This is a genomic window from Flavobacterium sp. EDS (genome assembly GCF_020991525.1).
GTDB lineage: Bacteria > Bacteroidota > Bacteroidia > Flavobacteriales > Flavobacteriaceae > Flavobacterium.
Map to the genome: position 1 here is coordinate 1 of NZ_JAJMOZ010000008.1, position 57671 is coordinate 57671.

45 protein-coding genes, 2 tRNA genes and 1 pseudogene (1 of these 48 running past the window's edge) are annotated in these 57671 nt (G+C 31.7%); 16 read left to right on the forward strand and 32 right to left on the reverse strand.

All coding sequences use genetic code 11. The features are described 5' to 3' along the window. Positions 1–491 precede the first annotated feature (491 nt). The 6 genes from LPB87_RS12545 to LPB87_RS12570 all read left to right on the forward strand — a co-directional run bounded on the left by LPB87_RS12545 (position 492) and on the right by LPB87_RS12570 (position 8752). Complete coding sequence (locus LPB87_RS12545) at positions 492–1064, forward strand: Crp/Fnr family transcriptional regulator (RefSeq protein ID WP_129539322.1); 573 nt, start codon at positions 492–494, stop codon at positions 1062–1064. Positions 1065–1144: 80 nt separating this feature from the next. Beyond that, on the forward strand, positions 1145–1579 hold the full coding sequence (locus tag LPB87_RS12550) for an SRPBCC domain-containing protein (RefSeq protein ID WP_230728110.1): 435 nt from the start codon (positions 1145–1147) through the stop codon (positions 1577–1579). Positions 1580–1764: 185 nt separating this feature from the next. Next, positions 1765–4494 carry a TonB-dependent receptor gene (locus LPB87_RS12555; RefSeq protein ID WP_230728111.1) on the forward strand — a complete coding sequence of 910 codons (2730 nt, stop codon included), beginning with the start codon at positions 1765–1767 and terminating at the stop codon, positions 4492–4494. 22 nt (positions 4495–4516) lie between these two features. After that, positions 4517–5869, forward strand: a complete 1353-nt coding sequence (locus tag LPB87_RS12560; RefSeq protein WP_230728112.1) for a DUF4876 domain-containing protein — start codon at positions 4517–4519, stop codon at positions 5867–5869. Between the two features lie 67 nt (positions 5870–5936). After that, positions 5937–7496, forward strand: a complete 1560-nt coding sequence (locus LPB87_RS12565; RefSeq protein WP_230728113.1) for a DUF6850 family outer membrane beta-barrel protein — start codon at positions 5937–5939, stop codon at positions 7494–7496. A gap of 74 nt (positions 7497–7570) precedes the next feature. Then, the gene (locus LPB87_RS12570) at positions 7571–8752 is read left to right on the forward strand and encodes a cytochrome c peroxidase (protein ID WP_129539326.1); all 1182 of its coding nucleotides are present in this window, start codon (positions 7571–7573) and stop codon (positions 8750–8752) included. Between the two features lie 247 nt (positions 8753–8999). On the opposite strand, the gene LPB87_RS12575 is transcribed toward LPB87_RS12570, so the two are convergent. The 10 genes from LPB87_RS12575 to LPB87_RS12620 all read right to left on the reverse strand — a co-directional run bounded on the left by LPB87_RS12575 (position 9000) and on the right by LPB87_RS12620 (position 22418). Further along, positions 9000–10409: a TolC family protein gene (locus LPB87_RS12575; RefSeq protein WP_230728114.1), complete on the reverse strand. Its 1410-nt coding sequence runs from the start codon at positions 10407–10409 to the stop codon at positions 9000–9002. A 2-nt stretch (positions 10410–10411) separates the two neighbouring features. Then, entirely contained in the window at positions 10412–13564 is a 3153-nt protein-coding gene (locus LPB87_RS12580; protein WP_230728115.1) for an efflux RND transporter permease subunit, read from the reverse strand. A gap of 29 nt (positions 13565–13593) precedes the next feature. After that, positions 13594–14727, reverse strand: a complete 1134-nt coding sequence (locus LPB87_RS12585) for an efflux RND transporter periplasmic adaptor subunit (protein WP_129539328.1) — start codon at positions 14725–14727, stop codon at positions 13594–13596. 402 nt (positions 14728–15129) lie between these two features. After that, entirely contained in the window at positions 15130–15885 is a 756-nt protein-coding gene (locus LPB87_RS12590) for a LytTR family DNA-binding domain-containing protein (protein ID WP_129539329.1), read from the reverse strand. Between the two features lie 4 nt (positions 15886–15889). Then, positions 15890–16984, reverse strand: coding sequence for a histidine kinase (locus LPB87_RS12595; protein WP_230728116.1), 1095 nt, complete (start codon positions 16982–16984; stop codon positions 15890–15892). A gap of 60 nt (positions 16985–17044) precedes the next feature. Further along, positions 17045–18091, reverse strand: a complete 1047-nt coding sequence (locus LPB87_RS12600) for a beta-ketoacyl-ACP synthase III (RefSeq protein WP_230728117.1) — start codon at positions 18089–18091, stop codon at positions 17045–17047. Between the two features lie 98 nt (positions 18092–18189). Next, a complete protein-coding gene (locus tag LPB87_RS12605) occupies positions 18190–19023 on the reverse strand; it encodes a universal stress protein (RefSeq protein WP_129539332.1) in 834 nt (277 codons plus the stop codon). 327 nt (positions 19024–19350) lie between these two features. After that, a complete protein-coding gene (locus LPB87_RS12610) occupies positions 19351–20592 on the reverse strand; it encodes an MFS transporter (protein WP_129539333.1) in 1242 nt (413 codons plus the stop codon). 50 nt (positions 20593–20642) lie between these two features. Further along, entirely contained in the window at positions 20643–21248 is a 606-nt protein-coding gene (locus LPB87_RS12615; RefSeq protein ID WP_230728118.1) for a PAS domain-containing protein, read from the reverse strand. A 99-nt stretch (positions 21249–21347) separates the two neighbouring features. Next, on the reverse strand, positions 21348–22418 hold the full coding sequence (locus LPB87_RS12620) for an exopolyphosphatase (protein ID WP_129539335.1): 1071 nt from the start codon (positions 22416–22418) through the stop codon (positions 21348–21350). Positions 22419–22963: 545 nt separating this feature from the next. Between LPB87_RS12620 and LPB87_RS12625 the strand changes: the two genes are divergently transcribed. Further along, the gene (locus tag LPB87_RS12625; protein WP_347349695.1) at positions 22964–23347 is read left to right on the forward strand and encodes a hypothetical protein; all 384 of its coding nucleotides are present in this window, start codon (positions 22964–22966) and stop codon (positions 23345–23347) included. Positions 23348–23585: 238 nt separating this feature from the next. Here the strand turns inward: LPB87_RS12625 and LPB87_RS12630 are convergent, their stop codons facing one another. Beyond that, positions 23586–24563: an alpha/beta fold hydrolase gene (locus LPB87_RS12630; protein WP_230728119.1), complete on the reverse strand. Its 978-nt coding sequence runs from the start codon at positions 24561–24563 to the stop codon at positions 23586–23588. A gap of 190 nt (positions 24564–24753) precedes the next feature. After that, complete coding sequence (locus LPB87_RS12635; protein WP_230728120.1) at positions 24754–25533, reverse strand: glucose 1-dehydrogenase; 780 nt, start codon at positions 25531–25533, stop codon at positions 24754–24756. 493 nt (positions 25534–26026) lie between these two features. On the opposite strand from LPB87_RS12635, the gene LPB87_RS12640 reads away from it, so the two are divergent. Both LPB87_RS12640 and LPB87_RS12645 read left to right on the forward strand, forming a co-directional pair. After that, positions 26027–26584, forward strand: a complete 558-nt coding sequence (locus LPB87_RS12640; RefSeq protein ID WP_230728121.1) for a TetR/AcrR family transcriptional regulator — start codon at positions 26027–26029, stop codon at positions 26582–26584. 44 nt (positions 26585–26628) lie between these two features. Next, positions 26629–27792, forward strand: coding sequence for an MFS transporter (locus tag LPB87_RS12645; RefSeq protein ID WP_230728122.1), 1164 nt, complete (start codon positions 26629–26631; stop codon positions 27790–27792). A gap of 101 nt (positions 27793–27893) precedes the next feature. Here LPB87_RS12645 and LPB87_RS12650 read toward each other — a convergent pair. Next, positions 27894–28016: pseudogene (locus LPB87_RS12650) on the reverse strand (phage integrase SAM-like domain-containing protein); the annotation flags it as partial. Positions 28017–28845: 829 nt separating this feature from the next. Between LPB87_RS12650 and LPB87_RS12655 the strand changes: the two are divergent. The 7 genes from LPB87_RS12655 (at position 28846) to LPB87_RS12685 (ending at position 35606) form a co-directional block, all read left to right on the forward strand. Continuing rightward, complete coding sequence (locus LPB87_RS12655; RefSeq protein ID WP_230728123.1) at positions 28846–29151, forward strand: hypothetical protein; 306 nt, start codon at positions 28846–28848, stop codon at positions 29149–29151. Positions 29152–29582: 431 nt separating this feature from the next. After that, entirely contained in the window at positions 29583–31532 is a 1950-nt protein-coding gene (locus LPB87_RS12660) for a DUF2779 domain-containing protein (RefSeq protein ID WP_230728124.1), read from the forward strand. A gap of 2 nt (positions 31533–31534) precedes the next feature. Further along, positions 31535–32533, forward strand: a complete 999-nt coding sequence (locus LPB87_RS12665) for a WYL domain-containing protein (protein ID WP_230728125.1) — start codon at positions 31535–31537, stop codon at positions 32531–32533. 155 nt (positions 32534–32688) lie between these two features. Then, on the forward strand, positions 32689–32955 hold the full coding sequence (locus LPB87_RS12670; protein WP_230728126.1) for a hypothetical protein: 267 nt from the start codon (positions 32689–32691) through the stop codon (positions 32953–32955). Positions 32956–32972: 17 nt separating this feature from the next. Continuing rightward, on the forward strand, positions 32973–33980 hold the full coding sequence (locus LPB87_RS12675; RefSeq protein ID WP_230728127.1) for a CBASS cGAMP-activated phospholipase: 1008 nt from the start codon (positions 32973–32975) through the stop codon (positions 33978–33980). Positions 33981–33986: 6 nt separating this feature from the next. Continuing rightward, a complete protein-coding gene (locus tag LPB87_RS12680; protein WP_230728128.1) occupies positions 33987–34928 on the forward strand; it encodes a cyclic GMP-AMP synthase DncV-like nucleotidyltransferase in 942 nt (313 codons plus the stop codon). A 3-nt stretch (positions 34929–34931) separates the two neighbouring features. Next, positions 34932–35606, forward strand: a complete 675-nt coding sequence (locus LPB87_RS12685) for a hypothetical protein (protein WP_230728129.1) — start codon at positions 34932–34934, stop codon at positions 35604–35606. 74 nt (positions 35607–35680) lie between these two features. Here the strand turns inward: LPB87_RS12685 and LPB87_RS12690 are convergent, their stop codons facing one another. The 19 genes from LPB87_RS12690 to tpx all read right to left on the reverse strand — a co-directional run. After that, a complete protein-coding gene (locus LPB87_RS12690) occupies positions 35681–37081 on the reverse strand; it encodes an McrC family protein (RefSeq protein ID WP_230728130.1) in 1401 nt (466 codons plus the stop codon). Further along, a complete protein-coding gene (locus LPB87_RS12695; RefSeq protein ID WP_230728131.1) occupies positions 37081–39144 on the reverse strand; it encodes an AAA family ATPase in 2064 nt (687 codons plus the stop codon). The genes LPB87_RS12690 and LPB87_RS12695 overlap by 1 nt, the downstream gene beginning before the upstream one ends. A 32-nt stretch (positions 39145–39176) precedes the next feature. Further along, positions 39177–40124 (reverse strand): hypothetical protein, encoded by a 948-nt coding sequence (locus LPB87_RS12700; protein WP_230728132.1) that lies wholly within the window; start codon positions 40122–40124, stop codon positions 39177–39179. 8 nt (positions 40125–40132) lie between these two features. Continuing rightward, a complete protein-coding gene (locus LPB87_RS12705; protein ID WP_230728133.1) occupies positions 40133–42265 on the reverse strand; it encodes an AAA family ATPase in 2133 nt (710 codons plus the stop codon). 2 nt (positions 42266–42267) lie between these two features. Next, complete coding sequence (locus LPB87_RS12710; RefSeq protein ID WP_230728134.1) at positions 42268–43503, reverse strand: restriction endonuclease subunit S; 1236 nt, start codon at positions 43501–43503, stop codon at positions 42268–42270. Continuing rightward, positions 43496–45112 carry a class I SAM-dependent DNA methyltransferase gene (locus LPB87_RS12715; RefSeq protein ID WP_230728135.1) on the reverse strand — a complete coding sequence of 539 codons (1617 nt, stop codon included), beginning with the start codon at positions 45110–45112 and terminating at the stop codon, positions 43496–43498. Before LPB87_RS12715 ends, LPB87_RS12710 begins: the two co-directional genes overlap by 8 nt. 6 nt (positions 45113–45118) lie before the next feature. Continuing rightward, positions 45119–48193: a type I restriction endonuclease gene (locus LPB87_RS12720; protein WP_230728136.1), complete on the reverse strand. Its 3075-nt coding sequence runs from the start codon at positions 48191–48193 to the stop codon at positions 45119–45121. 606 nt (positions 48194–48799) lie between these two features. Next, positions 48800–49246 carry a hypothetical protein gene (locus tag LPB87_RS12725; RefSeq protein WP_230728137.1) on the reverse strand — a complete coding sequence of 149 codons (447 nt, stop codon included), beginning with the start codon at positions 49244–49246 and terminating at the stop codon, positions 48800–48802. 208 nt (positions 49247–49454) lie between these two features. Beyond that, positions 49455–49577 carry a hypothetical protein gene (locus LPB87_RS20755; protein WP_255673228.1) on the reverse strand — a complete coding sequence of 41 codons (123 nt, stop codon included), beginning with the start codon at positions 49575–49577 and terminating at the stop codon, positions 49455–49457. Positions 49578–49768: 191 nt separating this feature from the next. Then, a complete protein-coding gene (locus LPB87_RS12730; protein ID WP_230728138.1) occupies positions 49769–50182 on the reverse strand; it encodes an XRE family transcriptional regulator in 414 nt (137 codons plus the stop codon). A 249-nt stretch (positions 50183–50431) separates the two neighbouring features. Continuing rightward, positions 50432–50516, reverse strand: a tRNA-Ser gene (locus LPB87_RS12735). Between the two features lie 141 nt (positions 50517–50657). Further along, positions 50658–50745 (reverse strand) — tRNA-Ser (locus LPB87_RS12740). A gap of 151 nt (positions 50746–50896) precedes the next feature. After that, positions 50897–51295, reverse strand: a complete 399-nt coding sequence (locus tag LPB87_RS12745) for an acyl-CoA thioesterase (protein ID WP_129539360.1) — start codon at positions 51293–51295, stop codon at positions 50897–50899. A gap of 5 nt (positions 51296–51300) precedes the next feature. Next, a complete protein-coding gene (ribB, locus tag LPB87_RS12750) occupies positions 51301–52434 on the reverse strand; it encodes a 3,4-dihydroxy-2-butanone-4-phosphate synthase (RefSeq protein WP_129539361.1) in 1134 nt (377 codons plus the stop codon). Between the two features lie 2 nt (positions 52435–52436). Then, a complete protein-coding gene (locus LPB87_RS12755; protein WP_230728139.1) occupies positions 52437–53888 on the reverse strand; it encodes an LptF/LptG family permease in 1452 nt (483 codons plus the stop codon). A 7-nt stretch (positions 53889–53895) separates the two neighbouring features. After that, on the reverse strand, positions 53896–54585 hold the full coding sequence (locus tag LPB87_RS12760) for an outer membrane lipoprotein carrier protein LolA (protein WP_230728140.1): 690 nt from the start codon (positions 54583–54585) through the stop codon (positions 53896–53898). 7 nt (positions 54586–54592) lie between these two features. Continuing rightward, entirely contained in the window at positions 54593–57037 is a 2445-nt protein-coding gene (locus LPB87_RS12765) for a DNA translocase FtsK (protein ID WP_230728141.1), read from the reverse strand. A gap of 22 nt (positions 57038–57059) precedes the next feature. Beyond that, positions 57060–57440, reverse strand: a complete 381-nt coding sequence (locus LPB87_RS12770; RefSeq protein WP_230728142.1) for a diacylglycerol kinase family protein — start codon at positions 57438–57440, stop codon at positions 57060–57062. A gap of 9 nt (positions 57441–57449) precedes the next feature. Further along, positions 57450–57671 carry the 3' end of a thiol peroxidase gene (gene tpx / locus LPB87_RS12775; protein WP_230728143.1) on the reverse strand. It continues 276 nt past the right edge of the window, so 222 of the gene's 498 nt are visible here — the last part of the coding sequence; its start codon lies beyond the right edge, outside the window — the gene reads right to left on this strand; its stop codon occupies positions 57450–57452.

The window sequence follows — 57671 nt, forward strand, 5'->3', positions numbered from 1 at the left end:
CAAACCTCATCTCAATACCTTAAAACAACAATCAAAGTAAATTCTATTCCTTATATACAATAAGAAACAATAATCCTTCCTTTATATATACTATCCAACTCTTACTTCTCTAGGCATCCTTAATATAATACGAAACCTCCTCATCAATACTCAATACTCTTAAAACCTACTACCCTAGCCCCAATAGAAATGGAAATCCTTTTATGACGGGGTTCGACATAAAAGATTGAAATGTATAGTGGGATTAAGCTCCTGATAAAACTTACACCTATATAGTATAAACTTACACCTATATATAGTATGTCTTTTTATAATTACCTAATAGTGCTACCCAAGGATAGATATCTTATTTTACTTAAAAACCAATTTCACCTATATGAATAGAACTTCTGTTATCTTTGATAAAGGTATTCGGCAGACACTCCTCTTGATTATTTTCAAAATGCAATGCTTTGCCGTTAATCACAATTTTTATAACACCTCTATAACTTATGACTGAACTTGAACAATATATAAATTCTCATTTTGAAATAATTCAGCCCTCCGAATTGACCGCAGTAAGTTCTCTTTTTAAACAGGTAACTTTAAAAAAAGGCGAGTATCTCTTAACGGAAGGAAGGATATGTGACACATTTTGTTTTATCAAATCTGGTTTCTTAAGAATATTTACAATCCCTAACGGAATTGAGGTTACACAATGGATAGCAACAACAGGATATTTTGGTACAGATTTTTCAAGCTTCTTTTTTAGCAGTCCTTCACATTGGACAATTCAGGCTTTGGAAAACACAGAACTGTTTATTATTACAAAAGAAGATTATACTAAAATAGAAAGTCTTGTTCCTAACTGGGCTAAACTCGAAAGAACTTTCTTGATTAAATGCCTAACAATGATGGAAAGTCGAATTCAGAATCATTTGTCTTTGTCGGCAGAAGAAAGATATCTTCATTTTTTTGAAAACAATAAGATTTTATTTAATAACATTCCCCTCCAATATATAGCTTCGATGCTTGGAATGACGCCTGAAACTTTTAGCAGGATTAGAAAAAAACTATCGACTTAAATTCTTGATTTTTGTCAAGAGCAAAATCAGTTATACGTAAGACCTTTGTTGTATTAAACACAATAACAAATAAAACAACAATGGCATTTTTATTAAACACCGAAATCGTAATTAACGCAACTCCTAATAAAGTTTGGGCAATACTAACTGACTTTAAAAACTACCCTAATTGGAATCCGTTTATTACATCATTGACAGGTGACTTTGAAATAGGAAAAAAAATTATAGTTAGAATAGAGCCACCGGAAGTAAAAGCAAGTACGTTTAAAGCGATAGTTACAGGTTTTGAAGTCAACGAAAAAATAAGTTGGTTTGGTATATTTATAATGAGAGGTTTTTTTGACGGAGAACATAATTTTGAACTTACTAACAACGGAAACGGCACAACGACTCTTGTACAATACGAAAATTTCACTGGTATTCTCGTCCCAATCTTCAAAAAAATACTGAATAATAACACCAGACGAGGATTTGAAGCAATGAATAAAAAAGTAAAAAAACTGGCTGAAAGATAAACGCGAAAGAAACTTCGATTCAGTCTTTAATAAGCCATCATTTTTATATCTGAAAATTTTTACAAACAAGAATTCCATTGCTAATTTAATCCTGAAAAAGGCAAAAGAACCAAACAAAGCTATTTGGTCTAAGTCTAAATAAATTTAAAAGTTTTACATTTGCAAAAATTTTAAAACACTTTAAATTGAGATATTTCGTTTTTTTATTCCTCTTTATTACCACTAGTATTTCAGCACAGCAACTCTTAATAAAAGGATATGTTATTGAAAGCATAACTCAAAAACCGCTACAAAGTGTTACTGTTTTGGACGTAGAATCGAACAAATGGACAATAACTGACGAAAAGGGATATTTTGAAATCAAATTAAACGATACCAAACAATTTAACTTGAATTTCCATTTATTGGGCAAACAAGAAAAAAATATCGCATATACTAAAGAACAAGTTTCGAAACCTATAATTGTAGAGTTAGAAAATGATGATTTAAGGTTAAAAGAAATTATTGTTACTGCCCGAAAAGGAAAAGACTTCTCAGAGATTATCTTGGGAAGGGAAGCTATTAATCAGGTACAGGCTTTTTCTCTTAGTGATGTTTTAGAACAATTACCAGGTCAGGCTACTACTAATTTTGACATGAATGAGTTTAAGACCATTGCTTTTAGAACAGTAAGACCAAATACCATTAGTAATAGTGCATATGGTAACAAATCTTTTGGAACCGCTGTCGTTGTCGATGGAATACCGATTTCAAACAATGAAAATATGCAATCCTATGGGGGTAACTATGGGGCAAATGGTGCAGGTCCATTCTCTCCTAATTTAATTGGTTTTGGGGATCCTTCAGCCAATGATTTTAACGGTTATTTTTCTAATGCGAATTTTGGAGCAGATTTAAGACAGATTTCAACAGGAAATATTGAAAAGATTGAAGTAGTTCAAGGTATTCCATCAGCTAAATATGGTGATTTGACTTCAGGATTAATTAAGATTGAACAGAAAGCAGGACAATCCCCTTTTAAAATTTACGCTTCTTTGAGAGATGGAACTAGCGAATATGGTTTTTCTAAAGGATTTAAAATCAGTGATAATTTTGGTTTTTTAAATGCTAGCCTAAATTACACTAAATCTAACTCAGAGCCTCGCGTTTCTTATACGAAATATGATCGTGTTAATACAAGTTTGATGTGGAGTTGGGCCAACAAAAACATTCGTAATTCATTTTCTGTTGACTATGGTTTTAATAATGACAATGTTAATTATGAAGCTGAAGGTACAGATGATAAGATCGTTAAGAATAAAAAGAAAGACCTCTCGATTTCAAACCGTTTCAAAATAAATTTTTCGGAAAGTTATTTTGATAATTTAGATGTAAATTTCAATTTTTCTTATGGCGAGCAAAACACTTTTGAATCAAAAGTAGTAAATATTGGCGGAACGATAGTAGGTACAAGTACTACCGAAGGAGTCTACGAAGGAAGCTATACATCACCTAGTTATACTAGTATAAAAGCAGTAGAAGGTATTCCTATTTCTTCTTTTTTATCTGCCGACTTACATAAATCTATCTCTACAGATAGCTGGATACATAATATATCTTATGGAACTTCTATTAGAATGAGTGATAATAAAGGTCGTGGACGTTTAGGAAGCCCAGAAACGATGGATGGCGCTTTTACAAATGGAAATGGTGGATCTGGACAGGCTTTCCGACCTTATAATTATGCTGATAATATTTTGGCTGAATATCAATTTTCACTTTACGCTGAAGACAATATCGTAAAAAATTGGGATCGAAGCGCTTTAAGCATTGACGCTGGTTTACGTTATGATAATCAATACGGATATTCTTTTTTAGCGCCACGTATTAACACCTCTTATGCGCAGGATGATTTTAAGATTCGAGGAGGCTTTGGTTTAACCTCTAAAGCACCTTCTTTAAATCAAGTTTATACTGGTCCCCGCTATTATGATGCTGTTTTAGGAGATTACAGATTACCAGGTTATTATAATTTGGGGATTGTTCAGACTTTTATCGATTATCCTAATAATGAAAATTTAAAGCCTTCAAAAAGTTTGCGTTCAGAAATTGGTTTTGATTACAAACTGCCTTTTGCTACAGTAAACATTACTGGGTTTTATAATAATTTATATGACGGAATTACAAGTCAGCAGGTTCCTACAACACGTCAGGTTGCTGATCTGCAAATTAACTATAACGGAAATCAGACTCCTACTTATACAATTACAGGATATTCGCCTTTTTACTATTTACAAACACAATTGGTAAACAAATACATATCGAAAGATAGAGGTGTCGAGTTTTTTATGAATTTTGATAAAACTTTTATTAGAAACATCTCTTTTGATTTTAATGGAATCTACGTACAAACGACAAATCGTAATGATGTCGATAGTTATTATCGCTCTACAAATGCGAAAACACCCGAGAAATATGGCCTATATAAACCTTATGATGAAAATTATAAAAGTTTTAATTTATCAGGAAATATAAGTTACCATTTACCTAAAATTGGTATGGTGATCGCAGTTAGAAGTGAGCATTTTATTATAAGCGATAATAATTATAGTAAGGACAACGAATTGTATGCCTATTTAGATCAGAACTTAAACAAGGTTTTAATTCCTAAAGAAGATCAAAACAACACTGCCCTTTACGGACATATTATGAAAACAAAGTCTGTTTATGACAGAGAGCTTCAAAAAGTATATCATAACTTTAATCTGCGAGTTTCGAAAGATTTCCTTAATGGATTTAGATTTTCATTCTATGCCAATAATTTTTTAGATCTAAAACAAACAGAAATTGCCTTTGTTAATGGTACTAATGAACAACGAATAAAACCTGACATGGTGAAATTATCCTTTGGAACCAAGATCGAATATCAATTTTAAATTTTAATACAACTTCAATTTTATGAAAAATATAATCCTATTATTTGCTATTGCAGTTACTTTTTTTTCTTGCACTATCAATGATGAATTTGGAGGTGGCGCTAACTTACAGCCAGTTTCTTTTACTGTAAATTTAAAATACGATAAGGATCAATACAATGGTTTAGTTGTCAATACTGGAAATGTCGTTTTAACGAATACGAACACGGGAGATACTTATAAAGCAACTTCAAATACTACTGGTATTGCTAGTTTTACAAATATTCTTCCAGGAACTTATAATATAACAGCAACGAAAGTGCTAACAAGTCAAGAGTTTTCTGATTTGTTTCAATTTGTTCCTTCAACTGAGACGGTGACGTTTAATGGGGTACAAGAAAATGTAACTATTAACGCTAATATAACCTCAACCAATATTGATTTAAAAGCGGCAAGAATTGGAGATTTAGTTATAAAACAAATTTATTATGCTGGTTCTCATGCATCACAAGGTGCATCATTTCGCGATCAGTTTATTGAAATCTATAATAACTCTAACGAAGTAATTTATGCTGATGGTTTATATATTGGTCAGCTTTATGGTAAAATAAATACTATCCAAAGCTCTTTTACATTAGCAAACGGTCAGTATGACTGGAGTAAATCAATTGGTATGACATCTGGATCTGATGCGAATACAAAAAATGTTTATGCCGATTATGTTATAAGAATTCCTGGTTCTGGAACGCAATATCCCATAAAAGCTGGAGAAAGTATTGTTATTGCTCAAACGGCAATTAATCATAAATTTCCTTTAGTTGATAATACTGGTATTCCTGTAAGTGTGAAAAATCCAGATTTAACTATTGATTTAAGTGATGCTGATTTTGAAGTGTATTTAGGGGATTATCTTTTGTCAAAAGGGAAAGATGTTTATCGTTATGATATTCAAAATCCAGCTGTTAAGGATATGGAAATTGGCTATTGGGGTCGTGCTGGATACGATAGCGGTAATCAAGATTTCTTAATCGATAATCCTGGGAGAGATAGTTTTATTATATTTCGTACTGATGATTTAAATAAATTTTCAGATTACTCAGATCCATCAATAACTACAATAGATAGTAAAACTAAATTCTTTCTGCAAATACCAACAAAGGATATTATAGATGGTGTTGATTTACAAAATTTTAACCCTAGTTCTCAAAGACCAAAAATGTTGCCTTCAGAAATAGATGCTTCTTTCACGAATTGTGATGCTGCATTTAACTCGCAATCTGTTATTAGAAAGACTAAAAGCATTGTTAACGGTCGCAGAATTTTAGAAGACAGTAATAATTCGGCTAATGACTTTGTAAAATTGCCTATGGCAAATCCTAGAGGTTTCGCAAACTAAATTATAAAGAAAGGAATAAAATAACAACGTGTTAGTTTTATTTTTTAAACAAGTTAGAATCTTAAAAATGATTTCAAAAAAAGCAATATTATTTTTTTTACTACTGTTAAGTTGTACTGTACAAGCACAACTTAAAGATAGTCTATTGGTCAATCAAAACTCATTCTATAATGATATTGGGGTTCAATTATTTGAAACTCCCCTCTTCTTCACCTCTCATAATTTAAGTGATTTTACACAAACTCAAATTGATTTTGAGCAAAAGCTAATGCCTTTTAAACGTGTACAAACTGCTGAAAAGGCAACAAAGTACTCATTTTCAACACATGGAATTTTCAATATAAAACCTAGATTACGACTTTTTGGAAATTTTATTTACAATCAAATACGTGAAGATGGTTTAGGATATAACCTTACAACAGAGCGTACGGAAAATCAGAACGTACTTTCTCCTAATTATTTTTTCGCACCAAAGAAAGGAAATTGGGAAATTCAAAATTACAACTTAAATGGAGGTGTATCTTATCAATTAGAAAATAATATATTGTTGGGAGCAACTGTTTTTTATATCAATAGTAAAAATTATCGAAAAATTGACCCTCGCCCACAAGTTGCGCTGAGTAAATATGGAGGAGAATTACATGGCGGTTATGTTTACAAAGATCATCGTGTGTTTGGTTCTGTAGGAATGTCAAAAAAAACAGAAACAGGTGATATCGATTACGTCGATGATACCCAAAATGCTCCTGCTTATCCAGAAACATTCACTACTTTTTCTTCTGGATATGGTCGTGTAGTTTTTAATTCGTCTTATAATAAGTATATCTATAATACAATTGATAAAAATTTTGGTTTGGGATACCAATTTCAGAATGATAGAAACAGTTTGGGTGTGACCTATAAATTCAACAAATCAATGGAGGATTTATACAGAAAAGATGCTAATGGTAATGTTTACATACAAAAAGATTTAAAACAGTACCGTTATCGCTTTTATTCGAATACTGCAAAATTGAATTATTATCACGACGGAGCGTCTAAAGATTATAAGCTACAATTAGAATATAGTGCTGGTCAGGGAGATAATTTTTCGGTGGCAGAAAACGGGCAAAATTACAGAATGAATTTAGATCGTTTGCAACTTAGTAGCGGGATTATTAAAAAAGAAAACGATCGTGTAATTTATAATTTTGAACTAATTGGTGCTTATGCTAAACATAAATACATTGATTTATTAGGCAACACAAATAAAAAATTAAACACTTTAGAAATTCAGGCAGTATTTAATAAAGATCTTTTTGTTAATGAAAAGAACAAATTAAACCTTGAATTTGGTGTGAATTATTATGTTGCATTAAACGAAGATCTGGTATATGTACCCACCTCATCAAATACCTCTTTTGCAAATAATGTGATTATTCCTGATCATGCTTATGATAGCACTTCAAAATTACAGTCGAATATTGTTGCTAATTATTATATCAAATTACCTAAGAAAAAAACACTTCAACTTTTTATAAATTATAAAACATTAACGGCATTAGACAACAAACATTTAAAGTACTATGCCAATTTAAATACAAAAGCAAGCACTTACTTCAATGGTGGGATTTCGATAAATTATTAAATTTTATGGTAATCAAAAAATAATAATTTATAATTTTGCAATTCCTTTGATTTGAAAGTCAATATTACCCAAAAATGAAAAAAAAATCAGTTCTAATAATCCTTTTATTACTTAGTATAACATTAGTTTCCGTAAGAAATTACAATCCTGATAATGACAACTATTATTCTATAGCGGAATTAAAAAAATTGTACAGCAGTGGCGATCACAGTAAATGGCCTAAGCCAACTATTGATAGTTCAGTTGTTGATTTTGAAGATCTAGGAGTACTTCCGAATGTTGTATTTCCAGAAGATAATCCTTATTCACTTGCAAAAAGAGAATTAGGTAAAATACTTTTCTTTGACCCAAGGTTGTCTGGTTCTCAACAAATATCTTGTGCTTCGTGCCATGATCCTGAATTAGGTTGGGGAGATGGAAAACGTGTTTCTAATGGACATGACAGAACACCAGGTACACGAAATTCAAAGCCAATTATAAACGTTGCTTTTTCTAAGATTTTTTTCTGGGATGGACGTGCAGCAACTTTAGAAGAGCAGGCAAAATTTCCTATTGCCGATGTTAAAGAAATGAATAACCATATGGATATTGCTGTAAAGAATATTCAAAAGATAGAAGGATACAAAAAGTTTTTTTATAGCGCTTATGGGGAAGAAAAAGTAACAGAGGAAAAAATCCTAAAAGCTATTGCAACTTTTGAGCGTACGATTGTAAGTCGAAAAAGTCGTTTTGATAAATTCATTGAGGGAGATAGTACACAACTTTCAGATAAAGAAGTTAACGGATTACATTTATTTAGAACAAAAGCTAGATGCCTTAATTGCCATAATTCTTCTTATTTCTCAGACAATCAATTCCATAATGCTGGTTTGACATATTACAAACGAAAATACGAAGATTTAGGTAGATATTATGTTACACACAATCCTGAAGATGTTGGAAAATTTAAAACGCCTTCATTAAGAGAAATTACACATACGGGACCTTATATGCACAATGGATTATTTCCTCAATTAAGAGGGGTTTTGAATTTATATAATGCAGGAATGCCTAATATAAAACCTAAAGGTGATCAGGTTAATGACAAATTATTCCCTGTAACTTCACCTTTATTGAAAAAATTAAATTTGACTGAACAAGAACTACAAGATCTTGAAGCTTTCTTAAAAAGTATATCATCTGGAATTTATCGCGAACCTGCTCCTGAAGAATTTCCTAAAAAGAAAGAAAAGATTGCAAAAAGCAAAACAATATAGAAATATTAGAGCTTTGTTTTTATGTACTTAAAGTTCGTACTACTTTATAAATTCAATTTCATAAACGCAATAAAGTACAGGCAAGAAACAATATGATTAAGTTTCTACCCTATCAAAAAAAAAATCCTGAAATATTTTCAGGATTTTTTTTATACTTACAAACCAATAGAAATTCTGATAAAGTTTCAAAAACAAGAATTTATAAATTGATTTAAAGTTTAATAACAGAATCAGTGTACAATTAATTTTATTGCACTCCGCCTCCTAAAGCACGATATAAATTTATTGCCGCATTTAGTTTTTCTAATTTTATAGTAACAACATCTAAATCATTTTGCAAGGCACCATTTTGTGCCACAATAACATCCAGATAAGTTACCATACCACTTTTATATAATAATGTAGCATCAGAAGTTGCCTTGTCTAAAGAAACTGCTTTTTCAGTTGCAAGTTCCATGCGTTCATCGGCATATTTTAATTGTGACATTGCATCGCTCACTTCTCCAACAGCTGTTATATAAGATTGCTTAAACTGAATAACTGCTTTCTCCTGTTCTATAACTGCCACTTCATAAGCCGTTCTTAAGGCACGTTTTCTAAATATTGGCTGTGCTAAATTAGCGGCAATAGTTTTCGTAACTGAACCTGGAAAATTAAACCAATTATCGAATTCAAACGAATTAATTCCTATTGAGGGGCTCAAGCTCAGTGTTGGGTACATTGTAGCTTTTGCTAATCCTGTTTTAGCATTAGCTGACATAACAGCATATTCTGCAGCTTTTACATCTGGTCTTCGGCTTAAAAGCGATGCAGGAATCCCAGAAGGTAAACCAACACTAAATTCTGCCACTTCAAGATTTCCTGATCGTGCTATTTTATCTGGATATTCTCCACATAAAATTTGCAATGCATTTTCCTGAACTGCTATATTCGTTTTCGCTAAAGGAACCAATAACTCAGCTGTTTTTTTCTGAGCTTCTGTCTGATGAAGCGCCAATGAACTAATTGCTCCTGAATTATATTGAAGTTTCATCATATTTAACGTACTGTCACTCAATTCAATATTTCTCTGTGCTATTTTAAGCTGTTCATCCAATCCCAAAAGATTATAGTACGACTGAGCAACCTGAACAATAATTCTGGTCTTTAAAGCCGAAAGATTCTCTTTTTGAGCAAAGTAGTTAGCCTTAGCCTCTCTTTTCTGCATAGTTGCTTTACCCCATATATCAGCTTCCCAAGACAATCGAAGATTAGAGCTATAGTCATCCATATAATCTTTACTGGTAAACTGCGCACTCAAAGAACCATTAAGTGAATTTTTAGACTGATAACTACGGCTCGCATTTGCATCAAAATCTAGCGTTGGCAATAGCGATAATTTAGCTTGTTTATAATTGAGGTCAAGCTGTTCCATGCTTTTCATAGCGACAAGCACTTCGTTATTTTTAACGAGGGCTTTTTCTATCAAATCAACCAACAATGGATCTTTATAGTAATTTTTCCAAGGATGCAAAATCGTATCTCCTGTTAATACTACCTCTTCACGATATTTTTCGGGTACATTTAAATCTGTTCGAGAATATTTTTTCCCTACTACGCAGGATGTTAACAAAACACCTGTAAATAAAGAAATCCCAATTTTATATAGTACTCTCATTATTATTCTTTTATAGTTTTACTTACAATCTTCTTACTTGATACTTTTTCTTGTAGATATTGAAATAGTATAAAAAGTAACGGAATTACAAAAACTCCCAATACAACACCGCTAAACATTCCGATAGCAGCACTTACACTTATTGATCTATTTCCTACTGCTGTTCCTCCTGTGGCAAACATTAATGGTATCATACCCGCAATAAAAGCTAATGATGTCATGATAATAGGTCTTAATCTTGATCTGGCTCCCTCGATAGCTGCTTCTACAATAGATAAGCCTGCATAACGTCTTTGAAGGGCAAATTCTACAATAAGAATGGCATTTTTAGCCAAAAGCCCGACCAGCATAATTAAACCAACCTGAACATAAATATTATTATCAAGACCTACTGCTTTAACTCCCGCAAAAGCTCCCAATATACCTGTTGGGATAGAAAGCAATACTGCAAGAGGCAATAAATAACTTTCGTACTGTGCTGCCAATAAAAAGAAAACAAATAAAAGACATAAACTAAATATGGCGATGGTTTGATTACCTCCTTCTTTCTCTTCAAGACTTAGCCCCGTCCACTCATAACTATAATCCGACGGAAGTTTATCCAAAACTGTTTCTAGATTACCCATAATTTCTCCATTACTAAATCCTGGTAATGCTACTGCAGTAATATTAACCGAATTGTAAAGATTATAGCGGTTTACCGATTCTGGTCCATAAACCTTATGAAGCTTAACAAGAGATTTTACAGGAACCATTTCCATTTTTGCATTCCTTACAAATATTTCATTAAAAGCCTCTTGGTCAGTTCTGAAAATCCCATCAGCTTTAACATTGACTCTGTAAAATTTTCCAAATCTTGTAAAATCTGCCGACTGATCTCCTGCAAAATAAGTTTGGATATTATTTAAAAGCTCACGTATGCTAACCCCCATTTGACTGGCTTTCTCTTCATCTACTTCAAGTTCAAACTGCGGATAATCTGCTCTAAATGTTGTATAGGCATATTGAACTCCTGGTTGTTGCATAATTTGCCCAATCACTTTATCAGTCATCGCTTTTAATGTAGCTGGATCACGGGCTGTTCTATCCTGAAGTACAATTTCTGCACCACTAGTAACACCAAATCCTTCTACAGGAGGCATTCTGAGGACCATAATAGAACCTTCTTTTATAACAGATAATTTAGCGCTAACCATATTAAGGATCTCATCAATATCTTGAACTGCTCCCCTTTCTTTTTTAGGTTTTAATTTTATAAATCCTAATCCGTACGCTGGACTCGCACTATTACTAAGGATATTAAAACCTGTAATGCTGGTATTATTATCTATTGCTTCTACTGTCGAAAGTTCTTTTTCAATCTTTTCAACTACTGCTGTAGTACGATCCAATGCTGTTCCTGGTGGCATCGATAAACTATAAAGCATGAACCCATCATCTTCCATCGGTACAAAACTTTTTGGAGTAGACATCATCATTACAACTGTAATAGCAGTTATCCCAACAACTAAACCTCCTGCAAGCCATTTTCTGCCAATAAGGAAACGAACTCCCTTAATGTATTTACCCGTCAAATTATTAAATCCTGTATTGAATCCTACGAAAAAACGTTCTTTGAATCCTGATTTATGAGAGTCATTTTCATGATCTCCATTATGATTGTTCTTTAATAAAAGTGCACACAATGCTGGCGTTAGTGTTAGTGCATTTACTGCCGATATGATAATTGCAATCGCAAGTGTATAAGCAAACTGCTTATAAAAAATCCCTGATGATCCAGTCATGAAACCAATCGGAATAAATACTGCCGACATTACTAATGTTATCGATACAACTGCTCCTGTAATCTCTGCCATTGCACTATGAGTCGCTTCTTTGGCCGAAAGACCTGAATCTCCTTCCATCTTACTATGCACGGCTTCGACTACTACAATGGCATCATCCACTACAATACCAATGGCTAGTACCAAGGCAAAAAGTGTTAAAATATTAATTGTAAATCCAAAGACTAGCAAGAAGAAAAACGTTCCTATAATAGCAACCGGAACTGCAATTGCTGGAATAATCGTCGAGCGAATGTCCTGAAGGAATATAAATACTACTATAAAAACCAGAATAAAAGCTTCTAGTAATGTCGATTTTACTTGTCCTATTGCCTCATCGAGTCTTTCTTTAGTACTCATTACATTAACATATTTAATGTTTGGAGGAAAAGATTTTGATAAACGTTCTACTTCTTTATTAATCCCGATTTCGATGTCATTTGCATTCGAACCTGATGTCTGTAATATTGCCATTGTAACGGCATTTTTTCCGCTAGACTTATTATCACCACTATAAGAAATTGAACCAAATTCTACTCTGGCTACATCTCTAAGTCTTAAAATATTATTCCCATCTGTTTTAACTACAATATTTTCATACTGCTCTGGCTTATTTTTCTTCCCCTTATATCTGATAACATATTCTAAAGCCGACTTTGATTCTTCTCCTAATTTTCCTGGAGCCGATTCTAAACTTTGATCTGCAATTGCCTGACTTATATCAGACGGTACCAACCCAGCATTTGCCATTTTTCGTGGATCAAGCCAAACTCGCATCGAGTAATCTTTTTGTCCAAAAATCTGTACCTGACCTACACCTGGAACACGCTTTATTTGAGGAACAAGGTTGATATTAGCATAATTTTGTAAAAATAACTCATCGTATTTGCTATTATCTTCTGTATAAAGATTGAAAATAACAATCATACTATTTTGCTGCTTAGAAGTCGTAAGTCCCATTCTGATAACTTCTTGTGGCAATTTTGGAGTGGCTTGCTGTACTCTATTTTGCACATTTACCGCAGCCTGATCGGGATCTACTCCTTGTTTAAAAATTACACTGATAGAAAAAGTTCCATCATTACTGGCAGTAGATTTTATATACTGCATATTCTCAACTCCATTTATTTGCTCTTCAAGTGGAGTTACTACTGAACGAATAACTGTTTCACTATTTCCTCCTGGATAAACACCACTTACCATTACAGTTGGTGGCGCAATATCTGGAAACCTAGTTACAGATAATCTTGTAAGACCTATGATACCCAATATCACCAATACAATGGAGATAACCGTAGCCAATACAGGCTTATCTATTATTTTTTTTAACATAGAAAATGTTATTTATATTAAAATCAAAATTATTTATTGCTCAACGCTTTTGTAGTTACTTTTGGAACTACTTCCATACCATCATAAAGTGCATCGATATTATTTAATGCAATCTTATCACCTGATTTTACTCCAGCTTTCACAAAATAGTTTGTTCCGGTATTAGCTGCAATTTCAATAGGAACCATTGCTACTTTATTGCCTTCTTTTAAAACATAAACAAAAAATTTATCCTGTATATCTTTTACACTAGCCATTGGAACGGTAATTACTGAAGACAAACTACTGTTCAATATCACTCTTGCAGAACCTCCTGAACGTAATCGTTTTTTAGGATTTGGAAAAACAGCTTTTAATGCAATAGTTCCCGTAGTACGATCAATATTACCACTGGCAACTTCTAATTTACCCTGATGCTCATATACACTATCATCTGCCAAAATCAAACTTACAGATTGGTTTAATTCTGATTCTTTTGAAAAAGAGAGATAATCCGATTCACTCAATGAGAAATACACAAATACTGTATTAATCTCAGAAAGGACAGTGAGCGGAACAGCATCAGTTGGTGTGACTAAATTACCAACACGATTAGGGATACGGCTGATATACCCACTTACTGGTGCTTTAATCAAAGAAAAATCTGCATTAAGCTGTGAAGATCCTAAAGCTGCTTTTGCTTGAGCTGCCTGCGCAACAGCTGCTTCATAATTAGCCTGTGCCGTTTTTAATTGCATATCCGAATATACTTTTGCATCAACAAGAGGCTTAATCTTCTCAATTTCTAATTTAGCATTTGCCAGATTTGCCAATGCACTCTTATATGCTGCACGAGTATTATTAACCTGCTCTACAAAAACATCTGATTTAATTTTAAAAAGTGATTGTCCCTTGGTTACGTAATCTCCTTCTTTTACATAAATTGCTTCAAGATATCCTGACACCTGAGGTCTTAGATCAACATTAACTGAACCTTCGATAATTCCTGGGTATTTTTTTTCAACTTCACCTGTCATAGATTTAGCCTGAAAAAAATCTACTTCAGGTTTTGGAGCTCCTAAAGCTTCTGCTCCAGCTTTTCCACATGAAGAAAAGCTAATGATAATCAATAAAACTACCATTTTGCTGAGTGTTTTATTATTTTGGAAAAACTGTTTTGTCATTTTATTTCATTTTAATGAATACATCGAATTTGATGCAAAATAACAATCCAAATCTCTCTTTAATTAATGGAAGATTACCCAACCGTAATTTTTCAATACTGAAACGAATACGGTAGATCACCAAAGGGAAAAATGACCTCTAGAATTGTGTGATGAAGATTTTTAATTGAACTTTTGGTTGTGTATGCTTGAACCAACTTATCTAGATAGGTATAATAGTTGCTCTTACTGCTATAAGAATCATCCAGATATAACGGTAGATCACACGAAGATCGATTGTGTGAATTTAGATTATCGGCTTTATAACCATTGTATAAACACCAAATAATTCTTGCAACAAAAAGAATTTGTAACCATAAAAGCGAGCAAAGGATGTCTTCTAAAATGATTTATTTTAGTCTATTAGCGATCCATCCACTGTTTAAAAAAAGGTGCTTTTTCTCGGCTTATAATCACCTCACGCTCAGAATCCCCGTAAAGTTGTATTTTAAGCTTAGCATTAAAGTAATTCGAAATAGATTTTATACTTTCAACTCGTATAAAAAATTGCCTGTTGGCTCTAAAAAAAATATCTGGATCAAGTTCTTCTTCAAGCTCTTCCATTGTTTGGGGAATTGCTATAATGGTACCATTTTTAAGAAAAAGATGTGACGTTTTAAATTCTGAGTATATAAAATCAATATCAGTAACATCTACACTTTTATATCCATCACGATAAGTGACTAAAAAGCGTAATCTAAAAGAAGGTTTATTGATAAATCTTTTTAGAATCCCTGTAATATCTTCATTGTTATTTTTAGCTCTAGCTAAAGACTTAAATTTAGTTAAAGCATCTTGAAGCTCCGTTTTTTCAATCGGTTTCATCAAATAATCAATACTATTAACCTTAAAAGCCCTCACTGCATATTCATCATAAGCAGTAGTAAATATAATGGGGCAAGTAATTTTAACCTCTTCAAAAATAGAGAAACTTATACCATCTGCCAGACGAATATCCATCGTAATTAAATCGGGCATAACATTAGTATTTAACCATGTTATTGTACCTTGAACTGTATCTATAATGTCTAGAATTTCACAGTCAGGTTCCAATTCCTCCAATAGCCTTTTAAGACGATTGGCATTGATAATTTCATCTTCTACAATTAAAATTTTCATACTATTATATTAAGGGCAAACGAACACAATAAAAGCCATTAGACTCCGAAAAAACAGGCATACGATCAGATAATATTTTATATCTAAACTCAATATTTTTATTCCCAACTCCTGTAGAAACAAAGCTTTTACCAGATGTAGGTTGCAAATTATTTCTTACAACAACATCACCAACATCTGAATAAATAGAAATTATAAGCGGATTAGATAAAGTCGCAACATTATGTTTCACAGCATTTTCAACTAGTAATTGCAATGTTAAAGGTGGCAAATGAAGGTCTAGAGTCGTCGCATTTACTTGTAGCTTTAACTCCACCTTCTCGCCTAGGCGTTTCTTTAAAAGATAAAAATAAGCATTTAAAAATTCAATCTCTTCTCTTACCGTAATAGTATCCTTATTTAGATTAGAGATCATATAACGATAAACCTTAGTGATATTTTCTAAAAATGATGCTGCTGATAATGGATCCTCATGAATTAATTCGGTAAGAGTACTAAAATTATTAAAAGTAAAATGAGGGTCAAGCTGTAATTTTAAAGATTCTAATTCAGATCGGGTTACAGCTTCCTGAAGCTGAGAAGCTCTAATTTTAAGCTCTGCAGCTTCCTCAGAAGTTACTCGCCATCGATTCAGTAAAAATATACTGGTGTGGATAAAACTTATGAAAAGTGACAATATCGCTGCCATCAAATAAGATTGCCATATAATAAGAAGTTCACTTTCTTTTAGCGGTATCTCAGGATAAAAAAATTGCCATAAAAAAGAGAACAAATAATTTAAAAAAATGTTACCTATAATGAGAAACAAAAATTGTGCAAAGGCCCTAAAAATAGGATTTTGTTCCCAACTAATCCAGTGATTTAGAGTACGTCCTACAAAAAGACTTATTTCGGTCAGAATAGCACAATACACTAAAATTAAGAACACATCATGAGTCCAATCTAAATCCAAAAAAGAACCTTCATCAAAATTTCTAAAAGGATTTAAAACAAAATAAGACGATAAATACACAAGAAAAACGACTGGTATTACAATAATCCTATAGTATTTATAGAAAAAATTCTTTCCCTTCTTTTTGTTTTGTGCACTTTGATTCATAAGCTAATATAAGAACAGTTGTTGAATTAAGAAAATTATTATAGTAGTTGATTTTCTCTATTAATGCACTAAGGCATATTCTGATTTTGAATCATTTTTTGAAGATTTTTCTGGTACACGTTTTCGCATAACTCCCCATTTTATACAGGTTGCACCCCACGAAAAACCAGCTCCAAAAGTGGTAATTAGTATGTTTTGACCTACTGAAAAATCAGCTGCAAAATCCCAAAGACATAACGGAATTGTTGCTGATGTGGTATTACCATATCGATCAATATTTACTTTAACCTTTTCTATCCCAATATTTAAACTTTCACTTACTGCATTAATAATTCTTAAATTGGCCTGATGGGGTACAACCCAATCAATATCTTCTACACTTAAATCATTACTAGCAAGAACATCCTGAGAAACACTACTCATAGATTCAACTGCTTTTTTAAATACAAATGCTCCTTCTTGTTTAATATAATGATCTCTATTCATTATAGTATTCATATTGGTCGGGAACTTAGAACCTCCAGCAGGCACTAATAATGCAGAAGTTCCGCTTCCGTCTGTACGTAAAATACTTTTCATTACACCGTATTCTGATTCTGTTTCTTCTAAAAGTACAGCACCAGCCCCATCTCCAAAAAGAATACAGGTATTGCGGTCTTCATAATCTACAATTGAGCTCATTTTATCAGCTCCAACCACAATAACCTTTTTGTATCTACCACTTTCAATCATAGTTGTAGCCATTTCGAGTGCGTACAAAAAACCACTACAGGCTGCATTGAGATCTAATCCGAATGCATTAGTCAATCCACTTATTTCACAGACTTTACTTGCTGTAGGAGTCAAAAGATGATCAGGAGTTGTTGTTGCCAACAATACACAGTCTATTTCTTTTCGGTCAACATCATAGTTTTGTAATAAATTTTCAATTGCAGCACAAGCAAGGTCTGAGGTTGCTTGGTCTTTGCTAGTAGCTAATCTACGTTCTTTTATTCCGGTTCTTTTTTCAATCCATTCTACAGTTGTGTCAACTGTTTCAGATATTGTTTCATTACTAAGTATAGAAGTCGGTACAAAGCCACCTATAGCCGTAATTGTTGCATTCATTTGTAATAGATTATATTATTTTATTCTTTTTGTTTTTGTTTTTTATATAAGAAATCAGCTAACCAAGCTTTACCTCATTATATAAAATAAAAACAGCATCAGAGATTTGGAAAAGATAATAACGGTATATCTAAACCTGCAGCCATAATTCTGGTTTTACTTTTATGTACCAAAGAATCCCAAAAACCATACCTTTGTGGTACCATTACTAAAACATCTGCATTATAATTCTTGATTTCTTTCTTAATCTCATCAATTACAGCATTAGACTTAACTGTTTTATAAATGTATTTAACTTCTTTAAACGCTTCTTCAAGTGACGAATTCAATAATTGTTCTCCCTGCTGTTGCTTAAGACTATCAATTTTTTCATCTACACTAAAAAACTCTAGCTCGGCACCAAGGTTACCTACAATATCTTTTAACCAACTAAATCTTTCTATCGAAGAGAAACTTAAAGTATCACAAGCATAGAGTATTTTCTGTATCTTCTGAAAATGAGCATTTCTAGGAACTGCTAATACAGGTATATTTAAATTTTTTATTACTGCTGTTGTCGAATTACCTAGTAATTCCTGCTCAAAAGACCGTTCTGCCATCCCCATAACTACTAGCTCAGCTTTAGTATCTTCAATTATCGATGAAAGCTGATCTTCTAAAAAAGAATACTTACAGAAACAACTTACTTCAATAGCATAAAGCTTTGAAATTTCTTTTCCAAAATTTTCTAGTTTTTCAGTAGCTTTCTCTATTTGCTTTTGCATTGCCTCGGCTGTAATATGAGCATTAGAGCTGTGTAAACCCAAAGAAAAAGAATTAAACAAAACAAGCTTGGCATTTGTTGCTTTTGCAAGTCCCGCGGCATAAGCAACAGCGTTATTTGCTATATCAGAAAAATTTGTAGCTGCAATAATAGTAAATGGTGAGATCATAAGTATATCAATTAAAACAATTATAAAAGTAAAGTTCCATAATTAACGGCTTAGATTCTTTCTAAAATGACTGAATAATCATTTTTTCAACCTCAACCGTGATATTTAGTTTCCGAAACCAAACAACCGCCTAAAAACAAAGCAAATTCTGAACAAAAAAGCATGATATCCATTCTATACACGAATAAAAAGTTTAGATTTATCAAGAAACAACTTGGAATACAACTACTAAAATCCCACAAAAAAAGTCCTGAATTAGTTCAGGACTTTTTTTGGTGAGTTAATTCGATAATTAAACTCTATAATTCGTTTTATATATTAAAACATTTACTTCTTAAAGAAAGAAACTACAATGTCTTCCTTTACCTTTTTTTGTTCTTTTTTAACTACTAAAAATATTAAATAAGTACAAAAAGCAGTAACAAATGCAAGTGAATAATTAAATACCCAGTTTGTATTATAATCGAAATTTTGAACAATCGTTAGTCCTGTTTTAGAACTAAATACATGAGCAAAACCATAACTCATTTGAAAAGTCGACATAAATATTCCTTCTAAATTTTTATGGCTTCTGTTCATAACAAAACTACTTGCAAAAGCAAAAGTTAGCATGTTACCAAAAGACATTAAAAGCATAAAAATCCAAAATACCCATGGTTGATGAACTAAAAACAATAAAAGATATGAAGCTCCAATTAATACCAATCCTATCATGATAGCAACCAAGTCAGTAATTTTATTCTTTTGAACAAAGTTGACCAAAGCCAGTTCAAATAAGATAAATACAACTCCACTAAAACCTAAAAACATTCCGCTATCAAATTCAGACAAATGATATGCTTCTTTATGATAAATAGGTACAATTGAAAAAACCTGAAAATACAGATATCCTGTAATTAAAGCAATAATCCAATTCATTACAAAAGGAAAATCTTTTAGAGGTGCAAATTTATCCTGACCTACTGCATTCATTTCAAGCTTATATAGTAATTTTTTCTCTTTAACAAAAACTACAAAAAGACATACAGAAATAATAGATGTCAAACCATCTACAATAAATAAGGTATTATATTCCGAATTTATAATTAACAATCCTCCCAAAACTGGCCCCACAACAAGACCAACATTCGTTGCCATCCTCAATAATGATAAAGCTCGAACTCTTGAATCACTACTCACATAATCATTAAGACTAACCATCATTGCTGGTCTATACATATCAGCAACTGCAGTTAGAAGGAAAATAGAAAAGCATAACAGCTCAAAAGTTTTTACAAATTGCAATGAAATAAGAATAACACCACTGGAGAACAAGCTAAAAACCATAATCTTGTAAGCTCCAAAAATATCAGATAATTTCCCGCTAAAAAAAGTCCCAAATAAGGATCCAATACCAAAACATACCATAACCCAACCTATTTGTGAATAGCTCAGATTTAATTCGTCTTTAAAGTATTTAGACAAAAAAGGAACAACTACGGCTCCTATTCTATTTACTAAAGTAATCAGGGCGAGAATCCATATTTCTCTTGGGAAATTTTTAAAATTCCCTAAATAACGGTTAAGCATTTTCGAATATATTTAATTAGGAGACATTCTTTTGAGTACTGAAAAAAGTATTAGTTACCAAAAAACCTACTAAAAAAACTTTTTTTAGTTTCTTCTATTTCTTCAGTAGAAGATTCTGTCTCAACTTGTTCATTCAAATCATCCATCATTAATTTTGTAATCAATTCTACATAATCAAGATTATGATCTTCAAGATAACCAATTAAGTATTTCTCACTTCCATCTACTCCGCTTACTTGCTCAATTTTGGATAATTTTTTATATAAGTCTTCCACTTTTTCTATTACTCCAGGAGAAATAGCTTTACGACGAGCGATATACTTTAAAATTTTTGCATCATCACTTACTATATAATCAAAATCTGTAATTACCCAGTAATACTTTCCTGATTTGGCTAAGTTTTTAACGATACCATGAAATTTTTTCCCTTTAGATATATTATCCCATAAGACTTTAAAAATCACTTTTGGCATTTCAGGGTGACGGATAATATTATGTGCTTGACCAACCAATTCAGATTCATCATATCCTGAAACTTCCGAAAAAGTCTCATTTACATATTCTATATTTCCATATAAATCGGCTTTACTCACAATAGTTTGAGTAGTATCCCATTCAACGGCTTGATCAATTGGGGTTGGACATTTTTTATCCATAAAATTTAAATTTATTATTTTGTGTAATTAGGTTTTGACGAATAATACGTTGCTAAATAAAATTAGTCGAATATAATATAGTTGTGTGCAGGGTTGTTTTTAATAAATTTTCTTTACTTTTTTAGAACGATCTGTAATGTATGATACCAACCATGCAATTTGTCCTTCTTTTGCAAAATATAGCTTTTTCTTGTCAACCTCAGGTACCGCTTCTAAACAAACCAATAAGATGTTACTACCAGAAATCAAATATTTTTGCGAATATGTTTTTAATACTTTTGCGATTTCTTCATCTGTTTTTGCCAGATCTTCAAATTTTTTGAAATTATTTTTCAAGATCGCATCGTAGTTAATAACATCTTCTAACTTAAACTGATTAAACGCCTCTTTAGTCACCCCTTTATATAAGGTATAAAAAGCCCAAACAGCTCCACCAGACATATAAATTTTCTCTTTATTTAAAGCCTGAGGTTTTGATTTGTACATCGCATTTACTTGTTCTCTTAGGACAGGTAAAAAAGTAAATGAGCGTGAATTATATTCTCCTAAATCATCACTATTCGTTTTTTTCATTATTGTTTCCGTAAGAGTTACACTTCCATAGTTTAAGCTTAACGGAAAGAAAACAAAAGTATCATTGTTAACTACATCTACATAACCTCCTTTTGTATTTCCTCCACCAATATCTAAGATTATTGAGTTTTTATAATCAACCGGAGGAATACAACCTTTTAAAAGCATTTTCCCTTCCATATGAGCTTCTATGAACTCAACTTCTTTTCCTGTAGCTGCTTTTACTTTATCAATAAGAAGTTGTGTATTTTGAGCCATAGCAACACCAGAAGAACCTACTATAAAAATATTATCATCAGAGACTTTCATCTCATTCTTGAATTTATTATAATTATTACTAATGATTGTAACAGCTTTATCTATATTTTCTTCAGTCATGTTTCCATCAATAGAAATACCTTTTGCTATAGCAACATTTTCTGTCCAATATGATTTGACGTCAATATTTCCTTTTTTGATATTATGAACATCAATAACGGACATTTTTATTCCTTTACTTCCAATTTCAATTCCAGCAAAAATATTTACTTGTGAAAAAAGTATTGGAGTAATAAAAATTAAAAGAAATAGTGTAAAATATAATTTTAGATTTTTCATAGGTTAAGTTTTATTTGTATGAGGACATTTATTAAATCTTGTGTTTTTATTATACGCTCTAACGATACAAAAACATCTTACATTTTTAGTGTAAAATTTAAGGAGATAATTAGTAATACTAAAGCTAATCTCAAATGCAATTTTCTACCGCAATTACTGGTGTTTTTGGGCTGCAAAAGTACGAAAAAAATACTCGGTTTGATTTTTTTAAACGGTAAATTGTAAGACATTAACAAATCGAATTCTTTAATTATTTAATATATAATCCGTTAGTACATTTTTTTTTCAATTCTAATATCAGATAAATACAACTTAATATATTAATACAATTTTTATTTTCATATAAATTATACGTATTTAGCACATCACAAAAATGTTTTTAGCTCATTTTGAGATAAAAATCAGCATCAAGAGCTATCTCCTTTTTTATCTTTTTTTTGACTATTATTTTTTTTAGACATTAATTAATAATTACTTAGAAGAATTAAAAGAAGTTCTTGTAGTATTTGATTCAGAAAAAAATTAAATTTGCCCCTTAAATTTTTATGATGTCAGATTTTTTAAAATTATTTGGAGAGAACATTTCTAAGGAAATGCCAGGATTTGTAGCTTTAAGTGTTATTGATATCAAAAGTGGAAATATTTATTATTCAAAAAAAAACAATAAGAACTTTAACATCGAAAGTGCTTCCAAATTTGCATTAGAGATGATCAGAGCGCAGCTGAATGCTAATGATTTTCTAAAATCGGATCAAAGTATAGATGACATCACTATAACATTGACAAATCAGTATCAGTTTTTAAAAATCTCGCAGAATAATAGTTATTTTATTTATCTAGTTGCTGATTCCTCAAAGGCAAACTTAGCTTTTACAAAAGCTATCCTAAACAAACAAATTTCAGAAATTTCAAATAAATTTCAATCTTAATAAAAAAGACTTAACGGCTGAAGAAAATTATTTTACACTTTTAAATACCAGTCTTGATGTAAAATAATCATTTACAAGTAACAGTTAATGATTTTTTCCTTCGCTAAAGCTTTGGTAAATTTTACTTTAAACAACAAGAATGTTTTACGATTCTAAACTTCTACACCTGAAAAAGAATAATAGTCTACCCAGAAAATAACAAAACTGTAACTAGAGAAGTAATTAAAGCTAAAATCAGTTACAAACGATTTTGAAAATCAAAACTAGAATTAAAAAATTCGTAAGCTCTTTTCTCTGCATAAGAATACTCTGAATTGCGAAGAGGAAATGCACAATGTCCTCCATATTTTGGAGTTTCAAGATAAACATAGCTACTATCTCGTACAATAGTTTTAGGATAACATCTTTCGCCCAAAAAAGGATCATCTAAAGCATTAATAATCAAAATTGGTGTCGTAATGTTTTGTAACGAAAACTCGGGAGAAACACGTTGATAATACTCCTCACGACTTGCAAAACCGTGCAAGGGAGCAGTAAAATAATGATCAACTTCATCAAAAGAAGTAATTTTGTCGATCTGATCTTTATTTATCAAATCAGGAAACTGCACTGCTTTGTATTTAAGTTTTTTCACAATATCAATAGTAAAATTCTTTAAATACAATTTATTAAAACCTTGCTTAAGAACCGCCGCACTTGTTGCAATATGAGTTGGTACAGAAATAGAAACTCCTGCCTTAATACGCTTATCTATATTTGACCACCCAAAATAATTTAAGAGCTGAACGCCCCCCATTGAAAATCCAATTAAATAAACTTCGCTAAACCCTCTTTGTAAAACATATTGAACCACAGCGTCTAAATCATCTATAGCACCATGATGATAAAGTCTGGGCAAGCGATTCATTTCTCCTCCACAACTTCGGTTATTCCAAGCAAATACTGAAAATCCTTTCTTCTGAAAATAATCAGCACAACTGTTATTATAAGTCCTGCGTGAATCACCCTCAAGCCCATGACATAAAATAATAGCTTTATTGGGACTATTTATAATAAAATCGATATTAATAAAATCCCCATCGACTAATTCATGTTTTTCTCTCTTGTAATCTGGTATAGGAAATCGCTTAAACATAGCTGCATAAATAGTAGAAAAATGCCTATTTCTATGCATAATAGAAGGGAAATCATAATGAGATTGTTCAATTAATGGCATGATATAAATAATTTATCCGACAAAACAAATTTAAGCATATCTAATAATTAATTCATTATATCTATAAAATGTTTTGTTACCTAATCTACATTACAATAGTGTTCATCTAATTAATTTTGAATTGCTTTAAGCTTTTACAAAACAAAAAACAGAGTACACTAACTAGACTTGATGAAATTATTTATTACAATTACATATCCAATGTTTGCTCACCGCCACCATTGATAAAAATAACCTGCCCACTTGTCCAACTTGATATTGGTGATGCAAAATAGAGTACCGCTCCTGCAATATCAATCGCTTCTCCTAATCTACCAATCGGAGTATGTTTAAGCATTGCCTTTTCTATCTCAGGTGTTAAAACTGTACTTAATGCGTGTGTTCTTGTCGCTCCTGGCCCAATCGCATTAAGCCTAATATTGTCAGGACCAAAATCATAAGCTAGATTTCTAGTCATATGATTAATTGCTGCTTTTGAAGAAGCATACGCGCTAATAGCTGGACTAGTATTTATAGAAGCCATTGATGACATATTAATAATGCTACCATAACCTGCCTTTTTCATCTCTGGTGCTACTAATTGGCATAATCTCCACATACTAAACACATTCATATCATACACCTTTTTAAATTGATCTACAGTAATATCATATGGACTTTCTTTTCCTGCACCACCACCCCCAACATTATTAACCAAAATTTCTATACTTCCAAATTCTTTTACTGTTTGACTAACAAGATCCACCAAAGCTTCATCTTTTGTAACATCACAATATATTGCAATAGATTTTCCGCCATTATCATTTATTTCTTTTGAAGTGTTTTTTGCATCATCAAGATTGTAATCCGAAACGACCACATTTGCTCCATAAGCCGCAAGTATCTCACAACATGCTTTTCCAATTCCGTTTGCTCCACCAGTAATTATAGCGGTCTTTCCTTTTAAGTCAAAAAATTTCGAAGTATCCATTTTCTTAAATTATTATGATTAACCCATTGGGCGCAATTATTTCAAGTAAAGTATAAATCAGATATTATTCAAAAAACTAAAATTTAGTATCCTGTAAAAAATAAATAATACCTAACTCAAATATAATGAAAAATCTTGCATTAATTCAGAAATAAGTACTTTTTGAAAGATTGCCAAAAACGAAAAATCATGAACAAACAAAAAGCATGGTTTATTACGAGAGCATTTAAAGCAATGGAGCTTGAAGTGGCAAAACAATTTTAACAAATGGTGATAAAGTTATTGCCACTTCTCAAAGTTTAGACGAGCAACCGGAAAATATAAGTGGAGCATCGGAAAATTTACGCACTTTAAAAGTCGACATTATCTGTCGTCAAGAATAGTGCATTTATTACTCCTAATACAATTTCAAATAGCTAGCTATTTACATGTAAAGACACATAATTGGAATATTCATTCCAATTATGTATCTTTGTCGCCTCATTATACTATCATGACAAAAAAAGAAAAAATACTAGCCGCCACCTTAAAACTTATTGTATCCAAAGGAATAGACAATACCCCGATGTCTGAAATTGCTAAAGAAGCAGATACAGGAATGGGAACGATTTACAATTACTTCTCTACTAAAGAGGTATTGATAAACGAACTTTACTTCCACCTTAAAGCAAAAGAATCTAAAATCATCATTGATGGATACGACATCACCCTTTCTGTTAAACAACGTTTTATCCATCTATGGAGGAAAATGGTTGATTATTTTATTCAGGAACCCATGGATTTTATGTTTTTGGAGCAATTTTATTATTCACCAACTATTGATCCAGCTGCAAAACATAAGGGTGGACTATATGTGAGAGAATTAGATCAAGTCTATCTGGATGGACAAAAACAGCAATTAATAAAAGAGGGAGACACCAAAGAATGGATTGGATTTACGAGTGGATCTTTGGTATCACTTGTCAAATTACACCATAGCAAATACATACATCTGCAGAAAACAACCATAGACAATTATATTCAGGCAGCATGGGATGCTGTAAAATCGTAATTTACAAAAAAATGGAATAATCATTCCATAAATACAACAACTTTATGTTTAAGAAAAAAATAGCTTACATAGGCGCCTTGAGCCTTATTGGGATGATTACGACTGAATTTGGAGTAATTGGCATTCTACCGCAAATAGCCTCACACTATCATATCAACATCAGTACAGCCGGCTTATTATTAAGTGCTTATGCCATAACTGTGGCTATTGCAGGTCCATTCATGACCATGTTCACTTCTGGAATTAATCGAAAAACACTAATGGCTGTAACAATGCTAATCTTTTTACTTACAGGTATTGTATCTTCTTTTGCGCCACCTTTTTGGTTATTAATGGTCGTAAGGATCTTACCTGCCTTTTTGCATCCAGTGTTAGTATCGAATGCTGTTGCGGCTGCCACCACCTCTGCAGACAAAAAAGTAGCTCACCAAATGATGGCCATTGTTATGGCAGGTATCGGTATCGCAACAATTACAACGGTTCCCTTTGCAACCTATATTGCAGGGCTATTTAACAATTGGCAATTATCATTTATGATTCAGGCAATCATTAGTTTAGTCGTGCTCGTAGCGATTATTATACTTTTACCTTCGATGCCCATAAAAGAGAAAAAATCCTACGGAAGCCAATTGAAAATAATAACAAAACCCACATTTCTGATCAGTGCTTTCTTTTCATTTCTTATGATTGGGGGACTCTTTTCAACCTACAGTTATTTTGCAGATTACCTAAGCAAGGTTAACCATATGAGTCCCAAGACAATTGGCTTAATGTTGCTGCTTTTCGGATCTACTGGTGTTCTAGGGAACTTTCTTGCAGGAAAACTATTAACCAAAGACATTACAAAAACTACAGCTGCTTTTCTAATCGGATTGTTAATAATCTGCATCCCGATTTATTACTCAGGAACAATGTCCTTTTCTACTGTGCTCCTGATTGCAGTATGGGGATTCTTACAAACTCCCTGCTTTCTCACCGCACAGGCTTATATGATAGAAACTGCACCAGAAGCACCAGAATTTGCTAATAGCCTTGCCATCTCTTTTGGGAATCTGGGTATTTCTTTTGGTACGGCAATTGGCGGACTTTTTATTAATAACTACGGTGTTCAGAGCACGCCATGGGTGATGTTTGCATTCTGTACCATAGCTTTAATAATGATGATATTTAAAAAATTAATTGAAAAACGCGCATGCAGAAAAATTTAATAGTTTTCTACCATTAACTTTTTACAATTCCCAAATACAACAATTCTTTCTGCTACCAATACAAACCTATTTTGGATTTTTCTGAAAATTAACACAATAATTTACAGAAGTAGATCTTTATCGATTACGCCCATTCTAATACTGTATTTACAAGCCGTTTTATATATTTTCATATACTTTACTATAGAATTGTTTTGAATACCTCTTTTGTTATTAAAAGCACTGAAAGTTTGTAGTGTCTTTTAAGGAATTCCGTGTTTTTTTTAAGTAGCCTTTTTTCATTTTTTTTTATAAAAAAATCAGGGTCCCTCATAGGGTCATCATACTTTGATAGCATGTCTGCTTTTTGAAAGGTTACCAATAATAAAAAAGCCTTTAAACATTACTATTTAGAGGCATTTAACTTTTAAAGTTTCTTTTGAAACTTCTACTAGCGGAGAAAGAGGTTCCGATACCTGTATCTAAAGCACTAGTAAACACTGAGTGTTATGTTATGTCAAAAAAAGAAGGGCACTAATAGGACACTCTTAAAGTTATTGGGTTTATTAACCTATATAAATGTAGGGGAAAAATAGAGAAATAGTCGAAAACTTCAAGAAAATAAGGATGTGATTCTTAAAGGCGGGAAAAAAATGTGTGTTTTGTTATTGATTCTTGGTGGTTTACTTTTAGAGCTTCTTCCAAAATAGAAATACAGTAAACATGATAGTTTTAGGAAAAATATATACAGATAAAATTATATGTTTTTCGATATAAAATTCGGATTGTTGAAAATTATATATGATATGTTTTTGTGAAAATTTCAAACAAATTTAAAGCCATAGTTCGAGTCTTGTTCTCGCTATTAAGGCAAAGCTTCAGGGACTAATGAATGTAAAAGACACTTGCTCTAGAAGAAAGAGGTTTTAATATGAGTATCAATACTTAATAGCTTTGAATATTTTTATTTAATATTATGGTTTTCCGTAATAAAGTTTTGTTTTTATTAATGTTATTTGCTTTTAGTACTTTTCTAGTTGGAAAGTTATATTAATAATTTAATTAAATCGAACTATGAGTTATTTAAAATCACAAATGCTTTATGATGATGGCAAGCACTATAAATGGACTGCAAAAGCGGATGAAGACAATCCTTATTACACAAAAGGAACTGATTATTCGCAATTAAACAGAACTGAAGGTTATGAGGTTCTTTATTTTATAAATCATATTGGTAAAAAACATTGGACAAACACACCTGCGAATACGTCAACATACAATAAAATCGAAAGAATGATACGTTATTCAGTCCCTTCAGAGATAAGAACTCATAACAAAATTGCAGATTGGATAATTACAAACTGGAATAATACAAATTAAAAACCTGCGCTGCTTTTTTGATTTTTTTTGTCAAAGTGGTCATCATCTTAGCTAATGAGAAGGTCTGGTAACACAAGGAAAATCCATAAATAGTTAAAAATAAAAAAGCTTTAGAAAAATCTGAAGCTTTTTAAAGTGGTAGGGGGAAACATTCAATTATTTACCAGATTATCTTGGATTATTACAGTATTTTAGTATGCCCTTCTTAATTTTTTTTCTGCTTATTATTTGTGTAGCCCCTCAAATAGATGCCAAAAGCATCGATCAAATTTAAAGACCTTTTGATATGACTCAACTTGAAGTACAGATCTTAAAACACGTATTTTTACTTGTACTTTATATAAAGTAAGTCCATATATTCACTTATTTAAAAACAATTCCTGTATTTTATTTTTAATAAGTATAATTTCAAATAATTAATTTAGAAGTTTATGAAAGTTCTAACTAAGTCAAGATTTAAATTAGGACTGGATTGCCCTAATAAATTATACTATACAGGGAAAAAAGAATATGCTAATAAAAAACAAGAAGATCCATTTTTACTAGCATTAGCTGATGGAGGTTTTCAAATTGAAGAGTACGCTCGAATGCATTATCCTGGTGGAGTTTTATTGGAAGGTAAGGATGGTGATTATGAATATTTATGGGGAAGAACTCAAGAACTATTACAATCAGAGAATGTTGTAATATATGAAGCTGCTTTTTTACATGATGGATTGTTCGTAAGAACCGATATTCTTGTAAAAATTGGAACTAATATTAAACTAATTGAAGTTAAATCTAAATCTTTTGATCCAAAGGATGATTATTTATTTGTTGGAAAGCGTGACGGTCTTGTTTCATCATGGAAGCCTTATTTGTTTGATATCTCTTTTCAAAAATATGTAATTCAATTATGTTTTCCTGATTGGAAAATTAATTCTTCCATCATGATGGCAGACAAATCTAAAATTGCTACTGTTGATGGTCTTAACCAATTTTTCAGAATTAGTAAAAAAGCAGGAAATAGAACAGGAGTCATTATTATGATTGATTCTATAGATAGTACAGGTGATAGTGTACTTGGAAGTAAAGACGTCACTTCTTTAGTTGCTGATATAATAAATGATAAGCATCCCTATTCTTCGGAATTAAATTTTTCGAATGCTCTCACCATTTTAAAAGAGAACTATTTGACGGATACTTATATTAATTGGCCCACTTCTTATAGCTGTAAATCATGCGAATTTGTAACTGATGGTACAGATGGTTTAAAGTCTGGCTTTAAAGAATGTTTTCAAAAGCAGCATAAATGGGGTGATTCAGAATTTAGTAAACCTAAGACTTTTGATGTTTGGTCATTTCGAAAGGGAATTGAATTATTTAACAGAGGTGTCTATTTTATGAATGAATTGACTGAGCATAGTATTGGTTTAAAAGAAGAGGCTGGCAAATTAAGTATGAGCGCTCGACAATGGATTCAAATCCAAAAGGAAATTGAGAAGGATAATTCAATTTATATTGATATAGAGGGAATAAAAGCTGAAATGAATTCTTGGAATTATCCATTACATTTTATTGATTTTGAAACTAGTGCTGTTCCTTTACCATTTAATGCTGGCAGGAAGCCTTATGAACAAATTGCTTTTCAGTTTTCGGTACATACTTATTATGAAGACGGAAGGATTGAACATACCCAACAATATCTTAACAATACTAAAGGGGCTTTTCCTAATTTCGATTTTATAAGAGCTTTAAGGGACTCGCTAAATAATGATAATGGAACGATATTTAGGTATTCTAATCATGAAAACACTATAGTAAATGCAATTTATCTGCAACTATTAAATTCAGATGAATCGGATGCTAGTGAATTAGTTCATTTTATTAAAAGTATTTCTCATTCCAAAAACGATAGTGCCGAAAAATGGAAAGGTGATAGGAATATGGTGGATTTATGGGAAATAGTCAAAAAGTATTATTACAATCCTTTAACTAAAGGCTCAAATTCTATTAAGTACGTTTTACCCGCTATTCTTAATAGTTGTGAATATCTTCAAAATAAATATTCTAATCCACTAAAGCAGATAAGGTTAAGCAGTCAGAACTTTAGCGACAATCACATATGGTTATCTAGTGATGGGGGGAAATTTAATAATCCATATAAAAAATTACCTAAACTTTTCGAAGATTGGACAGTGGAAGAACTTGATGAAGTTGTTTCTGGAATGGAAGAACTTGCAGATGGTGGGGCAGCATTAACTGCTTACGGTAAAATGCAATATACTGATATTACCAAGGCAGAGTTAAAAGAGTTAAGTGCTGCATTGTTAAAGTACTGTGAATTAGATACATTGGCAATGGTTATGTTGTTTGAGCATTTAAGAGAACAAATTAAATAAGTATGGCAGAAAGAAAACATCAGTATGGAAGATATCAAGTTATAGACAGATTATTATCCACAGGAGATAGGGTGAAAACATCTCAAATTCAGAAAGCCATTTTATATGATTTGGAGATTAAAGTATCTACAAAAACTATTAATAACGATATTAATGATATGAAATATAGTATCGTTCTCGGTTATAATGCACCAATCGAAAAGGATCAATCTAAAAAAGCTTATTACTATTCCGACCCGGATTACACTATAAAAGCTTTTGGTTTAAAAGAAGCAGATATTAATGCATTACAGTTTTATGCTAAGTCAATAAATCAGTATAAGGAATATGAGGTTTTTAGTGATTTTTCGAATGCTATAGAAAAAATACTTGATGCTGTAACAATCCGAAAAGGATTTTCAACTGCAGAGCAGGCAAAGTCAATTGTTCAAACAGAACGAGCTCCTCGAGTTACTGGAAGTCATTGGATTCCTAAAATAGTTGAAGCCATTAATACAAGTTCACTCATTGGTTTTGAATATCAAAAGTTTGATACCGATGAACTTAAAGTTGTTAAATTAAAACCTTACTTATTAAAGGAAGATCGGCATTTATGGTATGTTTTAGGTAGAAATCATGAGGGGCGATTAATAACTTATGCGCTAGATCGGATAAGTAAACTAGATATTTTAGATGAAAAATTTGTTCCTGATAATGTAGATTTTGAAGATTATTTTAAATATTCATTTGGAATTACAGTTAACGATGGTAAGCCTGTAAATACGATTCTTTCATTTACTGTTTTTCAAGGAAAATATGTAAAAGCATTACCTGTACATCCAACGCAAAAGATATTAGTTGATAATAATGAAGAGCTCAGAATTTCTGTTGATGTAATACCATCATATGAATTCTATGAAAAAATACTTGGTTATGGAGCTAATGTAAAGGTTATTTCACCGCCAGAAGTTGTTTCTGAATTAAAATCTAAAATAGAAGAAGTATCAAAACGATATAAATAACACCAAAATTTATTGTTTTTTTTAATGGCGAAATTCCATTTCGTGATGAATGAATTTTCTTTGCCTAAAATCCAACAAATTATATTAAAGTGAAAAATAATTGAAAGGTCTGGATAAGCTAAGTGTATCAATAATTTTAATTTAAAAAAGTAAAAATGGGAGTAAGTATTGGAGCAATATTAGTTTCATATGATGTAAACAAGTTGCACATAGATGTAAAAAATGCTATGAAATTATTAGGTTATCGAGAACAATGGAATTATCCAAATGAGAAATCATATAATTTGCCTAATACCACATTGTGGCATTCTAGTAAATCTTCAAACCAAGGTATTACAGATATAAAAACCGTTTGCTTAAGATTAGGTGTTTCACTTGAAAAAGCAATTGCTGTAAACGCAACTGAATTTGTAGGTGTATGATTTAAAAATCAAAAAATATGGAAAGTAAAACGTTTAAGATTTTATCTATTGACGGTGGAGGAATTAAGGGATTATATAGTGCCTCTGTTTTAGCTCGTATTGAAGAAAAAACAGGAAAAAAAATATCTGACTCTTTTGATATGATTTGCGGAACTTCAACAGGAGGCTTAATTGCTTTGGGATTGGCTAACGGTATGTCTGCTCAGTCATTATCAGATTTATATTTTGAGAAAGGTTCTGAAATTTTCCCTACTTCAAACTATATTTTTATTCGTATTGTTCAGTCGAAATGGCAATTTTTCAAACAATTACTTTTTTGTAATAAGCATTCTATTAAACCATTAAAATCAATTTTGGAAAATATTTTTGCAGATAAAACTATGAATGATGCAGATAATCTTCTTTGTATTCCAAGCTTTAATTTAACAACTGGTGAACCTAGAGTTTTTAAAAACTCCCACAAGGAAACAGGTCTTTTTACAGACAAAAATATAAAAATGGTTGATGTTGCATTAGCAACATCTTCAGCTCCAACTTATTTCCCAGTTCATGAACATAATGAGTTTCTTTATGCTGATGGTGGTGTTTGGGCAAATAATCCTAGTATGTGTGGATTGTTAGAGGCTTTGGATTACTATGTAGGGGAGGGAAAAGATTATGATAATTATCAATTACTGTCTATCTCTAGTATTTCTCAACCATCTGGATGGTCATCAACTTCTAAAAAATCAAAATCATTTAGAACTTGGGGTAATAAACTGTTCCAAACATCATTAGACGGTCAATCTTATTTTACACATTTTTTTCTATCAAAAATTGTAAAAAAAATAAACCCTAAAGGGAATTATTTCAGAATACCTCCACCAGATTTATCGCTATCGCAAATGGAATTGATAAGTATGGATAGAGCTGATGAAAAAGCGCTAAAAACCATTAGAACATTGGGAAATCATATTGGAAACACCTATGCGATGAAACCCGAAATACTTCATTTTTTTGAAACTGAAAAAACATATAAAAAATAAAAAACTATGGCAAATTGTCACAATCTGTTTGGAGGATTTAATACCGAAATTTCTCTAACATCGAACAAAAAAACAAAAATGGATGCCTCTAAAAACGGTATCAGAGAAAGAATTAGAAAATATTTTAAAGAAAATCATTCTGAATATATTCCAAAATTCTATATCCAAGGTTCTTATAAAATGAAAACAGGTATTAGAACTAAAGATGATATTTGCGATTTAGATGATGGCGTATACTTTTTTAGAACACCAGACGTTACTGCCACCACTTTGCAAAATTGGATATGGGACGCGGTTAATGGGTATACCTCAACTCCTCCAGAGCACAGGAAGAAATGTATTAGAAATATCTTTTCTGGTGATTATGAAATTGATATTCCTGTCTATTATAAAGTGAGTGGAAAAGAATATCAACTTGCTGTAAAAAACAATGGTTGGGAAGACAGTGATTCAAAAGCACTTATTGATTGGTTTAACGACAATAAAGATGCTAATGGTAAGATTGTAAAAGCCATAAAAGAATTAAAGGCTTGGTGTGATTATAAAAGGAATAAAATGCCAAGCGGACTTGCAATGACTATTCTAGCTATTAATGCCAAAAATAAAATTGTTCTTAATGATAGAGACGACATTTTGTTGACAGATATATTGAGAGAAATCAAAAAAACTTTAGCACCAAAATTTGAATGTATTGTTCCAGTAACTCCAAATGATGATCTATTTGCTGACTATGATGAAACTAGAGAAAGAAATTTCTTAACTAATTTGGATGCTTTTCTCTCTGATGCAGAAGCTGCATTGAAAGAGCAAAATCAACTTAAAGCTAGTAGATTATGGCAAAAACACTTAGGGAATAGATTTCCTGATGGAGAAGACAAAAATGAACAATCAAACAGTAATTCTGCAACAATAACTGGAGCAGTATTATCAAGACCCTGGGGAAAATAAAAAATGAATGGCTATAAGATTTTTGAAGTGCAAGCTACAGATGTAATTGAAAAATACAAGGACTTATCTCTTAAAATTGAAGAAGGGATTCCTTGTGTTTTTGGATCAATCAATTTACTTGATGACGATGGAAGCATAGAAGATACTTATCAAATTGAGATTAAAGCCGTAATTGATTATCCATCTTGTTTTCCTCTATTGTTTGAAACTGGAGGTCGAATTCCTAAAAATGTTGATTGGCATATTTTTGAAAAAACTGGTAACTGTTGCATCTCTTCTCCTCCTGAAGAATTCATAATTTGTAATAGCGGGTTAAATTTGCTTCAGTTTGTTGAAAATCAAGTTGTAAATTATTTGTATAGTCAAATTTTTAGAAATCAAAATGGGTATTTCTTAAAAGAAAGATCTCATGGTAATAAAGGTTGGATTGAGTTTTTTGAAGAAACTTTTATGACTAAAAACATCTTTAATATTGAGTTTGGATTAATGCAAATGCTTGAAGGTAATAAAATTGATAGGGTTTCCAAATGTTTCTGTGGAAGTGGAAAAAAATACAGAAAATGTCATAAAAAAAGTTATGATATTCTATCCAAATTGACGAATGATAATGTTCGTTTGTTTATAGAATATTTGAGGAACACAAATGAATATAAAATAGCAAAGCAAAAACAATTTTAGATTCATCAAATTCAATTTCACTATTATTTAATTGGCTTAATTTTTTCTAGATTTATTTTTTCCTATTTGGTCTTTTAGACCCAAGGCAACTTTACACCTAGTTTATAAACTTTGTAATAAGCTTTTATTTCTCTGCTTTTGTCTTTTATAGTTTGCAATGACAAATCTTCTATACCATTTTCCATATCAGGATAGATAATCAAACAATCGATATATTTATCATCAGCAACATTTAATTGATTTCTAACTTTCTTCAATCGAGCATAACCGGCTACTTGACGAATATCTTCATGCAAATGACCGTTTTGGTAATGTAGTTTGTATTTAGCATCTATTACCATTTGCGCATCTGGTTTTGACACCAAGATATCCAAAGCATTACCATAGGTGGAAAACTGATAGTGAATTTCTTTTATATCTTTTGGATTATCCTCGATCATTTTGCTATAGACATACAGTTCGAATAAACGTGGCATATCAATCCAAAAAGGAGGTGTTGCTACTTTTTGAGTAGTGGTTTGAGTAATGTTATAGGCGAAATTTTTTAGTATATAACTTCCTGCTTGCAAAGCTGCAGTGTAATCTTTGTAAAAGGGATTTTGCTTAATATGCTTTATTTCAGTATCGTTTACTTCATCAGAAATCAGATTAAAAGCCGGGCGACAGTAATTAATTGTATGTTGAATTTGCGTGTAATTTTTACCGAAAAGATCTTTATGATTTTCGGTATAACTGCTGGCAAACTGCAATACTTTCTTTAAAAAGCGATTTTCAGCATGATCTTCCCCGAATTGTTGATATTCACAATAGGTTGAAGTAAAGCGATTTTTGAACACATTTTTTTTAATGTGCTGACTCACCACAATTTTTCCTTTTATCCGATTACTTAGGTTTTCTTGGACTTTATAATAGTTTTTCTTTAAACCTTTGCGCACAATTACTTTTAGGATTTGCAGAAAACGAACTACGAGAAAAGGAGTTAGTTTGTCGTCTTTTTGAGCTATTTCGATAGGTCGTGCTTTCCAATCTATTTTTACCAAATCTTTAATCTTCAAACTACTTTCCGTAACTGACATCACTTGCAACAACATTTTCAAATAATCCAATTCGAAAGTAGAATTGCTTAATAATAAATCCGTTGTTTTTGCATCGGACTCCTCAGGCTCTTTATCGGTTTCGTGAATAAACGATTGAACGGTTTTTGAATTCAATTTCGGCTCAACATAAACATACCTTCCTGTATTGCCTAACCAGTCGATACCGATGCAATAATCGGCTTTTAGTTCGAATTGAAATTCTTTTTTTTGAAATAAAAAACAATGACTACTTGCATTGAAAGATTTAGAAACAACTGATTCAAACAATGAAAAATTTGTGGGATCTATTTTGATTGTTTCATTGTTTTCCAATGGCAATTCTTCCGCATTGCTTGCGCATATCAAAAGACTTTTATGTTCTGATAATCGGAACCCCATTAGATTGATGGTGTTAAAGCTTCAATTTTTTGTTTGATATCTTCACCAATTAAGACACCATCTTTTACATATTCAAGCAAAATAGGTTTAATCTCGTATTCTAATCTAATAGACATTGGAGCACCATCTATATCTTTTAATTTATCGATAAAATAAGAATGCCCTAACTGAACATCTTTCTTTTCAAATTCGTGAGATAAATTGGTTTCAAATAAATCAGCAACATTATTAAAAAGTATGTCATCAAAACCTTCTAATCCTTGTGTTACTTTAAGATTTTTTGGATGAACATTCACGAACGCAAAACGTCTTCTAATTGCATAATCAATATGCCCAACAGAACGATCGGCGGTGTTCATGGTACCTATGATGTAAAGGTTTGGCGGTAGGATTAACTCATTTCCATCTACATTATACATACTTTCAACCGCTTTTCCACGGTATTCTAGGGCATAGATTAATTCTCCTAACACTGAAGACAAATTGGCACGATTGATTTCATCAATGATGAGAACGTAGTTTTTAGAAGGTTCTGAATAAGATTCCCCTTGATAATTGTATTTTTCAAAAAATATTTTCAACAGTGCATTATAATAGGTATAGCGATAATGAGCATGTACTGAAAATTCCCTAGGTATTTGTTGATTAGAAAATTTAAATTTGTCTTCAATAATGGCTTTAACCAAATTCTTAAAATCGGTAAAATTTATACGTGAAGGATTATCCCAATTCCTTCCATATCTAAAGTTATCACTCTCAACTTTAAACAAAGTAATATCGCCTGAAAGTATTATTTCGTTTTCCTCTATTTCCTTTTCGATCTCATATTTAAAATCTTCAAAATTTGAGTCTATCCAAAATTCAATATTTGATTCTGTCGAAGTATTAGTACTCGCTTTATAGTTTCTTAAAGCTTCTTCGGCAAACAGTCCGAGCGTTTTATTTACATTTTTATACTCAATTTTATCACCTTTAGATTCTGCAACAATGCCTCTTACAAAGTCTTCATAAGTATAACTAGGATGAAATTGGATGAGTTTAAATTGGCTAAACTCTTTTAAATCATCAACATCATCTATTCCTAACATTTCCGCAGCAATAAATTTAGCCTCACGTGTTTTCCCAGTTCCTGGAGGTCCTTGCAAAATAATTTGTTTTTTGTATTCTAAAAGTGATTTCATTTTTTCTGTTTTTAACAAATCTGATATTGGTTTCAATGTTTTAGTAGAATCCTCAAATATTTTCTTATACGCAACATATTGTTTATATCTTAAATCATAATATATCCTCAAAAAAGCAAGATCTTCTAATTTAAAAAATGAATCTGATGAATCAATTTTAAATCTCTTCCCATATAATATAAAATCTCCTTCATTAATATTAATTAGATCTTCTATTTCCTTACCTAAAAAATCATAATCAAAGAGTATATCCTTAAGTAATGACCTATTACTAAGAAATGCACCTATAAATTTTGATACATTTTTAATTGGGTCTAGATTATTCATAGATTTTTGAGCATTAAAACCTAATCCATAACCTACAAAATTTTTATCTTTATAAATATGATACTGAATTTCTTTCTCACTACCCTTATTAATTGTCCAATAATCATTTCGAACATCTCCATAAATCAATTTATTTGAAGCTACCTTACTATTTCCGTTAAAACTTATTCTTTTTTCTTGAAAAGTTCTGCAAAATTTCCCAAAAGCCTCATGTAAATTGTCAACTAGATTTTGCAAATTGCTAAACTCATTTTTAGTTCTATATTTTAAGAAATTAACATAATGCGTACTTAAAATGGCTCTAGGAATATTTGTACCTTTTCTCTTTGAATATTCATTAAATGGTTCTTTATTTTCTTTTAATAGCAAGGAAATTTTTTCAGGTTCACCAACCTCTAAAGGATTTATGCCATAAGAATCTTGAAATTTTTTTATTAATTCCTGCATGTTAATGTCGAAATTATCTTCATTAAAATGAGGTTTATAACTTGTTAAATTTATTAATACAATTTCAAGATAAAATTTTTTAAATTGTTCTAAATTATTTAAAATCATATTTAATGGTTATTCATATTTATAATTTTTTTTTAAATTATCCCGAGTTCTGTTAAAATATCTTTTTTCATTTTACTCAATGGTCGGCGATCAAATTTATCTTCATTTATGTGAGTGCCAAATGCTAAACGGTAAATCTCTTCGTCAGAAATGGTGTTTACTAAAATCTTAGTTTTAACCATATTTAAATAATCAACAGAATAGCTATCTCTTAATTGTCTTAAGTCAGTGATTTCATCTTCATGCATTTTGTAAATATCTTCCAGCCTAAAAGCGCTGATTGATTTGTCGGAAAAAGCATTGTCACCGATTATTTTAAATTTAAAGGAAGTATAATCTTTGTTATCAAAGCTAAAGGAATATGATAAATGTTTATCACGATCAGATGGTCTATGATATGGATGAAAATGAGTGTCCAATTCAAATGGATCAGAACTCTTTCCACTATTACAAATATTACAACTTGGAACCAAATTATAAAAGGATATTGCTAAGAGCGGATATTTACTTTTTGGAAACCAATGGTCAAATGTTGGTCTTGTAATTTTTGAATTGCTATCAACCGTTTTAGTATAAATCCTATTGCAATATGGACATGTAGGGATATCTAAATTATGTGCTAAATTATAAGCATTATAAAAAAAATAAGTACTTTCAGGGTTATAATCAATCCACATTTCATAATCAAATAACCGTTTTATAGATTCAATTTGTTTTTTTGTAGTAAACCTAGATCTTATTGCATCCAATTCCTCGGGAGTTCCTAGAAGTACCTTTTTTAAATTTTTTTCAACATTCAAAAATCTTTTTACTTCACTATGTATTCCTGAGACAATATGAATAGATTTAATTGAAGAATTAGGTTTAGGCTCATTGAAAAATTTCCCATTCAATTTCTTCTTTATTACATACCTCATATACTTATAATGCAAATCTCTTGCATCAATTATTTTTTGTTGAGTAATATCTATATAATGCATGGCAAATCTTAGTTCAGTTTTTTTCTTTGTTTCATCAAAAACTCGATCTCATTATCGAATATAGCTTTTTGAAAGTCATTATTTCCTTCTATTTCAGACAACATTTCGGCTAGCTTTAACCTGACTATTTTCTCATCAATCAATTCAATTACTGATTTATAATATGCTAATTGTGCTTTGTCAATCTGTTTTTGAGTTTTATTCTGATTAATCCAATTAATTATTTCCTCGATTTTATTTTTTGCAAACTCACCTATTAAACCATCTTCCACAAAAAAAGAATCTGCTAAAAGATTAGTGATATTGGCGCCAAAAGTTTTCTGAGGCCTTTGAGGATCATTATTTTCAAGTATTCTGGAATGCTCTTGCTCTTTTTTCAAATATACTACCGAATTGTTTGGAATATCTGAAAGAGTAAGTGGATCATGTGTGGTGAAAAGAATTTGGATAATCGGATTTTCTCTAACTGTTATATAATCTTTTTGAACATTATCATATATTTGAGGAGTCATTTTTGAAAATAAAATAGGCAACGTCGATGAAATTGCCTCAATAAACTTTTTTTTCCAGAGAGGATGAAATCCTAAATCTGGCTCGTCTAATAGCAACAAGTAGTATTTATAGTTTTGATGCTTACTTTCCTTGCAAATATCGATATAATTATAAATTGAAGAATAAAAATCCAAAATAGCTTTTTCTCCTGTAGAAAGTTTTTTATTAGGAATAAAATCAAGTATAGAAATTGTAACAGGAGATTTTGGAAAAGATTTTAAAACGTATTTGTAATCAATTATTAATTTATCAAAAAGCAATTTAGTTTCATTGCTTTTTATATCAAATACTAAACCTGCTTGATCAAAAACTACATTTTCATTTTTACAAAATTCTATGAGTTGACAATAAAATCTATAAATATCTTCAAAACTTTGTACATGAGAAATCATTCTTTTTTTTATTGGATCTACTTCAACGCCCTGCACCTTTACCCAATTATCTTTTTGAATTAATTTAATAATTTCTTCAACATTATTAACATCAATGCCTATTTCCTTTTTAATACTTTGAGTTAATACTTTTTCTTCATTAACTAAATACATTTCTAAAAAAAAGTCTAGTCTCTCTTTGAAATTGGATGTATTACTTATGTTTGAAAAATCCACACCTCCACCAAGACCTGTTTGATGAAAAACAGCCCCCAAGAGTAAATAGCTCAAAATATTAATTTCAGTATTATTTAGGAAATTAGTGGCACTATGTATATAATCATAACCTGAATCGTCAAAAAACTTATAATCCGGAATTTCCCAAAGTTTGTTAAACTGTTCTGTAAAACTCTCCGTTTCTAAGAATCTTATATTTTTTTTATAAAATTCAATAAGTTCCTGTTTTGTATAAGTTTCTTTACCATAGTCTTCATTTTCAAGTCTCATGATTTCGCCACTCAGCTCGTTTTTCAATGCATCTCCTCTATGGGGAGTAGCAAAATTAGCTTCTAAATATGGAACTCTAAAATGCGATTTCCTATGCTTTTTGGACTTAATCATAATATTATCATAACTAGGAAAGTCTTTGTATACTTTCTTAATTGTAGCTATAATTTCATCATGTAGAAAAGAAACATTGCGAGAAATTGAATCTAAAAAATATTTTTCTAAGTTTTCATCTAAATAATTTATTAAAGCAATAGGCGATCTCGAATCAATTAAATCATAATCTAAAGTTGGCGAATAATAGAGTGGTTCAAAAGGTTTCGTATCTACTATTTCAAATTCTATATCATCAGAACCAACCAAAACTTTTTTTGTGTCATTATAAATCTGAATTTTTCCATTTTGTTCATTTTCAAAAATATAAACAACTTTTTTACCAGATGGATCAATAGAATGATTTAAGGCTCTAATTAATGTTGATTTCCCTGCGCCATTTTGACCAACTATTGTACTGATTAACGATATATCTTTATTGTGAAAATTTGGAATGAATAATTCATTTTTTATTTTACTTTCAATATTAATTTCTTCTGAGATTTCAGTAAAAGTGTAAAAATATTCACCTCCCAAATTTAAAGTTTGTCCTATATGATTCTCTCCAAAAATATGAGCTAAAGAATTCTCAGGAATATATACCGCCGCTAATCTCATTCTTAATTCTTTTTATATTCTACATTATTCTCCGCAACCATATCTAACTTTTCCTCTACATCAGTCACCGTTATCTGTCCGTTCATTAACATGGCCAGCAACCAATCACGAAGTGAAGCGAGTTCTTGGTTTTCTTTTATTTTTGATATCACATTTTCATAACTTGGTACGATTAAATCACAAAACATTTTCATAATCCTTGCGTCTGGAATAACAATGTCAATATCATTTAGTAAATCATAAGATATAAAAGGTTGGGAACTTCCTCTTCTTTTTGTTTTTAGATCTTTACTTAAAAGTGTGCAATACCCGAAAAATTTATCAAAAGGCTTTTTAATTTTACACATTACACCATTATACGTAACATAGTGTTTACCGTAGGCATATACCAAAGAACCACAATTATTTCCAATATGACCTATAACGGGAGCGTCTTCATTATTATATTCACCATATCCTCCTATAACACCATTACTACCATATATAGGATATTCCCCACCATCATCAGGATTCGTATTTCCTGAACCGTATTGAAAATTATACAAGTCATTCAAATAACCACTTTCCCAACCTTCTGGAATTTCTCTTTTCAACTCCGCATTCCAAACCATTTTACCTCCTGAAGTTTTATAAGGTTTTCCATTGGCATCTGGAAAATCAAACTGCACAAACCAGTAGTTATACAGCGTTTTTGTCATGGCTTCCAACTCAGCATTGATTTTGCTGTTGAGTTCTATTTTGGTATCTAAATCAGAAAGGACTCTTGCGATTTTTTTTTGTTTATTAGAATCGTTTGGTAATTTTATCTTGATGTTTAATAAAACCACTTTGTCTAATTCTGATTGCCCTGAACTACCAGTCATAAAAGACATTAAAGTTTTTTCAAAGGAAAAAAGCAAATAAGATAAGCATTGTGCTTCGTAATATGAATGGCATCTTAAAATTAGAATATGTGAATCCGTAATTAAGAGGTGATTTTCGGGGAGTTCTTTTACAAAAGCACATCTTCCCGCTGTTCCTGTCCCAGTAGAATTTACAAGAATATCTCCTCTTTGAACAAACTTAGAATCAGCAATTTGTTTGGTATCATCTGTATATTGTGAAAATGAATAATCAATTCTATTATTCCGAATGCATTTTTGATTTAGAACGATAATAGAGCTATTTTTAACATATTTTGGGGTTATCCCTTTTGTTGTAAAACTCACAAAATCTGAAACTTGTTTCCAATTACTCATACTTCAATCCTCTCAAATTATTCTGAATTTCTAATTCCAACGATCTATTTACATTAAAAAACTTACTAAGATTAGTTTCAAAGGTTTTCATTTTAGTAGCAAATTCTTCGTGAGTAATATCAGTGTATTCAATTTTTACTTCAAAATACTGTCCGGCTGAGAAAGAGCAGTTTTTATCCATGATTTGTTCTTTGGTCACAACAACTGACATATCTTGAACGGCCTTTTTGCTGTTAAAGGTTTCAATTATCAGGTTTTCTTCTACAGGGGTCAATACGGTGCGTTGGTTTTTACCTTCTTTTATGGTTTCTCCCAGTTTAGAGGCATCCATCAAGATAATATGTTGCGTATCGGCTTGTTTGTCTAAAAATAAAACAGAAACGTTGGTACCTGTGCTGGCAAATATATTAGAGGGCATACTCACTACACCACGCAACCATCCATTAGTGATAAGTCGTTCGCGAATTTTCTTTTCAATACCTGATTGAGCCGTTATAAAACCAGTAGGCAAAACAATTGCTGCTTTTCCTGTATCACTCAAACTGTGTATAATATGTTGGATGAACAATAAATAAATTGACATTTTATCCTTATCCTTAATGGGGATTTTAGGAATTCCAGCGAAAAATCTTTTTTTGAAAGCGTCTTTATCTAAGTCAGCGTAAAAGTCGGAGAAATCTAATTTAAAAGGTGGATTTGATACAATATAATCAAACTTGGTATCTAGATACGAAGGATGAGCGATGGTATTGGTTTTAATGATATTTGGGATAGAATGGGTTAGGTTATTTAATACTAAATTTAAACGCAACATATTACTCGACTTTTGCGAGATATCTTCAGAATAGATCGTACAGTTTTCTTCGCCTATTTGATGGGCAATACTCATCAGCAAAGTACCAGATCCTGCACTAGGATCGTATACTTTTACTCCTTTTACCGGTTTAGGAACCATAATTTGTGCCATAATACGTGCTACAGCGTGAGGAGTGTAATATTCGGCATATTTTCCGCCCGAATCGCTGTTGTAATCTTTAATTAAATATTCGAAAATTGTAGCAAAGAAATCGTATTTCTGCTCGAACATTTCTTCAAAGCTAAACTCAAATAATTTATTAATTAAGGCTTTGGCAAAAGCATCGCGCTGGGAGCTGTCAGAAATAAACTGTGTAAGTTCATCAAACAAAGTATCTTTGGCTCCTGAAAATGATTTTACCGAAAACACTTCAGCATTTTCTATCGAAATCTGTCGTAAGGTATCATCAAAGGTTTTGGCAAAATCACTATCATTTTGTTTTAAGAACAAATGCGAAATTAAATGTTCGGGCTGTAAACGTGGAATGTTTGGATCTAATGATGCCAATAAAAATTGATAATCTTCCTCTTTTAAATCTCGTAAGGCTTTAGAAAAATTATCAGCTTTACCCAAAGAAGGCTTTTCTTGCTTTACAGCATAGCGGAACTTATCGTTTAAGAATTTATATAAAAATACTTGGGTAATGATTTTAAACTCGTTTCCATCATTCCCTAAACCATAGTTAGCACAAACACTTTTTAAGTTATCAATAAGTGCCTTGGTTTTTGTCATGAAGTTAATATCCTGCGTCATTTTCTTTTATCTGTATTGATATTGTTGTAAATACTCATTTACAATTAAATTATTTATGTTTTCAGTTGTTGGAAAATCCAACGGAATGTTTTGATTTTTCTTAAATTCCTGCACTACTAATTGGAGTAAATAGCGTTTAAAAAAAGCTTCATTTTTCGTCAAATCTTCCTGTCCTTCCAGCTTCAGATCAACTTGTTGCTTTACTTGCATCAGCGCATTGTGCAACTGCATCTCTTTAGCATTGAGAGTTCCTCGTTCGCTTAATCTTTTGTGAATACGAGTATATTTTTCGTCATTTTCATATTTGGCTTTCAGTAATGCGTTTTTGCGGTTGAGTTCTTTGGCACGATCGTAGATTTTTTGCAATAAATGCATATTTTCAACCATATCTATTTGCGAAACTTCGCTTAAGTTTTTCTTTTTGAAGATGCGTTCTAATTCTTCGCGCAAATTTACGAATTGTGGATCAATTTGGTCAAAATTGGTTTGTAAAGATTCTCTTGTTTTGCGTAAAATATTTTTAAACTCATCAGCTAATACCAATTCGCTCTCATCCACTTTGATGAATTGGAAAATAATGTCCTCTAAAGCAGTGTTTAATAAATTTTGATTTGTTTCTTCATTTCCAATACTTTCTACAAAATTCAGATTATCTAAACGGCTTTGTGCTTCAATTAACAAACGGTTCCAAATGTCAAAATCGGCAATTCCATCTAAGGCTTCATAGCCGTTTACCGCAATAATATTTTTCAATTCTTTAGCAGTACGCAAGGCTTTTATCAAGCGTAATAACTCGTTTTTATCGGTTAATTGGGCAATTTGTTGTGAGAACAACTCCCGATTTTGGGTATCATAATGAAACATGGTTTCTTTGATCTCCTGAATTTCTTGTTGAATTTCTTCTTCGGATTTAAACAAGTACGAGTACATCTCCATTTCATCACCCAATTGCTCTTGCAGCTCGTCAAAGTACAATTTGTTGGTGCGGTCAAAGGCTTTAGAGATATCGGCAAAATCTACTACATAACCGTATTGGTATTTTTTATACGGACGATTGACACGAGTAAGTGTTTGTAACAAGTTGTGGTCTTGAATAACTCGAGCCAAGTATAATTTTTTTAATCTCTTGGCGTCAAAACCCGTTAACAACATATTGTAAACGAAAAGAATATCTACTTTGGATTTTTTATAAGCGTTGATTAATTCTTTCCGAATGGTTTTATCATTTTCGTCGTGTAAAATTAACGCAGCTGTTAAAACTGGTCTGTCATGATTTCCATATTTAGTGGGTGGTTCTGCAGCCATTAAAACACTGGCGTCAGTTTCCTGCATACCGTATTTCTCCTGAAACAAATCGAACAATTCTTTGGCCTGGTCCGCAGAGTCACAAACCACCAAGCCACCCAAAGAAGTATCTTGTTGATCTCTTCTAAATTTGATAAGATCGTTGGTAATATATTTCAATAAAGGTTTCGCAAATCGTGAATGTGCGTATATCTGACGAGTAGTAATATCGCCTTGCAATACTTTAATTTGATTCATTACTTCTTTCATTTCCATCTTGAAGTTGCCTTCAATCTGTTCACGAATTAAGCGAAGGGTATAACCATCTGCAATCGACATATTGTAGTAATATTTATGAAAATAATTACCAAACAACATTTTTGAATCGTAGTCTTTAGCTATTTCCCTCAACAAAGGAGTACCTGTTAAAGCTATGATTACCGCTGACCGATCAGAATTAATAAGATTGGCCAAATAATTACCTTTCGGATTGTAACTTCTATGCGCTTCATCTAAGAAGTATACCCGCTGAACATTGATATCATAATTGATATTGGTGATGGCAACAGCATCTTCCGAAAATTTCTGAATATTAACCACCGTAATTTCAGGAACCCCGCTGTCATTATGAATAGCTCCCACGACTTTTAGGTCTGCAATAAAATCTTGTTTGGAGTTGACCTGTTTTACTTTTAAACCTCTGTTAGCGAATTCCGAAGATGCTTGGATCAGTAAATCTAAGCGATCGACGATAAAATAGAATTTGGGAATGATTTGCTTTTTGGCGTAGTAAGCTGTTAAATGTTTTACGTTATAGTAAGCCAAAGCTGTTTTTCCTGATCCTTGCGTATGCCAAATAATTCCTTTGTTTTGACCAGCTTCTAATTTTGTAGCTATCGCCTGTGTGGCAAATAGCTGAGGATATCGCATGATGTGTTTTTGACGGACTATTTTACCCTGATCTTCTTCTTCTACATACGCAATGCTAAATTGTAAAATGAAGCGTAAGCGCTCTTTGCTAAACAAAGAAGTTAAAATACGGTTGGTTGGCGTATTCTCTTGTTTATTGGTAATATATTCGGGACTATTTTTGATAACAATCAGATTGTTGTCTTTTAATAGATCATTTTCCGTTTTTCCGTCAATTTCTTTTAACTTTTGCATAACCGGATATTCGGCATCTTCCCTAAAATAATTGAAATGAACATGGTCGTAAGCCGGTGTGGCATAGAATGCTCCAAAAATTGGTTCTACTATTCCGTCTTCGTATTCCATATTATTTGAGAAGACCAACAACTGCGTGATATTAGCAAAACGTCTAAAATGCTTATTCTTAAATCGAGTATTGATACGGGTTCTTTCTGCAATTACTCCTTCCTTGTTGTGGGGTTTTTTTACCTCAATAAATGCCAAAGGCATCCCATTGATTAAAACGGTAATATCGGGGCGAAATTCTTCATCACCTGCTTTACAAGTTAGTTCGGTCGTGATATGAAAATCATTATTATCAAATTTTTCAAAATCGATAAGTTTAATCCCCGAAGTGGCTGTTAAACGCTCATAAAACTTCTTCCCTAAATCTTCATAATCTAATTCTAGGTTGATTTCTTCTAATAATCGTTGGGCTTCTTGTTCTGAAACCTCATTTAATGCCGCAATTTTTGGTACGAAAATCGAAGGGAAAATATTGTTTTCTTCAATCCTATTTTGCTTGTTAAGAGGTATGTATTGATACCCCAAGCGCATCAAATGTAATAAGGCAGGAATTTTTACACGAGAATCTTCGTTGAACTTCATTTAGGATTAGATTTAAGTATCAGTCAAGATGCTAAAATTAGATTATTTTATTAAAAGAACCTATATAAAACCTGAATAGATCTAAATTAGATGAACCAACAAGAGTTAAGACAAAGTTTTGGAATAATATATTTATTTAGTTGGTTATAATTCTTTTTAAATCCCTCTTCTTATTCTTCGTTTCCTCTTTTGTTTAAATTGCTTTGGTATATAATCGTTTGTGTTTTCGGCACGCAGTAAATTATCAACTGGATTGATTTTTGAATGATTTGATTCTAAATTTTGAATGTTTTCTGAAAAGAATATATTTGATTTCTGATAATGTTTCTCTTAATGAGAGATGTTTAGCTTGCAACGTTCCAAAATTCCTTTTGCACTAAACTCTTTTCCCAGTACACTTCCATTAAAAACACACTGAGTTTTATGATCTACATAGGTAATTCCATAAAGCTGTTCATCTTTACTTTTTCTTAATACCAAATGAATACCCTCACTTTCAAGTTTTTGAGCTAATTTCTCAGGAGATTTAATCTTTCCATATTGGAAAGCTATTCTTATAGCATTTTTTACATGACTTTTATATGATTCTTTTTTTACATCATTTACTTAAAATCTTTCTTCCAGAAATTTCAAAGTCAGCTTACTGTAAAAATCACTTGCCTTGATTGACACTCCAACTGGTTTGGAATTTTCATCAAGTATTTTGTAAAGCAATCCGTTGTTTTTAAAAACTCTGGATTCTTCGCTTCCTCTTTCGGCATTAACATTATACTGGTTTAAAACGGCATTGAGTTCTGGAAGACTTGAATATTTGTACGCAAATAAAACCTCGTTTAAAACATCATTGATTGCTTTCTTCGACTCTGTCTTTCCGTACTGAATTCTACCAATAACAACGGGATCTAAAGAAAAATGTTCTTTTGTATTTCTCCATTCTGCTTTTACAAGACTAAATGTTTCTTCAATTTCTTTTCTTGCTGGTTCTGATTTTCTAATCCCTAATAAATGGATATCAATCCTTTTTCCGTCTCTTTGAATATTATTTGTTATCACATGTAAATGAGGATGTCATACATCATAATGCTGATAAACAAGATATGGCTGTTTTCCGAATATGATTTTTTCCATGTAAACTTTTGCAATTTGATTAAATATCTTATTAGTTGTAATAACTTTTTATCCTAACTTAATACTTTTTCTTTTTGACTATTTATTATTCAGTAAATTTGTGATCGATACAAATTTTCTAATGGAATAGTTTTTATCTTTCCAGTAAAGATGTTCTTTCCATTTCTGCAACATTACTTAAAACATCAGTAATCATTTTAAATATAGAATTAGGCTTGTTTTGAACCATTGAATACAAACCCAATGTATTCAACATGTACACTCATGTTAAGGGCGCTTAATAAGTTTAAAGTAGCTTATAATAAATATCAAAAGCATTTCTTTCGAGTCTATCCTATAGAATAAACCATTAAAGTGTCAATCTTTTTATCTGGTATACCTTTTAATAATTTTATCGCACTAGAGTCTTAATTGAACGGAATCGAACCACTACCCTTGTCAATATCTTTATTTTCTCTCAAACAATTTTTCTAATCTCAACATCATATCATCTTTTTCTTTAAGCATACGCTCGTAAAGGGCGATTTTCTCTTCGTGAAGTTCGATTATTTTCTCAATAGGATTATGATTATTAACTATTACACCAACTGCATTGTCATGAAACGTACTAGCTATAACATTCACAGCTTGTTCCTCATCAAAATTCTCAATAGCTTCAACAGGTATTTTAAGAATTTGAGCTACTTCTCTCAATATATTGGTTTCTATAGCTTCCTTTTGTTCTAGTAGAGATATTTTCTTTTGGTTCCAGTCGTCGCCAAGTTCATACGCAAGTACCTCTTGCTTTATTCCTAGCATTTCTCTGAAACGTTTTATATTTCTGCCTTGGTGTATTTTCTGGTTGCTATTTGTGTGTGCCATAGTTTCAAAATTAAAATAATCTATAAGAGTTAAAGGTAACAAAATACTCCTAAAAAACAGAGTATGATCTGTAAAATACATTTTGTATGTTTTATATACCCTTGCAAATATCTTGCTTTATGCTTGAATGTAAAAAATAATAAATATGAAAAATGCGAATAAAAAATCAGTAAAAATTAACTCGCAAGTGATTTTTTAAAGTTAGGAAAGTACTTAAATGTAAAAAGCACCTCAATGAGGTGCTTTCTGCGGAGAAAGAGGGATTCGAACCCCCGGACCTGTTACAGTCAACAGTTTTCAAGACTGCCGCATTCGACCGCTCTGCCATTTCTCCAGTATGTCGCTTTCGTTATCTGATTGCGAGTGCAAATATAAGATGCTTTTTTGAATTATAAAAACTTTTTTTCAACCAATTTGAAAATAAAATAATGCTATAAAAAAAGAAACCCGAAACTTACGTTTCGGGTTTAAATACTGGCGGAGAAAGAGGGATTCGAACCCCCGGACCTGTGACAGTCAACAGTTTTCAAGACTGCCGCATTCGACCGCTCTGCCATTTCTCCAGTATGTCGCTTTCGTTATCTGATTGCGAGTGCAAATATAGGACGCTTTTTCGATTATAAAAACTTTTTTAAGGCTTTTTTTTCATTATTATTTACTCGTTTTTCAAGTATCTAATTATCAGTATTTACGAGAACAAAAAAATCATTTTTATTATTCTGGATTATCCAAAATCGCCACTGGCTTCTTGTTTTCGTCAACTGCAACAAACGAAAAAGTCCCTGAAACTACCGTTTCACGAAGTTCTGAATACATTTGCTCCATAAAAATATCAACATGAATTTTACAACTTGTTCTTCCTACACTAATAACTTTAGCCACTAATTCGATTAATGTTCCTGCAGGAATTGCTTTTTTAAAATCAATTTGCCCTGTAGATATCGTCACTACTTTCTTTCGGCTAAATCTGGTAGCACATATAAATGCAACTTCGTCCATAAGATGAAGTGCTGTTCCTCCAAATAAAGTATCATAATGATTCGTTGTACTCGGAAAAACTGCTTTAAAAATACGCGTTTCAGACTTTATAACTCTTTCTTCAAATATTCCCATATTACTTAGTAGCTAACGTATTCTGTTATTTCAAGTCCGTAACCTATCATACCAACACGTTTTGTTTGTTCTGTATTAGATACTAATCGGATTTTAGAAATATCAATATCATGTAAAATTTGTGCTCCGATACCATAATCTTTACTATCGATAATCACTTTTGGCGCTTTCATCACTCCTTGAGCTTGCAACATTTTAAGCTCTGTGATACGGCTCAATAAATTTACAGCTTGCATATCCTGATTAATAAACAACACTGCTCCTTTTCCGTTCTCATTAATCACCTTAAACATATCATCTAATTGTTGCTCAGGATTATTAGTCAATGTACCTAATAAATCATTATTTACCTGTGAAGAATTAATTCTTGTAAGGATTGATTCTCCTAAACTCCAATTCCCTTTTGTTAATGCAATATGAATTTGTTTATTGGTAGTTTGCTCATACGCTCTTAAACGGAAAGTCCCGAAACGAGTCTCTATGTCAAAATCTTCTTTCTTAACAATTAAGCTATCATGTTGCATTCTATAAGCAACCAAATCTTCAATAGAAACCAACTTCAAGTTAAATCTCTTTGCAACTTCTACAAGTTGTGGCAAACGAGACATTGTTCCATCTTCATTTAAAATCTCACAAATTACACCTGCTGGTTTAAATCCAGCTAATCTTGCAAAATCTATAGCCGCTTCTGTATGCCCTGTTCTTCTTAATACTCCACCTTGTTTTGCTACCAATGGGAAAATATGACCTGGCCTTGCTAACTCATGAGGTTTTGTATTTGGATCTGTCAATGCCAATACAGTTTGTGACCTATCAGAAGCAGAAATCCCAGTAGTAACTCCATTTCCTTTTAAATCAATAGAAACTGTAAAAGCAGTTTCCATATGATCGGTATTATTAGTAACCATCGGTTTTAAATCCAACTCCTTACAACGACTTTCTGTTAATGGCGCACAAATTAATCCACGTCCATGTGTTGCCATGAAATTAATCATTTCAGGAGTTACTTTTTCTGCTGCAGCAAGAAAATCACCTTCATTTTCACGATCTTCATCATCTACTACAATAATTACTTCACCTTGACGAATAGCTTCAATAGCCTCTTCAATAGTATTAAGTTGTATTTTATTTGTTGACATAGTTAGGTTTTGTTTTGAGAAGGAATAAACTTCTCAGAGAATTTTTTAAATAACTTATTTAATGGCGTCAAAATAGCATCCATGCTTATTAACCCAATATCGTTTGTAGCGCGATACGTTAATAAAATAGCTAATGGCGCAAGTATAAAAGTAGACATCCATGCCCCCATAAAAGGAGTCATCCCGTCTTCTTGTGAAATTCTTTTTCCGAAGGTATTGATAAAGTGGAATGTAATGAATATTAAAACTGCAAAAACTATTGGCAATCCAAGTCCACCTTTTCTAATAATTGCGCCAAGTGGTGCGCCAATAAAAAACATTAAAAAACAAGCGAAAGCAATTACGTATTTCTCGTAAAGCGCCATCAGGTGTCGATTAATATTTCGCTGTTTTTCTTTTAATTCATTTTTTGTAGCATCAATAGAATACATTGTACTTGTAAGATTACTATTTGCTACTTTAAGTATTTCTACCTTTTTTTCATTATTATAAAGTGATAAAAGATCATTTGGCAATGGCTTTTTCTTTTTATCAAGCTTAACAGCTGGTAGTCCTTTTGCAATTCCTACTTTTTGATTTATGTTTTCTGAAAAAGAAAGAATTTCAGTATTTAGATTTTTAGTCAATGAATCCAAAGTATAACGTAATTCGCTAGCATTTAGCATTCCGTTTGTATTACCAACATCTTGATTATCCTCTACTTTGTTTAGTTCAGACAAATCTATGTTAATAATTTGTTTTTTAAATGCTCCTTTTATGAAAGGCATCTTGCTTCTATCTTCGTATTTCTTTGGTGTTACATCTTGGTAATAATACCCATCATTAAGTACCAACTGAAGAATACTAGATTTATCATTACTTATTAATTCACCAGTTTTAGATTTAATAACCGTTTTATTTTCACCGCTATTATTTGCCTTTTCGTGAATAGTAACCCCTGTAAGATGATTTCCGTTTGTACCTGATTTTTTATTTACCTTAATATTATAAAAGCCCACATCACTAAATTGCCCTTCAGCAATTGCCATTGCAGGCTTAGCTTGCGCAATACTTTTCCTGAAGTTTATAAACTTATATTCAGCGTAAGGAATAACATTGTTTGCAAAAAGAAACGCTACTATACTCAAAAAACATATGAATACAAACAAACCTCTCATGGCTCGCTGTAGCGAAATCCCTGATGCTTTCATTGCTGCAAATTCATAGTTTTCGGCTAAATTCCCAAAAGTCATAATCGAAGCCAATAAAACAGATAATGGCAATACCAACGGAACAATTCGAGGCATCGAAAACAATAAGAATTTAATAACTAAAATTAAATCCAAATCTTTACCCGCCAATTCAGCTATAAAGAGCCAAACGGTTTGAAGAATGAATATAAAAAATAGAATTACAAATACCGTAGCAAATGTAAGAAGGAAAGTCTTTAATAAGTATTTGTCTAATATTTTCAACCCGTAATTAATCTAGTTTATTGATATAGTAATTTGGATATTTACTTTGCACAAAGGTAAACTGATTTTTTGATAATGGCTGATTGGTTTTAAAAGAATTAACGGTTAATGTAGTTTTTGTTCCGTTCTTTCCCATTTCGATTAAATTATAAATATGCTTTGTTTGCACATCAATCCCTAAAAGGATTTCTTTGCGCTGATCCTTAGCACTTGTTGGAATTAATTTAATGTACTGGATTTTTCTTCCTTTTACATTCTGAACAATATCCATTGTATATTTATAACCCGAGTTAAAGAAAGTCAACATTTTTGAAGGCGTAATCGCATTATCATCTTTCTCATTGACTTTAGAAATAGTAATTTCTTCATCTTCTGGAACGATTGTGTATGTTTTTTGACCATCAAAAATCTTCGTAACTCCCATAAAATTTAATACAAACTGATTTCCTTTTATGGTAACATTTCCTTTACTATCCTGATTAATATTCTCTTTACTATTATTCAGACTGTATTTAAAATCAATTACAATATTATCATAGCTTTTTACCTTTGCTGTAACTTGATCCAATAATTCTTTGGCTTTTTTATCTTGAGCCTGAGCAGAAAAAGTAACAAGGAATAAAAAAACAATTTGAAAAACCTTTTTAGTCAGATTATTTACATTGTTTTTTTTGAAGTTTAGAATTGTTGATTTCATGATTTAATTAATTTTGTTCATTGTTAAAAAATTGATCAAGAGAACTTAAATCTAAAATATTTACACTTCTAGCCTTACTACCTTCAAAAGGACCAACAATCCCCGCTGCTTCTAATTGATCTATCAATCGACCAGCACGGTTGTAGCCTAGTTTTAATTTTCTTTGTAATAACGAAGCCGAACCTTGTTGCGCATTAACAATTATCTCCGCAGCTTCTCTAAATAAAGTATCTCTTTCAGAAATATCCACATCAAGATTAATGCCACTTTCTTCACCAACAACCTCTGGAAGCAAATAAGCTGTTGCATATGCTTTTTGCGAACCTATAAAATCAGTAATTTTTTCTACTTCTGGTGTATCAACAAATGCACATTGTACACGGATAACATCATTACCGTTTGAATACAATAAATCTCCACGTCCAATTAATTGATCCGCTCCTTGCGTGTCCAAAATAGTACGTGAATCTATTTTTGAAGTAACCCTAAAGGCGATTCTCGCAGGGAAATTCGCTTTTATTAAACCCGTAATCACGTTTACCGAAGGTCTTTGAGTTGCTATAATTAAATGTATACCAATTGCACGCGCTAGTTGCGCCAAACGAGCAATAGGAACCTCAACTTCTTTTCCTGCAGTCATAATTAAATCGGCAAACTCATCGACCACCAAAATAATATAAGGTAAAAATCGGTGACCTGCTTCTGGATTTAATTTTCTTCCTTTAAATTTATCATTGTATTCTTTGATATTTCGAACCATCGCATCTTTTAATAAAGAATAACGGTTGTCCATTTCAACACAAAGCGAATTTAATGTATTTACAACTTTTGCATTATCAGTAATAATAGCATCGTCAATATCTGGAAGCTTAGCCAGATAATGTCTTTCTATTTTATTAAATAATGTTAACTCTACTTTTTTAGGATCCACCAAAACGAATTTCACTTCGGCTGGATGTTTCTTGTACAATAAAGAAGTTAAAACAGCATTTAATCCTACCGACTTTCCTTGTCCCGTAGCTCCTGCCATCAATAAGTGAGGCATTTTTGCTAAATCGACAACAAATGTTTCATTCGAAATTGTTTTACCCAAAGCAATTGGCAATTCCATTTCAGCTTCTTGAAACTTCGCTGATCCAATAACACTTTTCATCGAAACCATTGTTGGGTTCTTATTTGGAACCTCAATACCAATAGTTCCTTTTCCTGGAATTGGCGCAATAATACGAATTCCTAATGCTGATAATGACAAAGCAATATCATCTTCAAGACTTTTAATTTTCGAAATACGAATACCAGCTTCTGGCACAATCTCATACAGTGTAACCGATGGTCCTACCGTAGCTTTAATTTGTGCAATTTCGATTTTATAATTTCGAAGTGTATCTACAATTTTATTTTTATTCTCTTCTAATTCCTCCTGATTAATTGTAATTCCACCAGTAGAATATTCTTTTAATAAGTCGATTGTAGGAAACTTATAATTAGACAAATCTAAAGTAGGATCAAACAATCCAAAATCGGCAACAAGTCGCGAAGCCAAATTTTCTTCGATTATATCTTCTTCTGGAGCTTGCTCTATTACAAAAGACTCTGTGTGTGACACAATTTCTTTTGATGCAGGAGCAATATCCATTTTTATTGGCTTTAAAGCCGGATCCAAATTAATTTCGGATGAATGAGCAATAGTTGGCTTAAGTGCCTCTTTATTAATTTCGAATTGTGAATCTGGTGTTTTTAAATGAATATCATCTAATTCCTCATTTTCTTTAATCGCAAACTCTTCTAAATTATAAGCGCCTTTCTCTTTATTTAAAGAAGATGTTGCATTCAAATCAGAGCGAATTTCTCTTTTTGTATTATCAAAGAATGACTGAATCTTGTCTGGAGATATTTTCATTTTAAAAATCAAATAAATAATCAATCCAAAAAGCAAGCTCAATAAAGTTCCTGTTTTACCAATATAGTCTTGTAAAAACAAATTTAACTCATACCCTATCGTCCCTCCCAATTCAGGAGCCGATGTGGCAAAAAAGCCAAACAATACCGATATTATTATTATCACAAATAGATCCCAAAACCAGATATTCTTTAGCTTTTTTGTTGAAAGCTCCAATATCAAAAACATTCCTGTTAAGAAAAACAGACGAACAAATATAAACGCCGCTAAACCAAATCCTTGATAAACCAATAAATCTGCTAGATAAGCTCCAAATTTACCGAGCCAATTTTGCACAGGTTCGCTTCGATCTGTAAGCGCCGATAAAGCACTCTGATCTGTTTGTCCATAGATATAAAAGGAAATAAAAGCAACTAATAATGCAACTGAAAATAATACCAAAAGGCATCCCAAAACAATATTATGTTGCTTGGTCATTTTCCAAGACGTAATTGCCCCTGATTTTGATTTATTTTTATTGTCTACCGTTTCTTTTTTTGTTGTTTTTGCCATTCTTATTTTGGGTGCTAATCGCTTATATATTTTTAATATATGGTATATATATTGTTAATCCGATTGCTATTGCGGTCATTGCAGCAAAAAATACTGCGCCCGCAGCAATATCTTTGATAAAACCAATTCTTTCATGATAATTTGGATGAATAAAATCGGCTACTTTTTCTACAGCCGTATTTAATCCTTCCACACTTAATACTAATCCTATTGCTAAAATTTGAAAAAGCCATTCGGTACTTGTTATTTGGAAATAAAAACCTGCAATAGTCATTATAACTCCTAACGAAAATTGTACCATTACGCTATGCTCAGTGCTTATTAACTTTATAGCACCTTTGTAAGCATAAGTAACGCTTTTTAATCTTCCTTTTAAAAAAGTATTATCCTTTTGAAACTCCATTGCTAGAATTTATAGCGCAGCAAGTGCTGCTTCGTAATTCGGTTCGTTTGCAATTTCAGCAACCTGTTCTGTATGGGTAACTTTACCATTTTCATCAACAACAATAATTACTCTTGAGTGCAATCCTGTTAATGGTCCGTCAACAATTTCTAATCCATTTGCTTTTCCAAAAGCTCCTGCTTGGAAATCTGATAAATTAACTACATTTTCTAATCCTTCAGCACCACAAAA

What these genes read in the sequence shown, in the direction of transcription:
- LPB87_RS12545 (WP_129539322.1), top strand. Translation starts at nt 492, where the DNA reads ATGACTGAACTTGAACAATATATAAATTCTCATTTTGAAATAATTCAG.
- LPB87_RS12550 (WP_230728110.1), top strand. Translation starts at nt 1,145, where the DNA reads ATGGCATTTTTATTAAACACCGAAATCGTAATTAACGCAACTCCTAAT.
- LPB87_RS12560 (WP_230728112.1), top strand. Translation starts at nt 4,517, where the DNA reads ATGAAAAATATAATCCTATTATTTGCTATTGCAGTTACTTTTTTTTCT.
- LPB87_RS12565 (WP_230728113.1), top strand. Translation starts at nt 5,937, where the DNA reads ATGATTTCAAAAAAAGCAATATTATTTTTTTTACTACTGTTAAGTTGT.
- LPB87_RS12570 (WP_129539326.1), top strand. Translation starts at nt 7,571, where the DNA reads ATGAAAAAAAAATCAGTTCTAATAATCCTTTTATTACTTAGTATAACA.
- LPB87_RS12575 (WP_230728114.1), bottom strand. Translation starts at nt 10,409, where the DNA reads ATGAGAGTACTATATAAAATTGGGATTTCTTTATTTACAGGTGTTTTG.
- LPB87_RS12580 (WP_230728115.1), bottom strand. Translation starts at nt 13,564, where the DNA reads ATGTTAAAAAAAATAATAGATAAGCCTGTATTGGCTACGGTTATCTCC.
- LPB87_RS12585 (WP_129539328.1), bottom strand. Translation starts at nt 14,727, where the DNA reads ATGACAAAACAGTTTTTCCAAAATAATAAAACACTCAGCAAAATGGTA.
- LPB87_RS12590 (WP_129539329.1), bottom strand. Translation starts at nt 15,885, where the DNA reads ATGAAAATTTTAATTGTAGAAGATGAAATTATCAATGCCAATCGTCTT.
- LPB87_RS12595 (WP_230728116.1), bottom strand. Translation starts at nt 16,984, where the DNA reads ATGAATCAAAGTGCACAAAACAAAAAGAAGGGAAAGAATTTTTTCTAT.
- LPB87_RS12600 (WP_230728117.1), bottom strand. Translation starts at nt 18,091, where the DNA reads ATGAATGCAACAATTACGGCTATAGGTGGCTTTGTACCGACTTCTATA.
- LPB87_RS12605 (WP_129539332.1), bottom strand. Translation starts at nt 19,023, where the DNA reads ATGATCTCACCATTTACTATTATTGCAGCTACAAATTTTTCTGATATA.
- LPB87_RS12610 (WP_129539333.1), bottom strand. Translation starts at nt 20,592, where the DNA reads ATGCTTAACCGTTATTTAGGGAATTTTAAAAATTTCCCAAGAGAAATA.
- LPB87_RS12615 (WP_230728118.1), bottom strand. Translation starts at nt 21,248, where the DNA reads ATGGATAAAAAATGTCCAACCCCAATTGATCAAGCCGTTGAATGGGAT.
- LPB87_RS12620 (WP_129539335.1), bottom strand. Translation starts at nt 22,418, where the DNA reads ATGAAAAATCTAAAATTATATTTTACACTATTTCTTTTAATTTTTATT.
- LPB87_RS12625 (WP_347349695.1), top strand. Translation starts at nt 22,964, where the DNA reads ATGATGTCAGATTTTTTAAAATTATTTGGAGAGAACATTTCTAAGGAA.
- LPB87_RS12630 (WP_230728119.1), bottom strand. Translation starts at nt 24,563, where the DNA reads ATGCCATTAATTGAACAATCTCATTATGATTTCCCTTCTATTATGCAT.
- LPB87_RS12635 (WP_230728120.1), bottom strand. Translation starts at nt 25,533, where the DNA reads ATGGATACTTCGAAATTTTTTGACTTAAAAGGAAAGACCGCTATAATT.
- LPB87_RS12640 (WP_230728121.1), top strand. Translation starts at nt 26,027, where the DNA reads ATGACAAAAAAAGAAAAAATACTAGCCGCCACCTTAAAACTTATTGTA.
- LPB87_RS12645 (WP_230728122.1), top strand. Translation starts at nt 26,629, where the DNA reads ATGTTTAAGAAAAAAATAGCTTACATAGGCGCCTTGAGCCTTATTGGG.
- LPB87_RS12655 (WP_230728123.1), top strand. Translation starts at nt 28,846, where the DNA reads ATGAGTTATTTAAAATCACAAATGCTTTATGATGATGGCAAGCACTAT.
- LPB87_RS12660 (WP_230728124.1), top strand. Translation starts at nt 29,583, where the DNA reads ATGAAAGTTCTAACTAAGTCAAGATTTAAATTAGGACTGGATTGCCCT.
- LPB87_RS12665 (WP_230728125.1), top strand. Translation starts at nt 31,535, where the DNA reads ATGGCAGAAAGAAAACATCAGTATGGAAGATATCAAGTTATAGACAGA.
- LPB87_RS12670 (WP_230728126.1), top strand. Translation starts at nt 32,689, where the DNA reads ATGGGAGTAAGTATTGGAGCAATATTAGTTTCATATGATGTAAACAAG.
- LPB87_RS12675 (WP_230728127.1), top strand. Translation starts at nt 32,973, where the DNA reads ATGGAAAGTAAAACGTTTAAGATTTTATCTATTGACGGTGGAGGAATT.
- LPB87_RS12680 (WP_230728128.1), top strand. Translation starts at nt 33,987, where the DNA reads ATGGCAAATTGTCACAATCTGTTTGGAGGATTTAATACCGAAATTTCT.
- LPB87_RS12685 (WP_230728129.1), top strand. Translation starts at nt 34,932, where the DNA reads ATGAATGGCTATAAGATTTTTGAAGTGCAAGCTACAGATGTAATTGAA.
- LPB87_RS12690 (WP_230728130.1), bottom strand. Translation starts at nt 37,081, where the DNA reads ATGGGGTTCCGATTATCAGAACATAAAAGTCTTTTGATATGCGCAAGC.
- LPB87_RS12695 (WP_230728131.1), bottom strand. Translation starts at nt 39,144, where the DNA reads ATGATTTTAAATAATTTAGAACAATTTAAAAAATTTTATCTTGAAATT.
- LPB87_RS12700 (WP_230728132.1), bottom strand. Translation starts at nt 40,124, where the DNA reads ATGCATTATATAGATATTACTCAACAAAAAATAATTGATGCAAGAGAT.
- LPB87_RS12705 (WP_230728133.1), bottom strand. Translation starts at nt 42,265, where the DNA reads ATGAGATTAGCGGCGGTATATATTCCTGAGAATTCTTTAGCTCATATT.
- LPB87_RS12710 (WP_230728134.1), bottom strand. Translation starts at nt 43,503, where the DNA reads ATGAGTAATTGGAAACAAGTTTCAGATTTTGTGAGTTTTACAACAAAA.
- LPB87_RS12715 (WP_230728135.1), bottom strand. Translation starts at nt 45,112, where the DNA reads ATGACGCAGGATATTAACTTCATGACAAAAACCAAGGCACTTATTGAT.
- LPB87_RS12720 (WP_230728136.1), bottom strand. Translation starts at nt 48,193, where the DNA reads ATGAAGTTCAACGAAGATTCTCGTGTAAAAATTCCTGCCTTATTACAT.
- LPB87_RS20755 (WP_255673228.1), bottom strand. Translation starts at nt 49,577, where the DNA reads ATGTTGAATACATTGGGTTTGTATTCAATGGTTCAAAACAAGCCTAAT.
- LPB87_RS12730 (WP_230728138.1), bottom strand. Translation starts at nt 50,182, where the DNA reads ATGGCACACACAAATAGCAACCAGAAAATACACCAAGGCAGAAATATA.
- LPB87_RS12745 (WP_129539360.1), bottom strand. Translation starts at nt 51,295, where the DNA reads ATGGGAATATTTGAAGAAAGAGTTATAAAGTCTGAAACGCGTATTTTT.
- ribB (WP_129539361.1), bottom strand. Translation starts at nt 52,434, where the DNA reads ATGTCAACAAATAAAATACAACTTAATACTATTGAAGAGGCTATTGAA.
- LPB87_RS12760 (WP_230728140.1), bottom strand. Translation starts at nt 54,585, where the DNA reads ATGAAATCAACAATTCTAAACTTCAAAAAAAACAATGTAAATAATCTG.
- LPB87_RS12765 (WP_230728141.1), bottom strand. Translation starts at nt 57,037, where the DNA reads ATGGCAAAAACAACAAAAAAAGAAACGGTAGACAATAAAAATAAATCA.
- LPB87_RS12770 (WP_230728142.1), bottom strand. Translation starts at nt 57,440, where the DNA reads ATGGAGTTTCAAAAGGATAATACTTTTTTAAAAGGAAGATTAAAAAGC.